This window comes from Megasphaera sp. UBA4382 (genome assembly GCF_002391155.1).
Classification (GTDB): domain Bacteria; phylum Bacillota; class Negativicutes; order Veillonellales; family Megasphaeraceae; genus Megasphaera; species Megasphaera hexanoica.
In genome coordinates, this window is sequence record NZ_DGRS01000024.1 from 1 (window position 1) to 57,671 (window position 57,671).

General features: G+C 47.7%; 51 protein-coding genes and 1 riboswitch (1 of these 52 running past the window's edge). Of the genes, 48 read left to right on the forward strand and 3 right to left on the reverse strand.

What is annotated here, in order from left to right; translation table 11 throughout:
* From B4H10_RS02540 to aspS, 10 genes are all read left to right on the forward strand, one after another.
* Positions 1-194, forward strand: a 194-nt coding sequence (locus tag B4H10_RS02540; protein WP_292017528.1) for a hypothetical protein, incomplete at its 5' end; no start/stop codon positions are given.
* Positions 195-401: 207 nt separating this feature from the next.
* On the forward strand, positions 402-2,390 hold the full coding sequence (recJ, locus tag B4H10_RS02545) for a single-stranded-DNA-specific exonuclease RecJ (protein WP_113855021.1): 1,989 nt from the start codon (positions 402-404) through the stop codon (positions 2,388-2,390).
* On the forward strand, positions 2,391-4,589 hold the full coding sequence (locus tag B4H10_RS02550; protein WP_059076879.1) for a RelA/SpoT family protein: 2,199 nt from the start codon (positions 2,391-2,393) through the stop codon (positions 4,587-4,589).
* The gene (dtd, locus tag B4H10_RS02555; protein WP_075582084.1) at positions 4,586-5,035 is read left to right on the forward strand and encodes a D-aminoacyl-tRNA deacylase; all 450 of its coding nucleotides are present in this window, start codon (positions 4,586-4,588) and stop codon (positions 5,033-5,035) included. The genes B4H10_RS02550 and dtd overlap by 4 nt, the downstream gene beginning before the upstream one ends.
* Positions 5,036-5,047: 12 nt before the next feature.
* On the forward strand, positions 5,048-5,683 hold the full coding sequence (locus B4H10_RS02560) for an MBL fold metallo-hydrolase (RefSeq protein ID WP_059076881.1): 636 nt from the start codon (positions 5,048-5,050) through the stop codon (positions 5,681-5,683).
* Positions 5,684-5,685: 2 nt separating this feature from the next.
* On the forward strand, positions 5,686-6,765 hold the full coding sequence (locus B4H10_RS02565; protein ID WP_292018119.1) for an AI-2E family transporter: 1,080 nt from the start codon (positions 5,686-5,688) through the stop codon (positions 6,763-6,765).
* Positions 6,752-7,273, forward strand: coding sequence for a Fur family transcriptional regulator (locus B4H10_RS02570; RefSeq protein WP_059076883.1), 522 nt, complete (start codon positions 6,752-6,754; stop codon positions 7,271-7,273). The genes B4H10_RS02565 and B4H10_RS02570 overlap by 14 nt, the downstream gene beginning before the upstream one ends.
* Positions 7,270-8,730: a coproporphyrinogen dehydrogenase HemZ gene (gene hemZ / locus B4H10_RS02575; RefSeq protein WP_292018120.1), complete on the forward strand. Its 1,461-nt coding sequence runs from the start codon at positions 7,270-7,272 to the stop codon at positions 8,728-8,730. The genes B4H10_RS02570 and hemZ overlap by 4 nt, the downstream gene beginning before the upstream one ends.
* Entirely contained in the window at positions 8,730-9,995 is a 1,266-nt protein-coding gene (gene hisS, locus B4H10_RS02580; RefSeq protein WP_150824636.1) for a histidine--tRNA ligase, read from the forward strand. Before hemZ ends, hisS begins: the two co-directional genes overlap by 1 nt.
* Before the next feature lie 7 nt (positions 9,996-10,002).
* The gene (gene aspS, locus B4H10_RS02585) at positions 10,003-11,796 is read left to right on the forward strand and encodes an aspartate--tRNA ligase (RefSeq protein ID WP_075582087.1); all 1,794 of its coding nucleotides are present in this window, start codon (positions 10,003-10,005) and stop codon (positions 11,794-11,796) included.
* A 131-nt stretch (positions 11,797-11,927) separates the two neighbouring features.
* Here the strand turns inward: aspS and B4H10_RS02590 are convergent, their stop codons facing one another.
* Positions 11,928-12,503: a nitroreductase family protein gene (locus B4H10_RS02590; RefSeq protein WP_075582088.1), complete on the reverse strand. Its 576-nt coding sequence runs from the start codon at positions 12,501-12,503 to the stop codon at positions 11,928-11,930.
* 268 nt (positions 12,504-12,771) lie between these two features.
* Here B4H10_RS02590 and B4H10_RS02595 point away from each other — a divergent pair, with 268 nt between their 5' ends.
* The 4 genes from B4H10_RS02595 (at position 12,772) to B4H10_RS02610 (ending at position 17,245) form a co-directional block, all read left to right on the forward strand.
* The gene (locus tag B4H10_RS02595) at positions 12,772-13,614 is read left to right on the forward strand and encodes a hypothetical protein (RefSeq protein ID WP_059076887.1); all 843 of its coding nucleotides are present in this window, start codon (positions 12,772-12,774) and stop codon (positions 13,612-13,614) included.
* A 5-nt stretch (positions 13,615-13,619) separates the two neighbouring features.
* Positions 13,620-13,697, forward strand: a riboswitch (ZMP/ZTP riboswitch).
* A gap of 56 nt (positions 13,698-13,753) precedes the next feature.
* The gene (locus B4H10_RS02600) at positions 13,754-15,433 is read left to right on the forward strand and encodes a formate--tetrahydrofolate ligase (RefSeq protein ID WP_059076888.1); all 1,680 of its coding nucleotides are present in this window, start codon (positions 13,754-13,756) and stop codon (positions 15,431-15,433) included.
* 138 nt (positions 15,434-15,571) lie between these two features.
* Positions 15,572-16,153: a cyclodeaminase/cyclohydrolase family protein gene (locus B4H10_RS02605; protein WP_070807765.1), complete on the forward strand. Its 582-nt coding sequence runs from the start codon at positions 15,572-15,574 to the stop codon at positions 16,151-16,153.
* Between the two features lie 87 nt (positions 16,154-16,240).
* Positions 16,241-17,245, forward strand: coding sequence for a macro domain-containing protein (locus B4H10_RS02610; protein WP_292018121.1), 1,005 nt, complete (start codon positions 16,241-16,243; stop codon positions 17,243-17,245).
* A gap of 56 nt (positions 17,246-17,301) precedes the next feature.
* Here the strand turns inward: B4H10_RS02610 and B4H10_RS02615 are convergent, their stop codons facing one another.
* Entirely contained in the window at positions 17,302-17,967 is a 666-nt protein-coding gene (locus B4H10_RS02615; protein WP_059076891.1) for a metal-dependent hydrolase, read from the reverse strand.
* Positions 17,968-18,109: 142 nt separating this feature from the next.
* Between B4H10_RS02615 and trmL the strand changes: the two genes are divergently transcribed.
* The 8 genes from trmL to B4H10_RS02655 all read left to right on the forward strand — a co-directional run bounded on the left by trmL (position 18,110) and on the right by B4H10_RS02655 (position 28,005).
* Positions 18,110-18,598, forward strand: coding sequence for a tRNA (uridine(34)/cytosine(34)/5-carboxymethylaminomethyluridine(34)-2'-O)-methyltransferase TrmL (trmL, locus tag B4H10_RS02620; protein ID WP_059076892.1), 489 nt, complete (start codon positions 18,110-18,112; stop codon positions 18,596-18,598).
* 21 nt (positions 18,599-18,619) lie between these two features.
* Positions 18,620-18,967, forward strand: a complete 348-nt coding sequence (locus tag B4H10_RS02625) for a YlbF family regulator (protein ID WP_059076893.1) — start codon at positions 18,620-18,622, stop codon at positions 18,965-18,967.
* 7 nt (positions 18,968-18,974) lie between these two features.
* Positions 18,975-19,889: a UDP-N-acetylmuramate dehydrogenase gene (gene murB / locus B4H10_RS02630; protein WP_059076978.1), complete on the forward strand. Its 915-nt coding sequence runs from the start codon at positions 18,975-18,977 to the stop codon at positions 19,887-19,889.
* Positions 19,890-20,000: 111 nt separating this feature from the next.
* On the forward strand, positions 20,001-21,815 hold the full coding sequence (gene typA / locus B4H10_RS02635; protein WP_059076894.1) for a translational GTPase TypA: 1,815 nt from the start codon (positions 20,001-20,003) through the stop codon (positions 21,813-21,815).
* Between the two features lie 247 nt (positions 21,816-22,062).
* Positions 22,063-25,587, forward strand: coding sequence for a pyruvate:ferredoxin (flavodoxin) oxidoreductase (nifJ, locus tag B4H10_RS02640; protein ID WP_059076979.1), 3,525 nt, complete (start codon positions 22,063-22,065; stop codon positions 25,585-25,587).
* A gap of 100 nt (positions 25,588-25,687) precedes the next feature.
* Positions 25,688-26,095: a hypothetical protein gene (locus B4H10_RS02645; RefSeq protein WP_292018122.1), complete on the forward strand. Its 408-nt coding sequence runs from the start codon at positions 25,688-25,690 to the stop codon at positions 26,093-26,095.
* Positions 26,092-26,826 (forward strand): DNA/RNA non-specific endonuclease, encoded by a 735-nt coding sequence (locus B4H10_RS02650; protein WP_113855014.1) that lies wholly within the window; start codon positions 26,092-26,094, stop codon positions 26,824-26,826. The genes B4H10_RS02645 and B4H10_RS02650 overlap by 4 nt, the downstream gene beginning before the upstream one ends.
* A gap of 222 nt (positions 26,827-27,048) precedes the next feature.
* The gene (locus B4H10_RS02655; protein WP_059076897.1) at positions 27,049-28,005 is read left to right on the forward strand and encodes an AEC family transporter; all 957 of its coding nucleotides are present in this window, start codon (positions 27,049-27,051) and stop codon (positions 28,003-28,005) included.
* Between the two features lie 85 nt (positions 28,006-28,090).
* Here the strand turns inward: B4H10_RS02655 and brnQ are convergent, their stop codons facing one another.
* Positions 28,091-29,440, reverse strand: a complete 1,350-nt coding sequence (gene brnQ / locus B4H10_RS02660; protein ID WP_059076898.1) for a branched-chain amino acid transport system II carrier protein — start codon at positions 29,438-29,440, stop codon at positions 28,091-28,093.
* A gap of 421 nt (positions 29,441-29,861) precedes the next feature.
* Here brnQ and B4H10_RS02665 point away from each other — a divergent pair, with 421 nt between their 5' ends.
* From B4H10_RS02665 to B4H10_RS02790, 26 genes are all read left to right on the forward strand, one after another.
* Positions 29,862-30,461 carry a hypothetical protein gene (locus B4H10_RS02665; protein ID WP_292018123.1) on the forward strand — a complete coding sequence of 200 codons (600 nt, stop codon included), beginning with the start codon at positions 29,862-29,864 and terminating at the stop codon, positions 30,459-30,461.
* Positions 30,462-30,661: 200 nt separating this feature from the next.
* Complete coding sequence (locus B4H10_RS02670) at positions 30,662-31,618, forward strand: lactate/malate family dehydrogenase (protein WP_059076901.1); 957 nt, start codon at positions 30,662-30,664, stop codon at positions 31,616-31,618.
* A gap of 163 nt (positions 31,619-31,781) precedes the next feature.
* The gene (locus B4H10_RS02675; RefSeq protein ID WP_059076902.1) at positions 31,782-32,906 is read left to right on the forward strand and encodes a DUF362 domain-containing protein; all 1,125 of its coding nucleotides are present in this window, start codon (positions 31,782-31,784) and stop codon (positions 32,904-32,906) included.
* 172 nt (positions 32,907-33,078) lie between these two features.
* Positions 33,079-33,732, forward strand: coding sequence for an HAD hydrolase-like protein (locus B4H10_RS02680; RefSeq protein WP_292018124.1), 654 nt, complete (start codon positions 33,079-33,081; stop codon positions 33,730-33,732).
* Between the two features lie 14 nt (positions 33,733-33,746).
* Positions 33,747-36,668, forward strand: a complete 2,922-nt coding sequence (locus B4H10_RS02685; protein ID WP_292018125.1) for an insulinase family protein — start codon at positions 33,747-33,749, stop codon at positions 36,666-36,668.
* A gap of 12 nt (positions 36,669-36,680) precedes the next feature.
* Positions 36,681-37,628: a tRNA glutamyl-Q(34) synthetase GluQRS gene (gene gluQRS / locus B4H10_RS02690; protein WP_292018126.1), complete on the forward strand. Its 948-nt coding sequence runs from the start codon at positions 36,681-36,683 to the stop codon at positions 37,626-37,628.
* A 198-nt stretch (positions 37,629-37,826) separates the two neighbouring features.
* Positions 37,827-38,264, forward strand: coding sequence for a division/cell wall cluster transcriptional repressor MraZ (gene mraZ, locus B4H10_RS02695; RefSeq protein WP_075582095.1), 438 nt, complete (start codon positions 37,827-37,829; stop codon positions 38,262-38,264).
* 8 nt (positions 38,265-38,272) lie between these two features.
* Positions 38,273-39,205 (forward strand): 16S rRNA (cytosine(1402)-N(4))-methyltransferase RsmH, encoded by a 933-nt coding sequence (rsmH, locus tag B4H10_RS02700; RefSeq protein WP_075582096.1) that lies wholly within the window; start codon positions 38,273-38,275, stop codon positions 39,203-39,205.
* A 52-nt stretch (positions 39,206-39,257) separates the two neighbouring features.
* Positions 39,258-39,632: a hypothetical protein gene (locus B4H10_RS02705; RefSeq protein WP_059076908.1), complete on the forward strand. Its 375-nt coding sequence runs from the start codon at positions 39,258-39,260 to the stop codon at positions 39,630-39,632.
* A gap of 87 nt (positions 39,633-39,719) precedes the next feature.
* Entirely contained in the window at positions 39,720-41,216 is a 1,497-nt protein-coding gene (locus B4H10_RS02710) for a UDP-N-acetylmuramoyl-L-alanyl-D-glutamate--2,6-diaminopimelate ligase (RefSeq protein WP_059076909.1), read from the forward strand.
* Between the two features lie 2 nt (positions 41,217-41,218).
* Positions 41,219-42,592: a UDP-N-acetylmuramoyl-tripeptide--D-alanyl-D-alanine ligase gene (locus tag B4H10_RS02715; RefSeq protein ID WP_059076910.1), complete on the forward strand. Its 1,374-nt coding sequence runs from the start codon at positions 41,219-41,221 to the stop codon at positions 42,590-42,592.
* 5 nt (positions 42,593-42,597) lie between these two features.
* Positions 42,598-43,563 (forward strand): phospho-N-acetylmuramoyl-pentapeptide-transferase, encoded by a 966-nt coding sequence (gene mraY, locus B4H10_RS02720; protein WP_059076911.1) that lies wholly within the window; start codon positions 42,598-42,600, stop codon positions 43,561-43,563.
* A 40-nt stretch (positions 43,564-43,603) separates the two neighbouring features.
* Positions 43,604-44,968 (forward strand): UDP-N-acetylmuramoyl-L-alanine--D-glutamate ligase, encoded by a 1,365-nt coding sequence (gene murD, locus B4H10_RS02725; RefSeq protein WP_075582098.1) that lies wholly within the window; start codon positions 43,604-43,606, stop codon positions 44,966-44,968.
* Between the two features lie 33 nt (positions 44,969-45,001).
* A complete protein-coding gene (murG, locus tag B4H10_RS02730) occupies positions 45,002-46,159 on the forward strand; it encodes an undecaprenyldiphospho-muramoylpentapeptide beta-N-acetylglucosaminyltransferase (protein WP_292018127.1) in 1,158 nt (385 codons plus the stop codon).
* On the forward strand, positions 46,152-47,534 hold the full coding sequence (murC, locus tag B4H10_RS02735; protein ID WP_059076914.1) for a UDP-N-acetylmuramate--L-alanine ligase: 1,383 nt from the start codon (positions 46,152-46,154) through the stop codon (positions 47,532-47,534). The genes murG and murC overlap by 8 nt, the downstream gene beginning before the upstream one ends.
* Before the next feature lie 2 nt (positions 47,535-47,536).
* The gene (locus tag B4H10_RS02740; protein ID WP_059076915.1) at positions 47,537-48,475 is read left to right on the forward strand and encodes a D-alanine--D-alanine ligase family protein; all 939 of its coding nucleotides are present in this window, start codon (positions 47,537-47,539) and stop codon (positions 48,473-48,475) included.
* Between the two features lie 38 nt (positions 48,476-48,513).
* Positions 48,514-49,461, forward strand: coding sequence for a cell division protein FtsQ/DivIB (locus B4H10_RS02745; RefSeq protein ID WP_234995456.1), 948 nt, complete (start codon positions 48,514-48,516; stop codon positions 49,459-49,461).
* Positions 49,462-49,572: 111 nt separating this feature from the next.
* A complete protein-coding gene (gene ftsZ / locus B4H10_RS02750; protein ID WP_059076916.1) occupies positions 49,573-50,598 on the forward strand; it encodes a cell division protein FtsZ in 1,026 nt (341 codons plus the stop codon).
* A gap of 79 nt (positions 50,599-50,677) precedes the next feature.
* Entirely contained in the window at positions 50,678-51,145 is a 468-nt protein-coding gene (gene nrdR / locus B4H10_RS02755; RefSeq protein WP_059076917.1) for a transcriptional regulator NrdR, read from the forward strand.
* 18 nt (positions 51,146-51,163) lie between these two features.
* Entirely contained in the window at positions 51,164-52,645 is a 1,482-nt protein-coding gene (gene rfaE1 / locus B4H10_RS02760) for a D-glycero-beta-D-manno-heptose-7-phosphate kinase (RefSeq protein ID WP_075582100.1), read from the forward strand.
* The gene (gene rfaD, locus B4H10_RS02765) at positions 52,642-53,607 is read left to right on the forward strand and encodes an ADP-glyceromanno-heptose 6-epimerase (RefSeq protein WP_059076919.1); all 966 of its coding nucleotides are present in this window, start codon (positions 52,642-52,644) and stop codon (positions 53,605-53,607) included. The genes rfaE1 and rfaD overlap by 4 nt, the downstream gene beginning before the upstream one ends.
* Positions 53,604-54,125, forward strand: coding sequence for a D-glycero-alpha-D-manno-heptose-1,7-bisphosphate 7-phosphatase (locus B4H10_RS02770; RefSeq protein WP_059076920.1), 522 nt, complete (start codon positions 53,604-53,606; stop codon positions 54,123-54,125). Before rfaD ends, B4H10_RS02770 begins: the two co-directional genes overlap by 4 nt.
* The gene (locus B4H10_RS02775; protein WP_059076921.1) at positions 54,112-55,140 is read left to right on the forward strand and encodes a glycosyltransferase family 9 protein; all 1,029 of its coding nucleotides are present in this window, start codon (positions 54,112-54,114) and stop codon (positions 55,138-55,140) included. Before B4H10_RS02770 ends, B4H10_RS02775 begins: the two co-directional genes overlap by 14 nt.
* On the forward strand, positions 55,137-56,195 hold the full coding sequence (locus B4H10_RS02780) for a glycosyltransferase family 9 protein (protein ID WP_059076922.1): 1,059 nt from the start codon (positions 55,137-55,139) through the stop codon (positions 56,193-56,195). Before B4H10_RS02775 ends, B4H10_RS02780 begins: the two co-directional genes overlap by 4 nt.
* A gap of 73 nt (positions 56,196-56,268) precedes the next feature.
* Positions 56,269-56,850: an outer membrane beta-barrel protein gene (locus B4H10_RS02785; RefSeq protein ID WP_075582101.1), complete on the forward strand. Its 582-nt coding sequence runs from the start codon at positions 56,269-56,271 to the stop codon at positions 56,848-56,850.
* Between the two features lie 494 nt (positions 56,851-57,344).
* A protein-coding gene (locus B4H10_RS02790) for a PaaI family thioesterase (RefSeq protein WP_059076924.1) crosses the window boundary here: on the forward strand, positions 57,345-57,671 show its 5' portion. 123 nt of this gene lie beyond the right edge of the window; only the first 327 of its 450 coding nucleotides appear in the window; its start codon is at positions 57,345-57,347; its stop codon lies beyond the right edge, outside the window.

Genomic DNA, 57,671 nt, shown 5'->3' on the forward strand with positions numbered 1-57,671 from the left:
AGAATCCGTTCAGCCTCGACTCCAAAGAACCGGATTATAGCAAATTCCAGGAATTCTTACAGGGTGAAGTTCGTTATGCTTCCCTTAAGAAAGGCTTCCCGGAACAGGCCGAAGCTCTCTATGCTAAGACAGAATCTGATGCAAAAGCACGCCGTCAGTCCTATGTCCGCTTCCAGAAAGGTTTCGAAGCCTAAGACACAGCTTATATGTGCATAACATATTAACTATGAGCAAGCCCCGCTACAGCGGGGCTTGTTTTATTATTATCATTTTCAAAATATGGCCAGATGAGAATATTTACATAATTTTATTAAATACAACCTTTATTTTGAGAATGGATTGTGATAGAATAGGTGTATGGTTTTGAAAGTGATTATTTTTTGAGAATGCGTTGTGATAGTATGGAAAAGCGATGGCATATACAAGAGACCGATGATGCCAGCATTTTGGACCTGGCTGACAGGGCCGGGATTTCTTCCGTTTTGGCGCAGATTTTATATAATCGCGGCATAAGGACGAACGAAGAGATACGGCGGTATCTTTATGATGATATGGATGATTTGGATGATCCATTTCTGATGAAAGGCATGAAAAAAGCGGTGGAACGTATCTGCCGGGCCATTGAAGAACAGGAAAAGATTGTCATTTATGGTGACTATGATGTCGATGGCATTACTTCGACAGCCTTAGTATATTCTGTCCTGCGTGACCTGGGAGGCTGCCCTTCTTTTTATATCCCCGAGCGACAGAGTGAGGGATATGGTCTGAATGCCGATGCCCTGCAGGTATTGCAGGACGATGGGACACATGTCCTGATTACGGTGGACTGCGGTATCTCATCGCACGATTTGATTGAACAATTTAACCAGTCTATGGATATTATTGTGACTGATCACCATATGCCGCCACAACTCATTCCCGATGCCTATGCTGTCATCAATCCTAAGCAGGAAGGATGTCCGTATCCTTTCAAGGACCTGGCTGGTGCCGGCGTTGCTTTTAAACTATGTCAGGCACTCTGGCAGAAACGAAACGGGAAAACACTTCCTGGTTATGTCGAGCTCTGTGCGCTTGGGACGATTGCTGATTTAGTGCCTTTACGTGGCGAAAACCGTATACTGGTCAAAGAAGGGCTGAAACGGATGAAAAAAGGTCTGAATACGGGAGTACAGGCCCTTTTGACCAGCTCCGGTCTGACGCCGGATACTATCACGGCAGGGCGCATCGCCTTTACGGCAGCTCCGCGTCTCAATGCGGCAGGACGCATCAGCCACGCGACAAGAGGCGTAGAAGTATTGCTGGAAAGTGATGCGGGAAAAGCCACTTCCCTGGCCGATGAGTTGTCCGAATTGAACAAGGAACGACAAGATATTGAACATACTATTGCTGAACAGGCCGTGAACCAGATAGAAGAAAAGGGACAAAGCCAGGATGGAGTGCTGGTCGCTTATGGCAATGATTGGCATTCCGGAGTCATTGGCATCGCTGCTTCGAGGCTGGTAGAGAAATTTTACCGGCCGGCTCTGGTCATCAGTATTCACGATGGCATTGGCAAGGGATCCTGCCGCAGCATTCCTGGTTTTAACATGTATGAGGCGCTTAAGTCTGCCGATGACCTGCTGATTCAGTATGGCGGGCATACGATGGCAGCGGGCTTTTCCATTGTGCCGGATAAGATAGAATCATTTCGCCAGCGTTTGTTGGCCTATGCAGCGGATCACATGACAGAAGAATCATACATACCGGAAGTAGTTATTGATAAAGAGCTGCAGGCAGATGATATCAGTCTGCAACTCATTCAGGAACTAAGTGCTTTGGAACCATATGGCATGGGAAACAGCCGGCCCGTGTTTGCATTACGCGATGCGGTTATTTCTGAGTGCCGGCCCATAGGCAGGAATAAACATCATTTGCGCCTTTCTATTGAAACGGAGAGACAAAGGCTGGGAGCTGTAGGATGGTCCATGGCTTCCTGTTGTGCGAATGTACTGGAGGGTGATACAGTCGATCTGGCGTTTACACTGGAACCTAACGAGTATAATGGAATAGTGTCTCCACAAATGGTGCTGCAGGATATTCATCGCCAGCCGCAGACAATCCAGCTTGACCGGAATGTCATGGTAGATATATATATGGCTCTTAAGCACTGTATCCCTGAAGGGGGACTTCCTGTATGGCAGGTGCAGCAACGGCTTATCGATGCGGTTCATTCCAGGTACGAGGCACATACGGCCTGTGCGGCTATGTCAGTATTACGGGAAATCGGCGTTCTCGATGTTAGAGAATTGCCGGACGGGCCCATATATTATTTCCCGGCTCTTACGGGAAAGATGCATCTGGAAGCATCTGCTACTTATGGGAAATATTTTCGGTCGGAAGGGGGAAGATAAATGGAATTTGCAAAACCGGAAAAAGAATTTCAACGGCTATTGGATACGATTCACAGTTATCAGCCAAATAATACCTGTGAAGATGTAAAAAAAGCTTATGCTATAGCGGATGAGGCTCATAAAGACCAGCACCGGGTCAGTGGAGAACCGTATATCATTCACCCGCTGGCAGTGGCGCAGATACTGGCAGAAATGAAAATCGATACGACGACCATCACGGCTTCACTCCTTCACGATGTAGTGGAAGATACGGCGTTGACGCTGGATGATATCAAATCCCAGTTCGGGCGGGAAGTAGCCTTTCTGGTTGATGGCGTAACGAAACTGAGCCGGCTGGATTATCGGACAAAAGAAGACCAACAGCTAAACAGCATGCGAAAAATGTTTCTGGCTATGGCCAAGGACGTCCGCGTCGTGGTCATAAAACTGGCAGACCGGCTTCACAATATGAGAACGTTGCGCTATATGAGAAGCGACAAACAGAAGCGTATTGCCCAGGAAACATTAGAAATATTTGCCCCTCTGGCTCACCGGCTGGGGATTTTCAACATTAAGTGGGAACTGGAAGATTTGTCTTTCCGTTATCTCGAACCGGATAAATACTATGACCTCGTGGATCAGATGAAGCAAAAACGCCACGTGCGGGAAGAAATCGTCAACGAGGCCATTGAGGTGCTGCGCAAGGCACTGGAAGAATCTCATATAAAATTTGAAATCAATGGCCGGCCAAAGCATTTCTACAGTATTTATAAGAAGATGAAAAAGGACAACCGGGATCTCAGCCAGGTCTATGATCTATACGCTATCCGGGTCATAGTCGATACTGTTCAGGACTGTTACGGTGTCCTTGGTATTGTACATAGTCTGTGGAAACCCCTGCCTTACCGTTTCAAAGATTATATTGCCATGCCAAAACCCAACAACTATCAGTCATTGCATACGACGGTTATCGGGACCCGCGGACAGCCTGTAGAAATACAGATACGCACGTGGGAAATGCACCGCGTAGCCGAATACGGTGTTGCTGCGCACTGGCGGTACAAGGAAGGCAATGCCAACGCCGGGAAAAATGAATTCGATGAAAAAATGGGCTGGCTGCGCAATCTCCTGGAATGGCAGGATACGAGTAATCCCAAAGAGTTTGTCAATGCCCTGAAACTCGATGCGTTTTCTGATGAAGTCTTTGTCTTCTCTCCGCGGGGGGATGTCATTGATCTGCCACAGGGATCCATTCCCATTGATTTTGCTTACCGGATTCATACGGAAGTAGGCCATCATTGCGTAGGAGCTAAGATTAACGGCAAAATCGTGCCACTTGATTATGAGCTCAAAAATGGTGATATCGTTGAAATCATCACTTCCAAAACGGGTAAGCCCAGTCTGGACTGGCTGAAAATTGTAGGCAGTTCGGAAAGCCGTTCGAAAATACGCAGCTGGTTTAAAAAGGAAAACAGGGAGGAAAATATCCTGAAAGGTTCCGATGCGTTGGAACGGGAATGCAAACGCCTGGGCCATGACTGGAAAGAGCTGAATAAGACCAGCCGGCTGGCCCGCGTCGCAAAACAGATGAATGCCGGGTCAGAAGATGACCTGCTGGCAGCTGTCGGGTATGGGGGATTTGCCGTCAATACGGTCCTTATCAAACTCCTGGAACTGCATAAGAAAGATGTGCAGAAAGAAGAAAAAGATCATCTGGCTGTCCTCGATAAGCTGAAAACGCATAAACCGTCCAAGAGTGGCGGATCGGGCATCCTGGTCAAGGGCGAATCGGGGCTTATGGTGCGCCTGGCTAAATGTTGCAGTCCTGTACCGGGGGACCCGATCATCGGATTTATTACGCGGGGACGCGGTGTATCCGTACACCGGGCAGACTGTCCGAATGTCACGCATAACCAGAATGATCTGGACCGCCTTATCGATGTAGAATGGGATTATGACGGACAGGAAAAATTTGATGTCAATGTAGAAGTCACTGCCTATGACCGTACGGGTGTCATAGCTGAAATTATGGCGGCCCTGGCGGAAATGAAGGTTTCTATTACGAGTATGAATGCCCGCGTGACCGATACAAAAACTGTTACACTGCATATGGGGCTGAGTATCAAAGACCTGGCCCAGCTGGAATTTATTTCAACAAAAATACGCCGTTTGAAGGATGTATATTCCGTACAGCGGTTTACGGGAGGAAGCAGTCAGTGAGAGCTGTCGTACAACGTACAAACTATGCCTATGTCACATCGGAAGGGACAGAAAGCGGCCGTACCGGTCCGGGACTTATGGTCCTTTTGGGAGTGAGCCGTGACGACACAGAAGAAGATGCCCGATACATGGCGGATAAGATTTGTCATCTCCGGATTTTTGAAGATGAAGGGGGAAAGATGAATCGCTCGCTGCTGGATATAAGCGGTGAAATGCTCGTCGTGTCCCAGTTTACATTATACGGTGATGTCCGTCATGGCCGCCGTCCGGGATTTACGGAAGCGGCAGCCCCGGAGCAGGCAAATGTTCTCTATGAAACATTTGTCGCCCTGGTGCGGCAGATGGGAATTCATACGGAAACAGGTGTGTTCCGCACGGAAATGGTCGTTACACTGGCAAACGATGGACCGGTCACGATTTTAGTAGATAGTAAAAAGACATTTTAGGAGGCTATGCGTATGGCAATGAAATATATATCCCTTGTGTTAGGACCCATAGAAACTAACTGCTATATCGTATACGATGATACGACCAGGGATGCCATGGTCGTGGACCCGGCTTGGGATTATCAACGGATCCATAAGACATTGGAAAAGTATGATCTTACGCTGAAGCTGATTTTTCTGACCCATGGTCATGCCGATCATATCGGAGCATTGCAGGAATTACGCCAGCGTGAAAATGTTCCGGTGTATGTTGGTGCCGGGGACGCCAATCTCATTTCCAATTCAAAAAATAATTTGTCTATGTTTATGGGACGGCCTATTGAATGTACATCGCCGGACTGCATCGTTCATGACGGGGATGAGATTCATCTGGGCGGCCTGACTTTCCATGTACTGGAAACACCGGGGCATACGCCGGGTGGACTGAGCCTGTATGGCGAAGGAGTCGTCTTTTCCGGGGATACCTTATTTTTGTATTCTGTGGGACGGACCGATTTGTATGGCGGATCTATGGCAGAATTGCTTACGAGTCTGAAGACAAAGCTCATGACACTTCCTGATGATACAGTCGTGCTGCCTGGTCACGGACCGGCTACCCAGATAGGACGGGAACGTCAGAATAATCCCTACCTCGATGGGGGCTGGTAATCATGTCTATGTATAAAGAGTCACAATTCTGGCTGCGGGTCGTACTGGCCATACTGGCTGCTATCCTGTTCTTTTCTGTGCACAACGTGTACTGGCCGGTGATTGTGTCCCTGATTATTACATTTATCCTGATTCCTGTCCGCGATATGGTCCAGAAAGGGCTGATGCGGCTGACGCGGCGCAATGTACCCATCGATATATCTATCCTCATATCCTTTGCTATCCTGATTTTTGTGTTGTCCGTGCTGACCAACATCATTCTCCGGCCTCTGGTAGAACAGGTAAATCTGCTGGCTGTCAACTTCAACACTTTATGGGATAAGAGCGTGACCATCATCACGCAGATTGAAAATGAACAGACTCAGTTTTATATTCCCGATCAGGTGAAAAGCGTCATCAATGATGCTTTTGCCAAAGTAGGCAATTACGGCGTGGATGGAATCAGCAATTTTGTCAAATCTCTCTTTGCCATTGCGGGTACGGTCGTGCAATTTTTTGTAGTGCCAATCATTACTTTTTACTTCATGAAAGACGGTGGCCGGATGGTACGTTCATTTATCTGCCTGTATCCGGTAGAATACCGCCTGCAGCTCGACGTGCTTTTTAATGAAATACAGCACGTGCTGAGTTCGTACATCCGTGGCCAGCTGACGATGAGCTGTATTATAGCGACGCTTACTTTTTGCGGTATGTGGATCATGGGAGTCCCTTATCCCATGGTTATCGGTCTTTTAGCGGCCGTAACAGAATGGATTCCCATCGTAGGACCTATCGTAGGTGCCATTCCGGCTATCCTTCTAGGGGCAACGGTCAGCCTGTCTCTGGCGGTCAAGGTGTTGATTTTTTATATCGTGATCCAGCAGATCGACAGTCATATTATCATGCCCCAGGTCATGGGAGCTGTCATCAGTCTGCATCCCGTGGTGATTATTATTGCACTGCTCATAGGCGGTACGCTGTTCGGTATTGCCGGCATGGTGCTGACTGTCCCTGTTACGGCAGTGCTTCAGATTTTGTGCAGACATTTATGGTTTTACAATACTTATAAGACAAAGGCGATGAATACCTATGGAAAGAACTAAAGAACAATTGATGGACCTCATGATGAAACGGATGAAAGAACAGATTAAGAACAAGAAATACAAAATGACGTCACAGAGGCAAGTCGTGCTGCGGGCTTTTGTGGAAAGTGATTCCCGCCACCTCAGTGCCGATGACGTTTTTGAAATCGTAAAAAAACAGGCTCCGGAAATCGGACTGGCTACAGTCTATCGCACGCTGGACCTGTTTACAGAAATGGACCTTTTGAAAAAACTTGATTTTGATGATGGCTGCAGCCGTTATGAATTAAACGACCATGATGAAGAAGGTCATTATCATCATCATTTAATCTGCCTGGGCTGCGGCAAAGTGTGGGAATGCAAAGATGATCTGCTGGAAACACTGGAAACAATATTGCAGAAACAATTTCATTTCCAGACGGTAGACCATCAGCTCAAAGTATATGGGTATTGCGAAGACTGCCAGAAAAAGCGTGCCGCTGAAGCTGCAAAAGAAGCTGAAGAAGCGGCAGAAACGACGGTACAATGATTCCGGATTTACAGGCATATCACTATGACGGGCCAGAAGAATTTCATGCCATTGTCGGTCAGATTATGGCCTATCTCGGCTATGCCGGGGGGCATGAACCATTGCCGGTTGGTAGTGAAATCGTATTGAAGGAAGTAGAAGGCCGGTATGTCCTGGAAGGATGGTTTTACCGTGAGGGAATGCGCTGGCATTCACAAGCAGCTTTCCTGGAAAAGGATGAGCCAGGGCGGGTCATAAAGAACCTGATCCTGCACTGGCATCAGCGTTGTTATGGTACAGCCCACAGCCGCTGGGGAACATTGACCGGCGTCCGGCCTACTAAGCTGGTACATCATCTGCGGGATCAGGAAGACGATGAAAAACGGATTACAGACATATTGGTATCGCAGTATCATGTACAGCCGGATACGGCGCAGTATCTCGTAACTATGACCCGGCTGCAGCGCCCGTATATAGAACGGCCGGTTCACGACGCTGCCCTTTACATAGGCATACCGTACTGCCCCAGCCATTGTCTGTATTGTTCCTTTCCATCCCGCCTGGCCGGGGCGGAAGCGCAGCCGGTTATGGAACGGTTTATCCGGGCAGTAGTACAGGATATCCATGATATTGCTGCCTTATGCCGGCAATATGATATACATATCCGTTCTGTATATATTGGCGGGGGGACACCGACCTGTCTGCCTCTTGACGGACAGGAGGCGGTCCTCCAGGCTGTAGCCGGGAATTTCGGGAATATTGAGGAATGGACCGTTGAAGCGGGACGGCCTGATACGACGGGCAAAGACGTACTGGCACTGTTGCGCCGGTATGGTGTCAACCGTATCAGTGTCAATCCACAGACGATGCAGCAGCATCTCCTGGATCTTCTGGGGCGGCGGCACCGGGTTGAAGATGTATTTGCCATGTTTTCCCGCTGCCGCAGTATGGGCTTTTCTGTCATCAATATGGATTTTATAGCAGGGCTTCCAGAGCAGACATTGGCGGATATGCAGGAAAATATGGAAATTGTTTGCCAACTGCACCCGGAAAATGTTACAATTCATACGTTGGCATTAAAAAAGAGGGCACCTTTATTTCATCATCCCCTGCGTCAGCATATTCCACCGGCTGCAGAAGTGTCCCGGATGATTCATTACTGTGAGGAAATACTACAGCAGCATGGATATATACCGTACTATATGTACCGCCAGAAATACATGGCAGGCAGTTTTGCCAATGTGGGCTATGCACAGAGCGGTACAATCAGTCAGTACAATATACAGATGATGGAAGAAAGACAGACTATCCTGTCTGCCGGGCCGGGAAGTACGACGAAATTCCTGTCCCATGACGGGCACAGTCTGAAAAAGATATATATGCCCAAAGATCCAGAGGCGTATGTGCAGGCACTGTCTGAAAGAATGAGGCAGCGCCGGCATTTATGTGCTATGATATATGGAGGAGACGATAGGTAATGGCAATTACTGCACCAAGAGGTACGCAGGATTTCCTGCCGGAACAGACGGCAGATTGGCAGATACTGGAAGCGAAAATCCGCCAGATTTGTTCGCTCTATGGCTTCGGCGAAATCCGCACACCTATGTTTGAAAGTACGGAATTGTTTTTGCGCGGCATCGGTGAGACGACGGATGTCGTGACAAAAGAAATGTATACGTTTAATGACCGCGGCGGCCGCAGCATGACACTGCGTCCGGAAAATACGGCCTCTGTTGTACGAGCTTTCCTGGAACATAAACTGTATGGCGAACAGAAAGTCCATAAATTCTATTATATGGGACCCATGTTCCGGCATGACCGCCCACAGGCCGGGCGGTACCGTCAGTTCACCCAGTTCGGGGTAGAAGAAATCGGATCCAAAGATCCGGCTGTCGATGCAGAAATCATTGCTATGGCTTTCCAGTTGTTCCGTGAACTGGGCCTTACCGATCTGGTCCTGCACCTGAATTCTGTCGGCTGTCCCAAATGCCGGCCTGTATACCGTCAGAAACTGCTCGATTTCTTTGCAGATAAACGGGATCAGCTCTGTGAAGACTGCAACGAACGACTGGAAAAAAACCCGCTTCGTGTCCTTGACTGCAAAGAAGATGGCGAAAAAATGATGCAGATGGGCGTTCCCCTCATTACGGATAATTTGTGCGATGACTGCAGGGACCATTTTCAAAAAGTCCAGGCCTATCTGACCAGCATCGGTATCCCCTTTGAACTGGATCCGCGCCTGGTCCGGGGACTTGACTATTACACGAATACGGCTTTTGAAATCATGTATGCTCCATTAGGTGCCCAGAGTACGGTCTGCGGTGGCGGACGATATGACGGCCTCATTGAAGAAGTAGGCGGGCCATCTACTCCGGGAATCGGCTTTGCTATTGGCATGGAACGGCTCCTTCTGACATTAAAAGAACAAGGACTGCTTCCGCCAGTAGAAAAAAAGCAGCCGGTCTTCATTGTTGCTCTGGGGGATGAAGCCAGGGCAAAGGCATTTTGCATCCAGCAGGCGTTGCGGGAAAATGGCATCTATGCGGAAATAGACCTGATGGGCCGCAGCATGAAAGGTCAGATGAAATCTGCCAATAAGATGGATGCGGAATATACCGTCATAATTGGCGAAGACGAACTGGCCAGCCATACGGCACAGATCCGGAATATGGCCACGAAAGAACAGATCAGCGTTCCCTTAGATGGGATTGTTGCATATATGGAAACACATAAGAAGGGATGAGTTAGTAATGGATACAATGGAAGGTTTACGACGTTCCCAGTATTGTGCTGAAGTTTCTGAAGCCGATACGGGAAAAGAAGTCATTTTGTGCGGCTGGGTTGAACGGCGCCGTGATCATGGCGGATTGATTTTTATTGATTTACGCGATCGCACGGGGATTGTCCAGGTCGTGGCATCACCGGATTACGAAAAGACCTCGTTTGAAAAAGCAGAACAGGTCCGTACGGAATATGTCCTGGCAGTCCGTGGTATCGTTCGCATGCGCGATGCCGATACGGTCAATCCTAAAATGAAGACCGGGACCGTGGAAATCCGCTGTGAAGAACTGCGTATCCTCAATTCGTCAAAGACACCACCGTTCTATATTGAAGATAATATCGATGTCGATGAAAAAATCCGTTTGAAATACCGCTATCTCGACCTGCGTCGTCCGGAAATGCAAAATAACCTTATCATGCGGCATAAGGTAAAGCATGCTATGCGTACATTCCTCAATGAACACGGCTTCATTGACATTGAAACACCGGAATTGTGCAAGAGCACGCCTGAAGGTGCTCGTGACTATCTGGTACCGAGCCGGGTCAATGAAGGAAAGTTCTATGCCCTGCCCCAGTCCCCGCAGATTTTCAAACAGCTTTTGATGATCTCCGGTATGGACCGGTATTATCAGATTGCCCGCTGCTTCCGCGATGAAGACCTGCGTGCAGACCGCCAGCCTGAATTCACCCAGCTGGATATGGAAATGAGCTTTATGAGCCAGGAAGAAATCCTTACGCTGGTAGAAAACATGGTTCATTATATTTTTAAGGAAACGCTGGGCCATGAAGTCAAACTGCCGATCCACCGTATGACCTGGGATTATGCCATGGAAAATTATGGTTCGGATAAACCGGATCTCCGCTTTGACATGAAGTTCACCGATGTAACGGAACTGGTAAAGGACACGGACTTTAAAGTATTCCGCACAGTCATTGACAATGGCGGACAGGTCAAAGCCATCAATGTTAAAGGTGATGCAGATATCCCACGTCGTGAACTGGATGGCCTCGTTGAATATGTAAGCCATTATGGAGCCAAAGGCCTGGCATGGATTGGCTTCCTGGAAGATGGAACACTGAAATCGCAGATTAAAAAATTCTTTGGTGAAGATAAGCTTCGCGAAATTGGTAAAGCCTGCGGTGCAGAAACAGGCGATTTAATTCTTATGATTGCCGATAAGCCCAAAATCGTTGCGGCAGCTCTGGGTGAATTACGTAAAGAAATGGCCCGCCGCATGAACCTTATCGACGAAAATGAATTTGCCTTTACCTGGGTCGTCGATTTCCCCATGTTCGAATACAGCGAAGAAGAACACCGCTATGTTGCTATGCATCATCCGTTCACGGCTATGCGTGATGAAGATCTGGATAAGCTGGAAACGGATCCGGCCCACGTATATGCCAAAGCATATGATCTGGTACTCAATGGGATTGAACTGGGGGGCGGTTCTCTACGTATTTATCAGCCCGATATCCAGCAGCGTGTATTCAAGGCTATCGGCCTGACACCGGAAGAAGTGGAACAGAAATTCGGTTTCCTCGTCCGTGCCTTTGAATACGGAGCTCCACCCCATGGCGGACTGGCATTCGGCCTTGACCGCATGATCATGCTTATGCTCAAACGGAAATCTATCCGTGATGTCATCGCTTTCCCGAAGACACAGAACGCGATTGATCCGATGAGCGAAGCTCCGTCACCGGTTACAAAAAAACAGCTTCATGAACTGCATATCCAGGTAGAAGAAGATCTGGTAAGCAAATAAAGAGAAACGGCTGTCATGCGAAATAAAAACTGTTTCGCATGACGGCCGTTTTGCTTTTTTTCGATCATTCAGACAGATAAGAAATGGTTATTTTAGTGTGGTACGATGCGTACGTACCGGCGTCCATCATGTCAGACGATGATATAACGCCCTTCTTTACGGCGGGGCATTGCCGGTGTCTGGGCGGCATGTCCAAGGGTGATCATCGCTACGAGCTCGCCTTTATCAGGAGCAAACATATCGTGTACTTCCTGCCCGACACCTCCGGCAAGAGGAGCCGTAAGCCAGCAGCTGCCCAGACCTTTGTCTGTTGCGGTGAGCAGCATATTTTCGATGGCAGCGGCAACACTCTGAATGGCCGGTATGGGCATTTCATACTCCGTCCGCAGGAGAAAGGCCAGGATACAGACAGGAGCGTCGCCAAGAAAACGGACAAAATCAGCCGTCTCTGTCACGACACGGGGATATTTGGCAAATCGGCGGTGCCAGTATGGCATGAGATTTTTAGTGGCTTCCGCCATTAATTTTTTTAATGCGTCCATTTTTTCAGGACTTCTGATGACGACAAAATACCATGGCTGTAAATTGCTGGCTGAAGGAGCGAGGACGGCGGCTTCCAGTATATCCTGCAGGTCGGCGTCTGATACCGGCTGATGGGTATATTTCCGTATACTGCGGCGCCCTACAATAGCAGATGATGTTTCCATAAGATGACCCCCTTATGCATTAAGATATTTCATTTTAATGGTAATAGAAAATCAGACTGGCGTCAATTGGCAATCCATCCCATTGTTTGTTAAATTTTTTAGTATATAACTCGGGATAACAAAAGAAAATGACGATGGGAACAGAAGTTTTTATTGACTTTGGCATTAGTGCTGTTCATGCAGTCGCAATGTGTTATAATAAGCAGTATATGAATTATTCCCGTATCCAGTCATCGCATAGAGAATGGATCATCATTGAGGTGTAAACATGACAGAGAAAATCCATTATGTGAAAGCCGATCCTAGTGGCAATACGACGATTCTCGTATTGGACGCGATTCCTAAACAGGAACACGCTTCGTTAGCAGCCAGACTGCTGCAGCCTGAGTATGTCGGCGCAGAGCAAGTAGGTTTTCTGACCTGGCCCGATAACGATGCCGATATACGTCTGGACATGATGGGAGACGAGTTTTGTGGCAACGCTTCGCGATCAGCTGCTGCCTATTTACTCTCCCGGTCCGGCCAGGATTATGGTGAGTACCGCGTTTCCTGTTCCGGATGCAATAAGATATTAAAAGCAGTGGTAGTTCGCGACGAAGGGGAACTATATGATGCCAGTATTGAAGTTCCCCTGCCTAAAAAAATGGATGTCATCAGCCTGGCAGACGGTAATTCGACGTACCGGTTTTACTGTGTTGAGCTGCCAGGAATTATGCATTTCGTTCATTTTACTCCTTCTATTAAATTAGTCGATAAGAATACTTTATGGCGGGCGGTGTATCAGTACGCCAGCACCCGTCATTATGAAGCATTCGGCATGGATCTGGTAGATCGCAAAACGCTGACGATGATACCGGCTGTATATGTCACTGGTACGGATACGCTATATTGGGAAAAAAGTTGTGGTTCCGGGTCAGCGGCCACGGCGGCGGCACTGGCCCGTCTGTGCGGCCATAATATTGCCTGTGAGATACGCCAGCCTGGTGGAAGTATTACCATTGAAGCATCATATGCTGACCAGTCTGTCAGACACATCCGCATAGGCGGCCCCGTGCGGATTGAAATGGAACAATGTGTTTGCGTTGACAAGGAGATACCAGGCACGGTATAATAATTGCGTAGTCATGTGACTGACGGAAGTGGACTAACCACATGGAGCATGATTTGAAGAAGCCGACCGTCTGGGCAAATAGTCCGGATGGCCGGCTATTTTTATCAGTGCACAAAGAGAACAGGAGCTGATCTTTATTATGGCAAAGGTATTAAGCGATATTGAAATTGCACAGCAGACTCACCTGGAACCCATTGTAAAAATTGCAGAAAAGGTTGGTCTTACAGAAGATGACCTGGAATTATATGGTAAGTATAAAGCGAAAATTTCCTTTGATGCCATTAAACGGCTGTCAAAAAATGAAGATGGAAAACTCGTGCTGGTAACGGCTATTACACCGACTCCTGCTGGAGAAGGGAAAACGCTTACGACGATAGGCCTGGCCCAGGCTCTGAACCAGCTGGGACATAAGACGATGACGGCATTGCGGGAACCTTCTCTGGGTCCTGTCTTTGGTATAAAAGGAGGAGCGGCTGGCGGCGGTTATTCCCAGGTTCTTCCTATGGAAGATATCAATCTTCATTTTACGGGTGATATGCATGCGATTACAGCTGCCAATAACCTGCTGGCTGCGGCAATCGACAATCACGTGCATCAGGGAAATGCTCTCCGCATCGATGTGCGCCGTATTGTATGGAAACGGGTCATGGATATGAATGACCGGGCACTGCGTGATATAGTCGTAGGACTCGGCGGCAAGGTCAACGGGTTCCCCAGAGAAGACCACTTCATGATTACCGTAGCATCGGAAATCATGGCAATTCTCTGCCTGGCTAGTGATCTGATGGATTTGAAGAAACGGATGGGGGATATTATCGTCGCTTATGACCTCGATGGCAATCCGGTCCGTGCCCGTCAGCTCGGGGTAGAAGGGGCGATGGCCATTCTCATGAAAGATGCTATCAAACCGAACATTGTACAGACGACAGAAAACACGCCGGCTCTTGTACACGGCGGACCTTTTGCCAATATTGCCCACGGCTGTAATTCTGTCGTAGCTACCAAGCTGGCTCTCAAAATGGGAGAAATAACGGTGACGGAAGCCGGATTCGGTGCTGACCTGGGTGCGGAAAAGTTCATGGATATCAAATGCCGCTTTGCCGGAATCAAACCAGATGCCGTCGTCATCGTCGCCACCATTCGGGCGCTTAAGATGCACGGCGGAGTAGATAAGAAAAATCTCCAGCCGGAAAATCTGGAAGCACTGGAAAAAGGCTTTGCTAATCTGAAGAAACATATCGAAAATATGCGCAAATATGATATCCCCGTCGTAGTAGGCATAAACCGCTTCCTGACAGACACGGATGCCGAAATAGCATTGCTTACCCGCCTTTGTCAGGATTATGGTGTCGATGTGGCTCTGAACAACTGCTGGGCCGAAGGCGGCAAAGGGGGACTGGACCTGGGACGGAAAGTCCTGCAGCTCCTGCAGCAGCCCAAAACACCGTATAAACCGTTGTACGATGTCAATGACACGATTCTTCATAAATTGGAAATCCTGACGAAAGAAATCTACGGCGGCGACGGCGTCATCCTGGAAGGCAAAGCGCCGAAACAAATTGCCGAACTGGAAAAACTTGGCCTTGATAAAATGCCGGTCTGCGTGGCCAAGACACAGTATTCCCTTTCGGATAATCCCGCATTACTGGGAGCGCCGGAACATTTCAAGATTACCGTCAAAGACGTCCGCGTCTGCACCGGTGCCGGGTTCATTGTCTGCCAGACGAGTAATATCATGGTCATGCCAGGCTTACCGAAAGTACCGGCTGCCAACCGTATGGATATCGATGAAAACGGCGTCATTACAGGTCTGTTCTAGTCGTTATGGCTAGCATATAAAAGGCGGCTTTACAGCCGTCTTTTACTGTATGCAGACTAGCATGATGAATTAACATACATAATAAGTGAGGATACGATAGTGGATAAGAAAAAATTATGTGCCCTGCCCATAGATGAAATGCTGGCGGCTACGGCTTCCAAGGATCCAGTACCGGGCGGCGGTGGCATTGCGGCCCTTACAGCCGCTTCGGCGGCAGCACTGGTTGAAATGGTAGCGAATCTTACCATAGGTAAAAAAGGGTATGAAAAGGTAGAGCCGATGATGCGGGACATACGCAGCCAGGCTGAAGAATTGCGGATCCGGTATCAGGATGGCATAGATGAAGACGCCCATGCTTTTGAAGGGGTCATCCGCGCTGTGCGCCTTCCCAAAGATACACCGGAACGTACTGCCATAGTCCAGCAGGCTTTTAAGAATGCGGCAGCTATTCCCTTTGCTCTGGGAAAAGACATTTTTGTTCTTCTCCAGCTGAGCGAACAAGTCGTGCGCTATGGCAATGCCTGGGTCATTACCGATGGCGCTATTGCCGCTATGAATGCCCGGGCCGCTATGCGGTCAGCCTTTTATAGCGTACGCGTCAATCTGAAATCTATTACCGATGAGGACTATGTCCATTTTATGATGGATGCGATAGAAGATATTGAAAAAAAAGCGGCCAGGATAGAAGAAGCAGTGGAAAGAGAATACCAGAAACGTTAGTTCATAAGAGAGGATCCCCTGCTGTCTTTTATGCCCGCATGGAACTCCCATGCAAAAAGGTTGCTGAGACTATAAGGAGGATGTCCTATGCCATTTCAGATAGTTCACAATGATATTGTCAGAATGAAAACGGATGCCATCGTCAATGCGGCCAACTCGGCACTGTTGGCGGGCAGCGGTGTATGTGGCGCTATTTTTCGTGCTGCCGGATATGAAAAACTCTCTGCTGAATGTCATAAAAAAGCGCCATGCCCTGTGGGGCAGTCGGTTTTAACGTCGGCCTACAACCTGCCGGCACGTTATATCATTCATACAGTGGGGCCTGTATGGCAGGGAGGTAAGGCCTGGGAAAAGGACTATCTAACTTCTTGTTATACTACGGCACTGGAAACGGCATGGGAAGCGGGTTGCCGGTCTATTTCCTTTCCCCTTATTTCGGCAGGTATTTTTGGTTATCCCTTAGAAGAGGCCTCGGAGACTGCCTGTCAATCTATACGGGCTTTTTTACAGAATCATGAAATGGAAGTTTATCTCGTCGTTCTCGAACGTCCGGCTATTCAGCTTAAACACCATCTGGCTGATGAATTAAAACAGTATCTGAACCAGTTTCTGGGGGAAGAAAAAGAGCAGGAGCCGGACGAAATATGTATTTGTCATCGGGAATCGGATGTCCGTATGTCCCAGGACTATGGAATGGACACCTTCGCCCGGCCGGGGAAAAAGGACAGACACTCACTGAATCAGATACTTCAAAATCTGGATGAAACATTTTCTCATATGGTATTACGCCTTATCGATGAGAAGAGGTACAGTGATATCGAGGTATATAAGCGGGCAAATATGGACCGGAGACTATTTTCTAAAATCAGGAGTCATGAGGAATATCTGCCCAAGAAAAAAACGGTCCTGGCTCTGGCAGTAGGACTGAGACTTTCCGTAACGGAAACGGAAGAACTGCTGCATAAAGCGGGATATTCGCTGTCAGGAAGCAAAAAAAGAGATGTCATTGTACGATATTTCCTGGACCATGGTGAATATGACATCTATACGATTGATAAAGCATTATTTTACTTTGGTGAACCAGAATTATAAATATGAACGCCCGCCTGTATATCCCAGGGTATGCAGGCGGGCGTTGATTTATCTGATTACAATGTAAATTCTGTTCCGGGAGGAATAATGTGAACGGGAATCGAATAGGTTTCTTCTGTCATTTTTTTATAGACTTCCGGATCGGCGTTTACGACAGGCCAGGTTCCATAATGGATGGGAATCACCATTTTAGGCTGTATCCATGAAGCGGCTAAGGCCGCGTCTTCCATTCCCATGGTAAAATTATCTCCAATGGGCAGGAAGGCTGCATCAATGGGACCGAAACGGCTATGAAGCTTCATGTCCGAATACAGACCGGTGTCGCCGGCATAATAGATGCGTTTGCCAGCAAATTCCAACAGGCAGCCACAGGCCAGGCCACCGGCTATTCCAGCGCCATGCAGGGCTGGTGTAAGACGTATCGAGCCGAAGGGAAAATCCGCTTTGCCACCGATGTGCATGGCATGGGCATTACAACCGGCCATACGGGCTTTACCGGCTACTTCGGCCGTACTGATGACCAGGGCGTCGTTTACTTTGGCTATTTCTTCGGCATCACCGTAGTGATCGCCATGGGCATGGGAGATAAAGATATACTGACAGGTGATAGACGAAGGTTTAACTGTTGTCCAGGGATTATCCGCGATAAAAGGATCAAAGAGGATTGTCGTATTTCCTGAAGAGAGTGAAAAGGCCGAATGACCGTAATACATGCATTTCATAGGCTCCATCCCTTTCTGTATATACATGGTATATGGCAAGAGTGCCATTATTTTCTATTATATAGAAAATAGCAGAAAAGGGAAAGTCTCTTGTGCTTCCCTGGGAAATCTTGTACAATATCCCATGGAGAGTGATGTAACAATGCATATAGTCATGGTAGAACCGGAAATCCCGGGAAATACGGGTAATATTGCCCGCCTTTGTGCTGCCAATCATATTACACTGCACCTGGTCAAGCCGTTGGGATTTTCGCTTGAGGATAAATATCTGAAGCGGGCCGGCCTCGATTACTGGCCACTGGTCGATGTACAGGTACATGAAAATTTTGCTGAAGTCCAGGAAAAATACAAGGGACACCATTTTTATTTTCTGACGACAAAATCGGAACAGTGTTATGCCGATATCCGGTTTACCCAGGATGATCTCTTGGTATTTGGCAAGGAAACAAAGGGGCTGCCGGAAAGTCTTCTGAAACAATATCCGCAGCAGTGTTTCCGCATTCCCATGGTCGATAAGGCACGGAGCCTGAATTTATCTAATTCTGTTGCCATTGTTTCTTATGAAGCGTTGCGGCAGCTGGGATTTCCAGACATGGCAAAGAGTGGCATTGGCATAAAAAATTTAAAATAATCTTGCACGGGGAGTGAAATCATGAGTGTATACGATAAAGCAAATGAATTAGCACAGGCTATCCAGGAAGATGAAGATTATAAGGCATTACTGGAAGCCGGAAAGAAGCTGGCTGAAGATGAAAAAACGAGAAAACATGTCCAGGATTTCCTGACATTGCAGGCCCAACTGGCTTACGCCCAGGCGGCTGGTGACAAGCCGGTACGAAAAAAAATAGAACAATTGCAGAAATTGCAGGAAATCGTGGCGAGCCGGCCTCTGGCGGTAGAATATCTGGAAAAATACATGAAATGGAATCAGATTGGCGGTCAGATTCTTGGCACTATTCAACAGGCAATGGCAGAAGGACTGAGTATTCTTGATAAATAAATATGCAATGGCGAGCATGGTTTCGCAATTAACTCAACTCATACCGCAGCAGCAGGTTCTTTTAGACGAGCCGATGGGCCTGCATACGACATTTGCTATCGGAGGCCCGGCGGATGTACTGGTCCTTCCCCATACGGTGAAAGAAATGTCGCAGACAATCCGTCTGGCCAGGCAGCTGGAGCTTCCTGTTACGGTCATTGGCGGAGGGTCTAATGTACTCGTTCTGGACGGTGGCATCCGCGGCGTCGTCATTCAATTAAATGAAATGAACAAGTATCTTTCCTGCCATGATACGAAGATTCTGGCCAGTTCCGGATTTATGCTGAAGGATGTCTGCCAGTTTGCCCAGCAGAATAGTCTGACGGGGATGGAATTTGCCTGCGGCATACCGGGGACGCTGGGCGGGGCCGTATTTATGAATGCCGGTGCTTATGGCGGTGAAATGAGCCATATTGTTTCCCGCGTACGTACGGTTAACCGCAATGGCAGTGTACATACCTACAAGACGGCTGATTTCGAATTTGGGTACAGAAAGAGCATTTTTCAGCGCTTGCAGGAATTTGTCGTAGAAGTAGAGCTGCAGCTTTCACGGGGAGATCAAACGAAAATCCAGGAACAGATGGATGATCTCATGGAACGGCGGCGCAGCAAACAGCCGCTCGAAATGCATAGTGCAGGCAGTACATTCAAGCGGCCGCCTGGTTATTATGCTGGCACGCTGATAGATCAGACTGGCCTCAAAGGATTATCTTGTGGTGATGCCCAGGTATCGACCAAACATGCCGGTTTTGTTGTTAATACCGGCCATGCTACAGCCAGAGATGTGCTGGCCGTAATACATGAAGTGCAAAAAAGAGTAGAAGCAGCCCATGGCGTACATTTAGAACCAGAAGTACGTATTTTAGGAGAAGAGCAGAACTAGATAAAAAAAAACAGCCGGATTGATATAGTCAATCCGGCTGTTTTGTGATATACTAACACAGTTACAGAAAATTAAACTATTTTATATTGCTACAAATAGGAGAGGACGCAGATGGAACGTAAGGATATACGTAATATTGCTATTATTGCTCATGTTGACCATGGTAAAACGACTTTGGTCGATGCTATGCTCAAACAGAGCCATGTTTTCCGTTCGAATGAAAAAGTGGCTGAACGGGTCATGGACTCTGGTGATATCGAACGTGAACGCGGTATCACGATTTTATCCAAAAATACTTCTGTCATGCACGATGGCGTAAAAATCAACATAGTCGATACTCCGGGGCATGCTGATTTTGGTGGCGAAGTAGAACGTGTCCTCAACATGGTTGACGGCGTATTGCTTCTGGTTGATGCATTTGAAGGCCCGATGCCGCAGACGAAATATGTACTGCGCAAAGCATTGGAACAAAAGCTGAAACCTATCGTCGTCATTAATAAAATTGATAAACCCGATGCCCGTGTTTCTGAAGTAGAAGACGAAGTACTGGAATTGTTCATGGAATTGGAAGCCGACGATGATCAGCTTGATTTCCCTGTTATCTATGCCAATGGCCGTGACGGCATTGCTAAAAATTCTATGGATGATGACAGTGACAACCTGGAACCGCTCTTTAAGTGTATTATTGAAAACTGCCCGTGCCCGAAGGGCGATGCCGATGGCCCGCTTCAGTTCATGGTTACTACCCTGGACTACGATGATTACGTAGGCAAGATTGCCGTCGGCCGTATTGTCCGGGGCCGCATGCACCCCAATCAGCAGGTTGTCATCACAGACGGTGAAAGCCAGCGCAAGGCTAAAATCGGCCGCGTATATACCTATGAAGGCCTGAAGCGGGTTGAAACAGACGAAGCGTCCATGGGTGATATTGCCTGCATTATCGGCATTCCTGATCTTAAAATCGGGGAAACTGTTGCTGATCCGGAAAATCCTGAAGCATTGCCGAAAATCAATATCGATGAACCGACATTGTCTATGATATTCTATGTCAATGACAGTCCGTTTGCCGGCCAGGATGGTGAATTTGTAACGAGCCGTCATTTGCGGGACCGCCTCTTCCGGGAAGTACAGACTAATGTGTCGCTTCGTGTGGAAGAAACGGATAGTGCCGATGCATTCAAGGTTTCCGGCCGTGGCGAACTGCACATTGCCGTTCTTATCGAAGAAATGCGCCGTGAAGGATATGAACTTCAAGTAGGCAAACCGAGCGTCATTACAAAAGAAATCAACGGCAAGAAGTGTGAACCTCTGGAAGCCCTGACCATTGATGTACCACAGGAATTTATGGGAACGGTAATGGAAAAACTGGGAACCCGCAAGGCTGAAATGGTCAATATGGTGGATTTGAAGGGATATACCCGCCTTGAATTCATCATTCCTGCCCGCGGACTGATTGGTTTCCGCAGTGAATTCCTGACGGCTACTAAAGGCAACGGTATCATGTATCATGTTTTCCATGGCTATGCTCCCTGGAAAGGTGATATTCCCGGTCGTACACGGGGAAGTCTGGTTGCTTTTGAATCGGGCACGACGACTGGCTATGGCATTTTTAACCTTCAGGATCGTGGCGTCATGTTCATCAATCCCGGTGAAGAAATCTATCTGGGGCAGGTCATCGGGGAAAGCAACCGCGATGTAGACATTGATGTCAATCCCTGCAAGAAGAAACACCTGACCAATACCCGTTCCTCTGCTTCTGATGAAGCATTGCGCCTTATTCCGCCTCGTCAGATGGGATTGGAAAAATCTCTGGAATGGATCAATGAAGATGAACTGGTAGAAGTAACACCGCATAATATCCGTATCCGCAAGGCTATTCTTGATAAGCACGATAGAAAGAAAGCTATGCGTAAATCACAACAGTAATTACAAAAAAGCATGGATGGCACAGTCCTTTTCGAATTTGGAAAGAGCCTGTGCCATTTTCTTTATAAAAGCACTGGAAATCCATTCAAATTTGTGGTACATTATGGGTAATGCATATGCAAATACGAATCAGCACGTATATGCGTATACACAGTTAGTAGTACGGATTGTGAAAATCCGTACGTAGAACCTTGCTTGTGATGTTATTTTACTATCTCAATAACCAAAGAAAGGGACGAAAGTGATTATGAAAAAAAACTATGTAGTAATGGATGGTAACACGGCTGCTGCATATGCTTCCTATGCATTTACAGAAGTTGCTGCTATCTTCCCGATCACACCTTCTTCTGTTATGGCAGAAAAGGTTGACGAATGGGCTGCAAAAGGAAAGAAGAATATCTTCGGTAATACCGTTGATGTTATCCAGATGCAGTCTGAAGCTGGTGCTGCTGGCACATGCCATGGCTCCCTGCAGGCTGGTGCGCTGACCACCACCTATACGGCTGCCCAGGGCCTGCTCCTCATGATTCCCCCCATGTTCAAAATTGGCGGTGAATTCCTGCCGGGCGTATTCCACATTGCAGCCCGTACCATCAGCGCTCATGCACTTTCCATTTTCGGCGATCATTCTGACGTTATGGCATGTCGTACGACTGGCTTCGGCATGATTATGTCTTCCTCCCCGCAGGAAGCTATGGATCTCGGCTGTGTAGCCCATCTGTCTGCTATTGGCGGCCGCTATGCTTTCATGCATGTATTCGACGGATTCCGTACATCCCACGAAATGCAGCGTATCGAAGCCCTTGATTATGATGATCTTGCAAAACTCGTTGATTATAAACAGCTGGCAGCTTTCCGTAAGAACAGCCTGAACCCGGAACATCCGTACACCCGTGGCACGACTGTCAATCCGGATATCTTCTTCCAGACAAAAGAAGGCGCTAACGAAAAAGTCGCAACTATTCCTGATGTCGTTCAGCACTACATGGACGAAATCAACAAATTGACCGGCCGTGATTACAAACTCTTCAACTACTATGGTGCTGAAGACGCAGAAGAATTGATTGTCATCATGTGTTCTGCTGCTGAAACCGTCCGCGATACTGTCGATTACCTCAATGCCCATGGCAAAAAAGTCGGCATGATCCAGGTTCATCTCTATCGTCCGTTCTCTGTTAAACATTTTGTCGATGCTATCCCTGCAACGGTTAAGAAAATCGCTGTTATGGACCGCACGAAAGAATCTGGCAGCGTTGGCGAACCGCTGTATCTCGATGTTCAGACGGCACTTATCCAGTCCGGCCGTACAGATATCACCGTCGTAGGCGGCCGCTATGGTCTGTCCTCCAAAGATACGACACCTGGCCAGATTGCTGCTGTATACAAAAACCTCGAACAGGATACGCCGAAGAACAACTTCACTATCGGTATTGTCGATGACGTTACGTTCACATCACTGCCGACGGAAAAATTCCACATCGATTATCCTGGCCAGATTTCTGCAAAAATCTGGGGTCGTGGCGGCGATGGTACCGTTGGTGCCAACAAGAACGCCATCACTATTATCGGTCTCGATGCTGATAAATACGCACAGGCATACTTTGCCTATGACTCCATGAAGACTGGTGGTCTGACACAGTCCCATCTCCGCTTCGGTGACAAACCGATCCATGCAACGTATCTCGTAGGCGCTGCTGACTTCGTCGGCTGTCATGCTCCTACATATGTCAAGAAATACGATACGACGACAGATTTGAAAGATGGCGGCGTATACCTCCTCAACTGCCCGTGGAGTGTCGAAGAACTGGACAAAGAACTTCCGGCTCAGATGAAGAAAGACCTCTATAACAAACATGCCCAGTTCTACATCATTGATGCTACGAAACTGGCTGGCGAAATCGGCCTCGGCGACCGTGTAAACTCCATTCTCCAGGCTGCTTTCTTTAAACTTACGAACGTTATTCCTATCGACGAAGCTGTCGCTGCCATGAAGAGAGGGAATTATAATTCCTACTTCAAGAAGGGCGGTCAGGAAATCGTAGATAAGAACAACAAAGCTGTCGATATGGGCATTTCCGGCCTTACAAAAGTTGAAATCCCTGCTTCCTGGGCTGATGCAGTAGATGCTCCGGAACCGCAGAAAGATATGCCTGACTTCGTCCGCGATCTCGTTATCCCCGTTGACCGTCAGCATGGCGATGAACTCCCTGTTTCTATCTTCAAGAAATACGGTGTATTCGATGGCACATGGCAGAACGGCACGACGGCTTATCTGAAACGTGGCGTTGCTATCAATGTTCCTCACTGGAATGCTGAAGTCTGCGCACAGTGCAACAGCTGCTCCATGGCCTGCCCGCATGCTGCTATCCGTCCGGTCCTCGTAACGGATGCCGAAAAAGCTGATGCTCCGGCTAACTTTGTCACGGTCCAGGCTAAAGGCAAAGGCCTGGAAAACTACAGCTACCGCATGCAGATTTCTCCGTATGACTGCCTCGGCTGCGGCGTTTGCACGACGGTCTGCCCGATGAAAGAAAAAGGCGCTCTTACGATGGTTCCGATGCAGGACGAAATCGATCAGCAGGATAACTTCAATGAATATGCAATGAAGGAAAAATATCTTAAGAAAGATGTTATCAGCGATGCAAACGTCAAAGCTGCCCAGTTTGCCAAACCGTACTTCGAATTCTCCCCGGCCTGCGCTGGCTGTGCTGAAACGACGTACATCAAGATGGTTACACAGCTCTTCGGTTCCCGCATGTACATTGCCAATGCTTCCGGCTGCTCCTCTGCTTATGGCGGATCTCTGCCGATGACTCCGTACTGCAAGGACGAACGCGGCTTCGGGCCCTGCTGGGAACAGTCCTTGTTCGAAGACAATGCTGAATTTGCATATGGCTACTTCCACGCTCAGGACGCCATTCAGAAGGAAATCATTATCCGCCTGAACAGCCTCAAAGAACAGGGCGTATGCGTAGCGGAAATCGATGCATACCTTGCCAACTACAAAGATGGCAAGAAATCCCGTGAAGTATCGGATGCTCTTCTCGATGCTCTGGAAAAAGCAGAACAGACGGAAGAAGTTAAATTCGTCCTTCAGAACCGCGAATTCGTTTCCAAGAAGTCCGTATGGGCTATCGGTGGTGACGGCTGGGCTTATGATATCGGCTTCGGCGGCGTAGACCAGGTAATTGCCCAGAACCGTGATGTCAATATCCTCGTCGTAGATACGGAAGTTTACTCCAACACAGGCGGTCAGTCTTCTAAATCTACACAGACTTCTGCTGTAGCTAAATTCGCTGCAGGCGGTAAAGTCATTAAGAAGAAGGACCTCGGTGCCATTGCCATGACTTATGGCTATGTATATGTTGCCCAGGTTGCTATGGGTTACAGCCAGGCTCAGACTCTCCGCGCTATCCGCGAAGCTGAATCGTATGATGGCCCGTCCATCGTCATCTGCTACTGCCCGTGCCTGGAACACGGCATCCGCGCCGGTATGGGTACGACACAGCTGGAAATGAAGAAAGCTGTCGAATGCGGTTACTGGCATCTCTATCGTTTCGATCCGCGTCTGGCTGCACAGGGCAAGAACCCGTTCCAGCTTGATTCTCCGGAACCGGATACGGATAAAGTTATGGATTACCTCAACGGCGAAAACCGTTACAGAAGACTTAAGATCAACTTCCCTGAACGTGCTGATGCACTGTATAAGAAAGAAGTACAGGATCTTAAAGATCGTTACAAATACTATGCTAAGATGGCAGGCAGAGAATAATATTCCTGCTAATAGAAAAAAGGATTCAGGCTGCGGCCTGGATCCTTTTTCTATTAGCGGACACTCTATGATATAATGGTACGTATCAGGAGGTGAGTTCATGATTATCATGACAGTAGTAGACGATCATGGCGGGCTTTGTTTCAATCAGCGCCGTCAGAGCCAGGACCGGAAATTGCGACAGAGGATGCTGGAAATTGCCGGTACAAAAGGCATCTGGATGGATGTTTATTCTGCGTCCATGTTCACAGAAGCGGCGGACCGGATCCACGTTGACGACGATTTTTTGAATCAGGCTGGCCAGGGCGATTTCTGCTTTGTTGAAGATAAGGCAGTCCTTCCCTATGCAGATCGTATCGAAAAAATCATTCTTTTCCGCTGGAACAGGGCCTATCCGTCTGACATGTATTTTGATATTACCCTGGAAAGTCCCTGGAGGTTGCAGGAAAGTCATGACTTTTCGGGATTTTCCCATGATACTATTACAGAAGAGGTATATGCAAAATGAGACATCTGACCAAGATACTGATGGTGCTGCTACTTGCCTTTTGCCTTATTCTTACGGCTTGCGGACAGTCACAGAAGACATCGTCGCATGAAAAGAAGGTACAGAATCAGACTGTACAAGTTAAGGGAAATAAGGAAGAATCGTTTGATCTTTCTAACATTCCGGCATTTTCAGGAAAGCCGTATGTTGTCATCCATAATAATGTTCCTGATTTTCCTGACAAAGACAAGACGAAGAAATCTTTTGAAAGGTACAGTGAGCTTGATTCACTGGGACGTTGCGGTCCGGCCTATGCCAATATAGGAAAAGATCTTATGCCTACAAAAAAAAGGGGTGCCATAGGCAGTGTCAAACCAAGCGGATGGCATCTGGCCAAGTATGATAATGTCGATGGGAAATATCTGTACAACCGCTGTCACCTTATTGGATATCAGTTGACAGCAGAAAATGCCAATCCTAAAAATCTGATCACAGGTACGCGGTATCTCAACGTCGAAGGTATGCTTCCTTTTGAAAATATGGTAGCCGATTACATTAAAGAAACGAATCATCACGTTTTGTACCGGGTAACTCCCATTTTTTCCGGCAATGATCTCGTTGCCCGCGGGGTACAGATGGAGGCATGGTCGGTAGAAGACAAGGGGGCTGGCATCAAGTTCAATGTCTTTGTCTATAATAACCAGCCAGGGATTACCATCGATTATAAAACTGGCAATAGTAAGAAACAATGAAACGCGGAGCTGTCACACCAGGATATCCCTGATGGGGCAGCTCTTTATTATGAAATCATATTTGTCTGTTTTGTTGTATGCGGCCAGACAGGGTATACGTAAGGCAACATAGATAATTGATATATTAGTATGCTAAGATACTGATTTTTTTCTGGACAAACATCATAAATATACTATAATAGCTAATGTGATTTCATCAATTTTCGGGAGGACGAGACTCGTATGGCCTTTACAGCATCGATAGAAAGTATTATTCCTATATTGCTCATTATTCTGACGGGATATGTGCTGGAGAAGAAACAGTATTTGTCCGATTCCTTTGGCAATGATATTTCAAAAATCATCATGAATATTGCATTGCCGGCTGCTGTTTTCGTATCTATGATGAAATACATGTCCCTCAGTATGGTGCGCCAATTGTCAGAAGGGTTTACACTGGTCGCTGTCGGAGTGATCGCCTGGTATGTCCTGGGCTGGATCTGGGCCCGCATGACGCATGTTCCGGCTGGCCGTCATGGCAGTTTTGTTGCGGCTGTAGCGAATACGAATACTTTATTTATCGGCTGGCCTCTCAATATGGCCTTATTCGGTGAAGAAGCCATGCCGTATTTTCTGGCATATTTTCTGTTTTGCAATACGTCCTGCTGGACAATTGGGGCATTTCTCGTGGCAGACGATCCATCCGATGCGGCGGGCACAGAAAGACGGCATTTTAATCTGAAAAAGCTTTGTCCGCCGCCTCTTACCAGTTGTCTGATTGCCTTTCTCTTTTTGCTGGCAGATATATCCGTTCCGGCCCCGGTGATGACGGCAGCTGGTTATATCGGCAGCCTGGTTACCCCCTTATCCCTGTTGTACATTGGACTGGCCCTGGCTAAGGCCGGGGTGGGCAATATTTCTTTTGACAGAGATACCATTGCCGGGTTTACAGGCCGTCTGATTCTGGCACCGGCCGTCATGGCGGTCGTGCTTATCGCTGGCCAGGACCTGTTAGGCCCTATGCCGGCATTGGAATTTGATACCTACATCGTCCAGTCTTCCCTGCCTATCATGGCGGTACTGCCGATTCTTGCCAATGAAGCCCATGGTGACGTACGGTACGCGACAGGCATTGTGACGGCCAGTACGGTATTGTTTGCAGCAGTCATACCGGTCATCGTGTATGCACTGGGCGTGTAAGACAAAATAAGAGAGGAGCCTCTCGTGAAAACTGTGATTTTCATGAGAGGCTCCTCTCTTGTTTTCAACTTTTTATCAGAACATTTCAAGCTTCATCGGGTAACGTTTCCGGCTTCTTTAGAATTGCAGCTGCAATCAGGCCGACGACGAATCCGGTGAGGGCAAAGATGATCCAGCCGAGACCGATAGCCTGGAAGGGAACATAGGTGTTCATCAACTCAGATAACGATCCAAGGGGAACACCGGCTGTTTCTAATCCGCTGATAAGGGCGGAGAAACAAGTGAACCCTATGGTAGAAATGTAGACGATGCGGTTTCCATTAAACACATTGTGCATGAACGTGAGGAATATCGTTGCCACCGTAAGCGGGTAGAGGAACATCAGGACCGGAATGGCTGTCTTGATAATCGTCAGCAGACCAAATGTGCCAATCAGGAAAGAGACAATGGTAAAGCCCCGCAGATAGGCTGTATAACTGATGCGGTCATAAATTTCATTGAAGAAGGTAGCACACGATGTGAGAAGGCCGATACTGGTGGATAAGCAGGCTAAGAGGACGATGACCGCCAAGAGGATTGCACCGGCATTACCAAAAAGTATCAGGGCACTGTTGGCAAGGACGGGAGCACCGGTTTCCAGGATTCCCAGTGCCTGCACACTCGTTGCGCCGAGGTCAGCAATGAATACATAGACGAATCCCAGGCAGGCTGCTGCCAGAAGACCGGCTTTAAAAACATCCCGTGTCACCTTCTGCGGTGTATCAGCGCCGTTTTCTTTGACGAATTTAATGACTAAAATAGCGAATACGAAGGAGCCCATGGCATCCATAGTGCCGTATCCGTCGATGAAACCCTGAACGGCAGCCATGCTGGCTGTAGCGTAATGAGCAGTTGGAGCCTGAGGGACACCCATCGGGGTGAGATAGGATTTTAAAATCAACATGACGATTGTTACCAGCAGACATGGTGTAAGGATTTTGCCGATGCGATCGACCAGTTTGGACGGGTTGGCAGACAGCCAATAGGAAATAATGAAGAATAGTACCAGGAAGGCTGTCATTTCCATATCAGAACCGCCACTATTCAGGAAAGGCCGTACAGCGATTTCATAGGATACGCTGCCTGTACGGGGAATACAGAACCAGGGACCGATGGTCAGATATACTACGACGGAAAATACGAGACCGTATTTAAGCCCTACGCGGCTTGCCAGCTGGCGCAGGTCTTCACAGCCCGAATATCCCATGGCAAGTACACCGGCCAGCGGAAGTCCTACCCCGCTGATGATGAAGCCCAGAACGGACCACCAGACGTTATAACCGGCATTTTGTCCCATCGATGACGGGAAAATCAGGTTGCCGGCACCAAAGAATAATGCAAACAACATGAGACCAATAGCAATGACTCTGGAACTTTGATTACTACCCTTACTCATACATCATACCTCCCATCGGATGCGGAGAATAAAGATGCGCTTCCTGTAACTGAAATCCCGTCCAGCTGTACTGATTAAAAATGGTTGCACACAAATATAGGCCCAAACTATACCTGCGCTTTATGAGCTCACATTTTTTAGCAGATGTAAAATAATAACTGGTACATTTCTTATTCTCCGCTACTGTAAATTTTAATAGAACCATAAAATTTACCTTTTATGACCTAAGTATATCATAAAAAAGAAAAAAATCAACGACATAAAATTAAAAATATTAATAACGAAAATATAAAAAATTAAAATTTGATGAGTAAACCGGCGATTTGTCAATGCTTTGACTGCCTATGATATAATATATATAAGTTCTATTTATAAATTCCATGACGAAACCATATATTCTCATGAAAAGGAGTTTCTGTATATGAAAATAAAAAATGTTGCTATTTCTATTGCCATCAGTGTATTTTGTCTGACCGCCGCACCTGTTTTTACCCATTCAGATGTAGTCTGGGCTGCTAAAGGTGGGATTTCTGTCAAGTCAGCACCCCGTACGGCACCGGCGATGACGAAGCCGGCAAGTAATACGGGAAATACGACAAGGCAGGCTCCTAAATCAGAAACTGGCACTACCAATACCCGACAGCAGGCTAAAACAGCTGGTAACGGAGCAGGCACGGCCGCATCACAGACTTCACGATGGGGGAATACGCTCCGTAACATAGGATTCCTGGCAGGAGGTATGTTCCTGGGGAGTATGCTGGCCGGCCTTTTAGGATGGGGCAGTATGGGAATCTTATCAACTATTCTGGGGCTGTTCATGAATCTTCTCCTGTTCATGTCATTGATTGCAGCCGTGCGCTGGTTATGGCATAAGATTCGCGGGAAAGATCATTCGGCAGATGCCTCGTACCGCCGGGGATATGAAGCAGCGATGCGTGATAAAAATAACAGGCATTCCTATACAATCGATGTGACACCGATAGACGAAACAGAAAACAAAAAGCATGACAAAAAATCATAAGCATTGGTATAAGATGCATTTAGAGAGATAAATATTCGAGATTATACGATTAACTTGCGCTTTGTGTGCATTAAAATTCATTCTTATTTTGAATTACAAATGATTACTCATTTACAAATCAAAAGGACAGGCCTATCATATACGTATAGAGATTTGTGAACTCTGTAACATAATTTTCTGCGAGAAAAGAGGAATTTATCATGAGTATCAAAAAAAGAATTGTTGGTGTAGTTGGATTAGGCCACGTTGGCGCTCATGTTGCGTATAATCTGGGAATGATGGGGGTTGCTGATGAAGTCAAGCTGTGTGATAAAAACGCTGATAAAGTAGCCAGTGAATGCAATGACCTGATGGATGCTGCGTATTTTATGCCTCACCGCGTCGTATATAAAGTTGTAGATTATGCCGGTTTGGCAGACTGCGATGTCATTGTTAATGCCGTTGGTAAAATTGAATTACTGGCAACGTTGAACCGTGACAGCGAAATGGAAAATTCTGTCAGGGAAGTAGCCAGCTTTGTCGATAAAATCATGGCTGGTGGATTTGACGGCATTTTTGTCAATATTACCAATCCCTGCGATGTCATTACCGACCTGGTACAGAAACTGAGCGGTCTGCCACGCAACCGCGTATTTGGTACAGGGACCGGCCTTGATTCGTCCCGGCTCATCAGTGCTATTTCCCAGCAGACGAATTTGGAACACCATTCGTTCACGGCATTCATGATGGGAGAACATGGCAATGCTCAGATGGTTCCCTGGTCTCTCATTTCTTTCCATGGCAAACCGCTTTCCGAACTGAAAGGCGATCCTCGCTTTGACTTTGATCATGAAGAAATGACGAAACGCGTCATCAACGGTGCCTGGACTACCTTTAAAGGGAAAAAATGCACGGAATACGGTGTAGCTGCTACAGGGGCTACCGTTGTCCGTTCCATTTTGCATGATGAAAAGAAGATTATGCCTGTCAGTGCTTATCTCGACGGCGAATATGGTGAAACAGGTATTTATTGCGGTATTCCTGCTGTCGTCGGTGCCAATGGGGTAGAACAGGTCATGGAATACACGCTGACTGATGATGAAAAAGCAGAATTCAAACGCTGCTGTGATGCTATCCGTGGCAACATTGCCAAAGCGGAACAGTTCTGGAAGAAATAAACCATTCAATAAATAAAATGGTAATATAATCAGCCGGCTGTCCTGTCTCTTTTATGATGACAGGCAGCCGGCTTTGTTTTACTTGACTTTGAGCGGGCTCCATGTGATATGATAATGATGTTGTAATATAGTTATGGTGTGTATTGTATGACAGGAGGGCAATATGGAAAAAGCAAAAGTATATTTTACAGATTTCCGCTGTAAAGTAGGTACGAATAATCTGATGAAACTGCAGAAACTCTGCCGCCGTGCCGGCATTGGCAACATTGATATGGATGGAAAATTCGTTGCTATCAAGATGCATTTTGGTGAACTGGGGTGTCTGGCATCTATCCGTCCCCAGTATGTCAAGGCTGTAGCAGATCTGGTAAAAGAAATGGGAGGGAAGCCATTTCTTACGGACTGTAATACGCTCTACCCGGGCAGCCGTAAACACGCCCTGGAACATATGGACTGCGCCAATCTCAACGGCTATAATACGGTGACTACGGGCTGTCAGATCATTATCGCGGATGGGCTGCGCGGTACCGATGAAGTAGAAGTCCCTGTAAAAAATGGGCAATACGTACAGAATGCCAAAATCGGTCGGGCCGTCATGGATGCCGATGTCTTTATCAGCCTGGCTCATTTCAAAGGTCACGAATCAACCGGGTTTGGCGGTGCTATAAAAAATATCGGCATGGGCTGTGGCAGCCGGGCAGGAAAAATGGAACAACATTCGTCAGGCAAACCGGAAGTCATCGAGGAAAATTGCCGCAACTGCCATCGCTGTGCCAAAGAATGCGGATCCGACGCCATTACATATGAAAATGACGTAGCTCATATCAATGAAGAACTTTGTAAAGGCTGTGGCCGTTGCATCGGTGCTTGTGCTTTTGACGCTATCCAGACGGTACAATGGGATGCCAATGATAAATTAGACCGCAAAATGGCTGAATATGCCCAGGCCGTCTGCCAGGACCGGCCCTGCTTCCATATCAATCTCGTCATGGATATTTCACCGAACTGTGACTGTCATGCTGAAAACGATGCTCCTATCCTTCCGGACATCGGCATGTTTGCTTCCTTTGATCCGGTAGCACTGGATCAGGCTTGCGTCGATGCCTGCCAGAAACAACAGCCTCTGCCCAACAGCCAGTTGGCGGATAATCTGGCAAAACCAGACTGGCATCATCATCACGACCACTTCCTTGACAGCAATCCCCGCGTCAATTGGGATGAAACGCTGGTACATGCAGAAGAAATCGGTCTCGGCACGCGCCAGTATGAATTAGTTGTCGTAAAATAAAACTATCGTGAAATAATATCGCAAACTTAAAGAGAGGGTTGTCCCTGCATGAGCAGTGCGCTCATTTGGCGGCAACTCTCTTTTTCATACTCCTTATACTGGATAACCATTCTCAAATATGATATTATATATAAGATATGTAAAAGTAATACCATATAGCAGGAGGAGAAACATGTTCAAACATGTACTATTTGATTTAGACGGGACTCTGACTGATTCGAAAGAAGGAATCATCAAGTCTGTAGAATATGCACTGCTGAAGCTTGGGGAATCAACGGAAGGACGGCTGGACCAGCACATTGTCGTCGGCCCGCCGATGATGACGACGTTTACCCAGGTTTATGGCTTTTCCGAAGAAAAAGCGCGGCGTCTGTATGATACATTCCAGGAACGGTACGGTACCAAAGGGCGTTTTGAAAACCATCCGTTCCCGGGAATCCTGGCTCTTCTGGATCAATTAAAGGAAGCGGGCATCAAATCGTATGTTGCTACGTCCAAACCGACTGTACATGCCCGGGCCATATGTGAGAAATTCGGGATCAGCCAGCGGGTGGAACTCGTCGCCGGCAGTACCCTTGGAGGCAACGAAACAAAAGCTGATGTCATCCAGCAGGTTCTCGATACAATCGGACCACAGGCAGAAGGCAAGGCTGTCATGGTAGGCGACAGGAAATATGATGTCATCGGTGCCAGAGAAATGAAGCTGCCTGTCATCCTCGTCGGGTTCGGATATGGAAGCAAGGCAGAACAGGAAGCCTATCCGCCTGATTATTTTGCCCCTGATGTGGAAGCATTAGGCGATATTATTCTTCATACACAGTCGTAAGAGGAGGCTTTTTTATGACATTGAAAGTAAAAGACACGCTGCATGGATTTCACATAGACCGGTCCGTTTATGTTAAAGAACTGGATAGCCAGGCCTATGAAATGACCCACGTCCAATCCGGAGCCCGCGTCCTGTATATTCAGAATGAAGACGACAATAAGGTGTTCTCCATTTCTTTTCGCACGACGCCTTCTGACAGTACAGGTGTACCCCATATTTGTGAACATTCCACATTGTGCGGTTCCCGGAAATTTCCATTGAAAGAACCGTTTGTAGAACTGGTCAAAGGGTCTCTCAATACATTTCTCAATGCGATGACATTTCCTGATAAGACCATGTATCCTGTAGCAAGCCGGAATGCAAAGGATTTCCATAACCTGATGGATGTATATCTGGACGCCGTGTTTTTCCCTAATATGCTGAAAGATGGACAGGTACTGATGCAGGAAGGCTGGCACTATGAAATGGACAGCCCGGAAGCACCTCTGACGTACAGCGGCGTCGTTTACAATGAAATGAAAGGCGTCTTTTCTTCTCCCGATTCACTTATGGAACGCCATGTCATGGAAAACCTGTTTCCCGATACAACGTATGGCGTAGAATCAGGTGGGGATCCTGACGATATTCCCAATTTGACGCAAGAGGCTTTTACGGCTTTCCATAAGGCCTATTATCATCCTTCCAACAGTTATATCTTTCTGTATGGGGATTTGGATGTTGACGGCACACTGGATTTTATCGATTCTGAATATCTCAGTAAATTCCATGCAGCACATATCGATTCAGCCATCAAAAGACAAGCCTGCCCGGGCAGTTGCGTCCGTACCTATCCGTATGGCATCGCTTCAGGAGAAAAAACGCAGCAGAAGACACTGCACAGTCTGACCTATGTCATTGACGATGCTTTGGATACGACACTGGCATTGGCTTTTAAGGTGCTGACGTACGTCCTGTTGCAATCGCCGGCGGCGCCCCTGAAAAAAGCTCTCGTCGATGCCGGTGTCGGCCGCGATGTGTCCGGTGATTTCCAGGATGGTATCCTGCAGCCGTTGTGGGGAATTTCCATCAATGGTTCAGACCCGGATAAACAGGCCAAGATTTTACCGGTTGTCCGGCAGTTCCTGACAAAGATGGTTCAGGAAGGCGTGGATAAGACCTTATTGACCGGTGCCCTGAACCGCATTGAATTTACTTTGCGGGAAGCCGATTTTGCCGGTCGTCCCAAGGGATTGATTTATGGTATCCGTTGCATGGATACCTGGCTGTACGATAAAGATCCGCTGGCTTCTCTGCAATATGAAGATGCGTTGCAGACTCTCCGCCGGGGGATTGACAGCGGATATTATGAATCTCTTATCAAGAAATATATACTGGATAACCCGTATTATGCTCTTGTTACACTGGTCCCGGAACCCGGTCTGACAGAAAAACATGATCAGGCTGTGGCTGACAGACTGGCAGCGTATAAAAAGACTTTATCTGCTGAAGACATACAGCAGATTGTTGAAGCATCCAAGGCCTTGAAAAAGAGACAGGCTACACCCGATTCCCCCGAAGCTTTGTTGACAATCCCTACTCTTTCCCGGGATGATCTGGAACATAAAGCGGAAGAAATAGAAATGCAAACGTCTTCTGAAAGTGGGATTACGGTGTGCCATGTACCGGATCATACAAACGGTATCACCTATGTCAATGCGTATTTTGACCTCCATGGTTTTACCCCCGAAGAGATTTCCTATGTATATCTCCTCAGTGATCTTTTGGGAGACATGGATACGAAAGATCATACATATGGAGAACTGGCTTCCCTCATTGATTTGTATACTGGAGGTATCGATTGCGCCGTATCTGCTTTTTCTGATTGTGAAGATAATGGGCAGTACATGCCTGTCTTTAAGGTAACGGCTAAGGCACTCCGTCAGAATATGCCGGAACTGATCCGTCTGATGCGGGAAATTACGACAGAAACACTTTTTACCAATACAGAACGTCTCATTGAACTGGTCGAGGAAACCAAAGCGGGCTGGGATATGGATGCATTCCGCCGGGGGCATACGCTGGTCATGCACCGCGTTCTGTCTTATGTATCACCGGTAGAAGGATTCTGCGATGCCGGCGAATTTTCGTACTATGAATTTATCAGCCGGATTGCTGCCGGAATCAGGACGAAAACGGATGATACAATCATGAAGCTGCAGCATGTCATGAAGAAGGTGTTCACCCGGGCAGCTATGACGCTGGAAATAACGAGTGATACAGAAGATTACCAGCAGGTCATAGGACTTTTGCCGGACTGGGCGCAACAATTGCCCCAGGGAGAAAAACGCACAGACCTTTGCCGTCTGGGCGGTCAACGTAAAAACGAAGGCATCATGACCAGTGGCAAGGTACAGTACGTAGCAAAAGGTGGGAATTTCCGCAGCCATGGCTTTGTGTACACCGGTTCTATGATGGTTCTGGATACGATTTTGCAATATGGATATCTCTGGACGAAGATTCGTGTCCAGGGAGGAGCGTACGGGGCGTTTACCCGTTTTTACGGCAATGGCGACATGGTGTTCTGCTCGTATCGCGACCCCAATCTGGAAAGCAGCGTCAGAGCGTACGATGATCTGGCAGATTATCTGGAACAATTCGACGTTACAGACCGGGAAATGACAAAGTATGTCATTGGTACATTGAGCCGCATTGATATTCCACTGACACCTTCCCTAAGGGGAGATAAGGCGATGAACCGCTATTTCTCCCATATGACACAGGCCCTGGTTCAGCAGCGCCGGGATCAGCTCTTACAGACGACGGCTGCAGATATCCGGGCTCTGGCACCATTAGTGCGGGCGGTCATGAATGATAATTGCCTTTGCGTGATGGGGGGAGAAGGTAAAATAAAGGATGCAGCTGCTTTGTTTGACAACCTCATTTCCTTGCCGGATTAGGATGTGAATAGTATGCGGGGACGTTTTGCACCCAGCCCGACGGGCTATATCCATTTGGGAAATGTATGGACTGCCTTTCTTGCCTGGCTGCAGGTACGGCAACAGAATGGAACTCTGGTACTGCGCATAGAAGATATCGATGAACAGCGGTCTAAGCCTGTATATGTAAAGGCACTGCTGGAAGATCTGGCCTGGCTGGGGTTGGACTGGGATGAAGGGCCTGGAAAAGGCGGCTCTTACGGATCATATATCCAGCAGGAACGGTATCCGCTATATGAAAAAGCCATGCAGGAGCTGCAGGAAAAACATCTGTTGTACCCCTGTTATTGCAGCCGTGCCAGATTGCAGGCCATAGGAGCGCCCCATGAAGGGGAGCATCTTGTATATGATGGGCATTGTTATGGCATGACGGAAGAACAGCGCCGTCATATGGACCGGAAGCCATCCTGGCGCGTCCACGTCCCGGACGTTTCTGTCTCGTTTACGGATGGCTGCTATGGGGCTTTTTCGGATTATCTGCCCCGTGTTTGTGGTGATTTCGTCGTCCGGCGTGCCGATGGCCTGTATGCATATCAATTGGCCGTTGCCGTCGATGACGGGGCTATGGGCATTACCCATGTGCTGCGCGGCCGGGATTTGTTATCTTCGACAGCCCAGCAGATATGGCTCATGAAGGTGCTGGAGTATAGGGCACCTTCGTATACCCATGTTCCGATGCTGGTTGATATGTCTGGTAACCGTCTTTCTAAGAGACAGAAAGGCATAACAGTCCGCAGCCTTCGTGAACGCGGTGTCATGGCTGATGCCATTTTATCTGCACTGGCCCTGGCCGGCAGACTGGTTACGGAAAGGCGTCTGTATCATAAAGAGGAATTAGTCCGCCGGTGCGATTTTCAAAAGATGACGACGCAGGACATTGTTCTGGAAGATACCTGGCTGGATGAACTGTTACACGGATAATCAAAATATAATAAGTTTGGCTATGTTGTATCATACATACTGTAGGAAGAAACAAAATACATCTTGTTTTTTTCTGCAGTATTTTTTTATCTTTTTTTTCAGATCTTTATCAGATTAAGCAATATTATTGTCATCGGGTGTGAAAATGTGGTAAAATGTGGTGAAAAGTGATAGATAATACGGAAGGGGGGCGACGCTATGTTCATGGGAGAATATTCGCATTCTATTGATACAAAAGGCCGCGTTATTATGCCGGCGAAATTTCGTGAAGAATTGGGAACGCATTGTATAGTAACCCGTGGACTGGAAGGCTGCCTTTCTGTATATACACAGGATGCCTGGAGAAATCTGGCTGATAAGATGAAAAAATTAAGGACCAGTAAAGAAAAGGTCCGGGCATTTAAACGATTTCTCTTTGGCAGTGCGGCCGAAGTTGAATTTGACCGTACAGGCCGTATCCTGATTCCCGGAACGCTGCGGGAATATGCCGGCCTTAAAAAAGAAGTTACAGTCATCGGCACAGGTGACAGCATAGAAATCTGGGACAAACAATCTTATGAAGAATATGCCGCCCGTACCGTGCCGGCGATGGAAGAGATTGCTGAAGATCTGGAAGATCTGGATCTGGACATATAGGAGTACTCATGGAATTTCATCATGTCAGTGTATTACGAAATGAAACAATTAATCATCTCATCGGTGATCCCCATGGTATATATGTAGACTGCACACTGGGAGGGGGAGGTCATTCCCGCGTATTGGCCGAACGGCTGGCCGGTGATGCAACGCTGATTGGACTCGATCAGGATGAGGATGCCATTGCGGCGGCTACAGCCCATATGAAAGGGACAGCCTGCCATTTTATACCGGTGCAGGAAAATTTCCGCAACCTGGGCCAGGTCCTGGACAAGCTGCACATAGATGCCGTGGACGGGGTCATGTTTGACCTGGGCGTGTCGAGTTACCAGCTGGATACGCCGGAACGGGGTTTTTCCTATATGCAGGACGGGCCACTTGATATGCGGATGGACCGGTCTGCCCGGAAAAGCGCTTACGATGTGGTCAATACATATAGTGAAGCTGAGTTATACCGTGTTGTCAAAGACTATGGGGAAGAACGCTGGGCCAGCCGTATTGCTGAATTTATCGTCAGGGAACGGCAGCAGAAGCCCATTAGTCATACGGCTGAACTCGTATCCGTCATCAAGAAAGCTATTCCTGCGGGAGCCCGCAAGGATGGACCGCATCCGGCCAAGCGGACGTTTCAGGCAATCCGGATTGAAGTCAATGATGAACTGGGTATTCTCCATGATGCCGTCGAAACGGCAGCGCAGCGGTTAAAACCGGGCGGACATATCTGTGTTATAACCTTCCATTCTCTGGAAGACCGCATTGTCAAGCAGACGTTGAAACGATTGGCAACGGATTGTATCTGTCCTCCCGATATGCCTGTCTGTACGTGTCACCATCATGCCATTTTAAAGATACAGCGCCATGCCATCACGCCGGGAGAAGATGAGCTGGAACAGAATCCCCGGGCCAGAAGTGCTAAATTACGCGTCGGAATTCGTAAGTGATGGATAGGCAGAGGAATTTTCGTTTTTAATATTTGATTGGATGTGTTATAATATGCTGGCCAGAAAAGCTGGATACATTCACTATGAAGCGTCACGTTCTGTGGGGCACCGGACCGGTGCGGATGAAAGAAAATTCGCCAGGCTGCTTGCGCAGACTATATCTGTTTTACTGCTGGTATGCTTTTTCCTGCTGGCATACATTGCGCTTTCTGCCGTTAAAACTAATTTCAGCTATGCACTGATGCAGAAAAAGCTTCATGCCCAGCAGCTGCAGAGAGAAAATGAAGTGCTCCGCGTTGATATTGCCAAATTGGAGACGCCGGAACGAATTTATACGTCGGCGCAGAAACTCGGTATGACGGTCCCGGTGACCGTGCTGTATGGCCAGTCTCATGATAAGACGGGAACAGGTGACAGCAGCCGGTAAAGCGGGTATGAGCAGCCTTAATTTAAGGCTGCTATTGTTGTTTCCTGTTCTGTTAACATATGAATTACCTGTATAGGAGGAAATGAAATGAAATCAGTTAATGAACTCTGCAAACAAATTAAAGGTATATATAATGTGGATGGCAATGCCAATACTATGATTACGGGCATTTCGTCCGATTCCCGGTCAATCGAAAAGGGAGATTTGTTCGTCTGCTTCAGCGGCGTTCATACAGACGGGGCCGTATATGCATCCCAGGCTGTAGAGAAAGGGGCCGTTGCAGTGCTTACGACCAAACATCTGGACCTTCCCGGCAATGCCGTGCAAATCATGGTGCCGGATGTGCATCATGCCGTTGAAGATATAGTTCCTTATTTTTATGATTATCCGGGAAAGAAAATGCGCATGATCGGCGTTACGGGGACAAATGGCAAAACGACGACGAGCCATATTATTTATCATATCCTGAAAGCTGCCGGCCATCGTGTGGGCCTTCTGGGAACCATCCATGCGCTGATTGACGATGAAGAACTTCCTATTCACAATACGACGCCGGATGTTATTGATCTGCAGCGCTTCCTGGCGCTTATGTATGACCGTGGCGTTACTCATGTCGTCATGGAAGTGTCGAGCCATGCCCTGGCTTTAAACCGCGTGGCCGGGATTGAATATGATACGGCGGTATTTACGAATCTGACACAAGATCACCTGGATTTCCACAAGACGATGGAAAACTATCTGGCAGCCAAATGCAAATTATTCCAGAACATCAGTCTCGATGAACATGTTAAGGATAATAAGACAGCTATAGTCAACATTGATGACCCTTATGCAGAAGGAATCCTGAAAACCTGTCACTGCAACGTACTGACCTACGGCGTAGAAAAAGCAGCTGATTTAAAAGCAGCTAACTTATCGGTGGAACTGAAACGTTCATCCTTTGATGTTACGGGACCCTTTGTCAATGTCCATCTGAATATGAACATTACAGGCTTGTTCAACGTGTATAATACACTGGCGGCAATCGGAGCTGCCCATGCAGAAGGCGTAGATGAACAGACGATTGATAAAGCTATCCAGTCTTTCCATTCCGTACCAGGCCGTTTTGAACTCGTAGAAGCCGGACAGGATTTTGCCATTGTCGTCGATTATTCTCATACGCCGGACAGTCTGGAAAAAGCATTGACGACAGCCCGTGCCATGAATCCGGTCCGTATACTCTGCGTGTTCGGCTGCGGGGGCGACCGCGATCGTACAAAACGCCCGATTATGGGACGTATTGCTGCAGAACATGCTGATATCCCCATCGTCACTTCCGATAATCCGCGGTCAGAAGACCCGGAAGCCATTGTTCAGGAAGTGGAAGCCGGTGTAAAAGATGGGTTGAAACCCGGCCAGCATCATGAAGTGATCGTCAATCGCCGTGATGCTATTTTCCGTGCCGTAGAATTGGCACAAAGCGGCGATATTGTACTGATTGCTGGTAAGGGGCATGAAGATTATCAGATATTGAAGACCGGTACCATCCATTTTGATGACCGTGAGGTCGCAAGGGATGCCGTGCTGGCTGCAAAGGGGAGATAAAAATGGCTGCGTTCACGTTACAGGAGGTAGAAAAGGCTACTGGCGGCAGACTGCTGTATCCCGTTGTGGACGATTCCGTATTTTCTCAGGTAGAGACAGATACACGGGCTATTACAGAAGGGGCGCTTTTTGTAGCTCTCAAAGGAGAAACATTTGATGGTCACGATTACGTGCTTCAGGCTAAAGAACGTGGGGCTGCCGGTGCCGTAGTAGCTGAAGACCGCCCTGAATATAAACAAGAGGGATTTGCTGTTGTCATAGTTACGGATACACGCAAAGCATATCAGGACCTGGCGCGTTTTCACCGCCGCCGTTTTTCGATTCCTGTCATCGCCGTTACGGGTTCTGTAGGAAAGACTTCTACACGCAGCATGATTGCAGCCGTGCTGTCGCAGAAATATCGTGTGCTCCAGACAGAAAAAAATTTTAATAATGAAATCGGCCTTCCGAAAACGCTGCTGCAGCTTACGCCGGAACATGAGGCCTGCGTTGTGGAAATGGGCATGCGTGGTCTGGGGCAGATTGCGGAACTGGCGGCTATTGCAGAACCGGATATAGGTGTGGTCACCAATGTCGGCAAGAGTCACATTGAGCTGTTGGGGTCGCAGGATAATATTGCCCGGGCTAAAAGTGAACTCGTCCGGGCATTGTCAGAAGATGGCGTTGCCATACTGAATCAGGATGACTCGTATGTAGCGGCAATGGCCGATTTGTGCCGCGGCAAGGTAGTCGGATACGGTATTGAAAGCAATGCTGCTATCCGGGCCAGCCGCGTCGTCTGCAGTGAGAAGGGGCTGCGGTTTGCCTGTCGGTGCTTTGATCAGGTCATGGATATCCACATGCCGCTCATAGGCAGCCACAATGTCTATAATGCACTGGCTGCTATTGCTGTCGGACGGGTTCTGGGACTAACAGAACATCAGTTACAAAAAGGATTGTCCGAGTACCGCGGTATGCCAATGCGGCAGGAATTGATTCATCTTGGCGAATATACCTTTATCAATGATGCGTATAATGCAAATCCGGCTTCTATGAGTGAAGCGCTGAAATCGCTGGCGTTGCTGACAAAAGGACGGAAAATCGCTGTTCTTGGCGGAATGCTGGAATTAGGGGACTGGACGGTCCGGGAACATGAAAAAATAGGAGCTGAAGCAGCGGAATTAGGGCTGGATGCGCTCATTACCATGGGCAGTCCGGCATCCTATATTGCAGATGCTGCCAGAAAAAATGGGCTCGGCGCTGTATATACGGCACAGGATCATGCCGGAGCGGCGGATTGCCTCAGGCAAATTATCCAGCCGGGAGATACGGTTCTGCTTAAGGGTTCCCGGGGATTTGCCATGGAAAAGATACTGCCATATTTCGAAAGGAAGTAATGTGAATGTTAAATACACTGCTCTTTGGTTTTGCTGTCAGTCTGATCATAGCTCTGGCTCTGGGGCCGCTGGTCATCCGGGAACTGAAGAAATTTCATGCCCGCCAGTCTGAACGGGAAGAAGGGCCAGAGAGTCATAAATACAAGGCTGGCACGCCTACTATGGGCGGTATCCTGATTCTGACAGCGCTTGTCGTGTCCTGCCTTATTTTTAATCCCATGGATCTGCGCAAGGGACTGGCGCTGTTTCTGACACTAGGACATGGAATCATCGGTTTTCTTGATGATTCCATCAAGGCAGTCAAACACCGCAACCTGGGCCTTACGGCTAAACAAAAACTGGCCGGGCAATTCGTTATGGCAGCAGTATTTTGCTTTATTTTGAAGGAATATCTGAACTTTCCGACGACAGTATGGATTCCGTTTACGACATGGAATGTTGATTTGGGCATGTTGTATTACGTATTTGTCTTTGTCATGATTGTCGGTACGAGTAATGCCGTCAATCTGACGGACGGACTCGATGGGCTGGCAGCTGGTTCTTGTGCCATCACGTCGGTTGCCTACGTCGTTATTTCTGTCGCACTGGGATATGTCAACTTTGCTGTATTCAGTGCGGCGCTTACGGGCGCTTGTTTGGGATTCCTCTTTTATAACCAGCATCCGGCTAAAATGTTTATGGGCGATACGGGGTCGCTGGCTTTAGGCGGAGCCCTGGCGGCCATGGCGATTTTGACTAAGACGGAATTATTGCTTATCATTGCTGGCGGCCTGTATGTGATTGAAGCTTTATCGGTCATCATTCAGGTCGTATCATTTAAGACCCGCGGAGTACGGGTGTTCAAAATGAGTCCGATTCATCATCATTTTGAGCTTTCGGGCTGGAGTGAAGTCAAAGTAGTTACTGTTTTTTGGAGTTTTTCGGCTATTATGGCCATCCTTTCTATTTTTGTAGTCCTGGCATGCAAATAGGCTGCCATACATACTATATGAAAAAAAGCGGGTGTAGAGCATGAGCATAATGGATTTTTCAGGGAAACATATTTTGGTTATCGGTGCTGGTATCAGCGGCCGGGCTGCTTCAGAAGCACTGGCCAGTCATGGTGCTTCCGTTGTTCTCAATGATTTAAAGACAATCGATACACATCATGAGCCGTGGCCGGAATTGAAAGCTGATGGGATCCGTCTCGTGTTTGGCCATCAGGAAGCGGCTCTGCTGGATGGGATGGACCTCGTCGTTCCGTCACCGGTCATTTCCCCGGAAATCCCGATTATGAAGGAAGCGGCTGCCCGTCATATTCCCATCTGGAGTGAAGTAGAAGTCGCTTACCGGCTGACAGATGCTGAAATACTGGCTGTTACCGGTACGAATGGCAAAACGACGACGACGACACTTTTGGGAGATATTATGAAAGCGGCAGGCCGTGAAACGGTCATAGGTGGCAACATCGGTTACGGTCTTTCCGAACAGGCGGAAGACCTGCCAAAAGAAGATGTGGTCGTAGCAGAACTCTCCAGTTTTCAACTGGAATTTACACAGACGATGAAAGCGAAGGCTGCGGTCATACTGAATATCACACCCGATCACCTGGACCGGCATCACACTATGGAAGCGTACGCGGCAGCGAAAGAACGGATTTTCCATAATCAGGATAAATCCGATTATGCACTCCTGAATTATGATGATGCGCGCATTAAAGCCATGGAACCGGATATGACCGGGACCGTGTTGTGGTTCTCTACGGAACAGGAAGTTCCGGCAGGTGCCTTTGCAAAAGATGGACGGCTGATTTTACGTACGGATGGAAGTGATACGGAAATCTGCCGAGAAGACGAACTGAAATTATTTGGCAGGCATAATATCCAGAATTGCTTGGCCGCGGCGCTCATGGCGTATGTGGCAGGCGCACCGCTTTCCGTTATTCAGCGTGTACTCCGGACGTTTGGCGGGGTAGAACATCGCATTGAACCTGTACGCACTATCAATGGCGTACCGTATTATAATGATTCCAAGGGTACTAATACGGATGCTTCGATAAAGGCATTGGAAGCTTTTTCCGGCCATCTGATACTCATTGCCGGCGGCCATGATAAGATGACGCCGCTTGATGAGTTCATGAATCTGGCTGCTCAAAAAGTAGATACGATGATTCTTATCGGTGATGCGGCGGACCGTTTTGAAAAAGCCGCAAAAAAGGCGGGCGTAAAAGATATCCGCAAAGCCGGCTACAGCATGGAACGGGCTGTCATGATGGCACGCAAGATTGCAGCACCGCCCCAGACCGTACTTTTGTCACCGGCCTGCTCCAGCTATGACATGTATGATAATTACGAACAGCGCGGACGTATGTTCAAGGGCATAGTAAACGCAATTTAAATAATGAATTCAGAGACAGGGAGGAAATAGAACATGCGCCGAGTGATTATTTCTGGTGGTGGCACTGGGGGGCATATTTATCCGGCCATTACCATTGCCCGGGCCATTGCCGATATTGAACCGACGGAATTTTTGTACGTAGGATCTAAAATCGGATTGGAAAACACCTTGATTCCCAATGAAGGCATTCCCTTTGTTACGATTGATGTACGGGGGCTGGAACGGAAGATTTCATTCCGTAATCTGGTGACATTGGGAAAGACCGCAGGCAGTCTGATCAAGGCAGAACATATTATTCATAAGTTTAAACCGGATGTTGTGATTGGCACGGGGGGCTTCGTTTGCGGCCCCGTTCTCCTGGCAGCCAGTATGAGCGGGATTCCGACATTGGTACAGGAACAAAATGTCATTCCCGGTGTCACAAATACGATATTAAGCCGGTTTGTCAAATGTGTCGCTTTGGGATATGAAGAAGCGGCAGAGCGCTTTAAGCGGAAAGACATCCTGGTGTATACGGGGAATCCCGTACGCAAGGATATACTGACTGGTACGAAAGATCATGGACGGGCTTTACTGGGACTGGATCCGGACAAATTCACCCTACTGGTAGCAGGGGGAAGCCGGGGTGCCCGTTCTATCAATAATGCAATGATTGAAGTGCACCGGTATTTCCGGGACAGCAAGGATATCCAAATCCTTCATGTCACCGGCGACCACGAATACGACCGCGTCGTAGGACAATTGGAAGGTATTGATGGCAAAGGGCGGTATGGAGAAGGAAGCCACATCATCCCCTATCTCCATCACATGCCAGAAGCACTGGCTGCAGCTGATCTGGCTGTGTATCGGGCCGGTGCTGTGGGATTAGCGGAATTAACTGTGCGCGGACTTCCGGCTATACTGATTCCGTATCCCTATGCTGCCGAAGACCATCAGCGCTACAACGCACAGGCTCTGGTCATGTGCGGTGCTGCAAAAATGATCCTTGATAAGATGTTGACCGGTCGTGAACTGTTGGAAGAAATCGTTCATTTGAAAAATGATCCGGAAGCACTGAAGCGCATGGCTCAGGCGAGCAAATCCAAGGGCCGTCCCCAGGCTGCACATGATATTGCAGAACTGGCGCTTTCTATTGCCAAAGGCCCGAAATACCGTTCCCGCATACAGAAGGATGTGACTGATCATGATTAACTTAAATACTGTACAGCGCGTTCACTTCATTGGTATTGCCGGTGCGGGAATGCGTGCGATAGCAAACATTTTCATTGAAAAAGGTTTTACCGTCTCCGGATCCGACCTGCGTGTTTCCCCGACGACAGACCGGTTTGAAAAAATGGGTGCCCGGATCTGCATTGGCCAGCGGCCGGAAAATTTGCAGGATGCCCAGGTAGTCGTGATTTCATCTGCCATCAGAGAAAATAATCCGGAATTACAGGAAGCCCGCCGCCGCGACATACCGGTAATCCATCGTTCCGATGCCCTGGTGCATATTATGTCCTGGGGAAAGAGCATTGCCGTCGCAGGTGCCCATGGCAAGACGACAACCTCTTCCATGCTCGGACAGGTTTTTTATGAAAGCGGTACGGATCCGACACTGGTTATCGGCGGTGAAGTGGATTATCTGCATTGTAATTCTATTCTCGGAAAGGGAGACTATGTCATTGCTGAAGCTGATGAAAGTGATGGATCGTTCCTGAAAGAACATCCCTATATTGCTGTCATCACTAATATAGATGCGGATCACATGGATCATTATGGATCACTGGAAAATATCATCAAGGCATTTGGACAGTTTATCGGACAAATACATCCGGAAGGATTTGCTGTTCTCTGTTTTGAAAATGACAAGATACGATCCTTGGCAAATACCCTGAACAGACGGTATCTTTCGTATGGAATAGAAACACCGGCTGATTACAACGCCCGTAATATCCGGTATATTAATGGCCGGCTCCATTATGAAGTATGGCATGACGGCAAAGAACTAGGAACCATCAATCTCAATGTCCCTGGCCGTCACAATGTGCTGAATTCGCTGGCGACTACAGCCGTTGCTCTTCGCTGCGGTATTCCTTTTGATAAGATCGCCCATGCTCTTTCTCATTTCCATGGAGCTAAACGGCGGTTCCAGACGAAAGGCGTTGTCGATGATGTTTGGGTAGTCGATGATTACGCCCATCATCCTACGGAAATCAATGCTACACTTACGGCTGCCCGCGATATGGGGACTCATCGCGTGGTGTGCCTGTTTCAGCCGCACCGGTATACACGGACCCAGCTTTTACTCAACAAGTTTGGAGGAGCTTTTACCGGTGCTGATAAATTGATCGTCACCGATGTCTATAGTGCTGGCGAAGATCCGATCCCTGGAGTCACGGGCAGGCTGATTGCCGATAAGGTCCGGGAAACGACAGGGCAGGATGTGACTTATATTGCCGATAAGAACGAGCTTGTCCCGTATCTGCTTAAGAATGCACGGCCAAAAGATCTGGTCATTACTATGGGGGCCGGTGATATTTATACCATAGGGGAACGATATATTGAAGAAGCCAGGAGGGGGAAGTAATCATGGACACACTGCAGGATAAGAATATTGCCGTTATTGTAGGCGGACCTTCAACGGAAGCGGAAGTATCGCGCCGTACAGGAGCTGCCATTGCCGGAGCACTGCAGGAAAAGGGGTATCATGCGGAACTTCTGGAACTGGTGCCGGATAAGCTTGCCAGTCAGCTGCAGGATAAGAATATAGATATTGTTTTTAATGCGCTTCATGGACATTACGGAGAAGATGGTGTATTGCAGGGATTATGTGAAATGATGGGAATTCCCTATACCGGTCCGGGCGTCATGGCCAGTGCCGTCGGTATGAATAAGGTCATGAGCAAGTGCGCGTTTCAGGGAGCGGGAATTGCAACAGCACCCTTTGCCTATTATTTCAATACGCAGGACGAAGATGCTATCGCTGCTGATATTATCAAACGGTTTTCTCTGCCTGTAGTCATAAAATCGGCAGGGCAGGGGTCCAGTATTGGTACGGTAATCGTTCATTCAGAAGACGAAATACGAAGCGCATTGAACGAAGCGTTTAAGTACAGCAATTCTATTGTGGCTGAAGCATTCATCGACGGGGATGAGTTTACTGTTGCTGTCATGGATGATATGGCCTTTCCCGTCATTCAAATTGTTTCCAGTACAGGAAAATATGACTATTATTCCAAGTATGCTCCCGGCGTAGCAAAACATCTCTGTCCGGCACCTATTTCGCCGGAACTGACAAAAAAGATGCAGAATCTGGCTTTGGACGTATTTCATCTTTGCCATTGCAGCGGTATTTCCCGCGTCGATATCATGACGGACAAAGAGGGAAATCCCTTTGTACTGGAAATCAACACGGTTCCGGGCATGACGGCGACCAGTCTGGTCCCCGATGCGGCCCGTGCAGCAGGCATAGAATTTCCCGATTTATGTGAACGCATTCTAAAGGAAGCATCTGTCGGAAAATTTTAGATTAGGTAGAGTTTTGTGATTATATACAGGTTTATACTATGACAATGGATAAAAAAGGGACATATTCCCCGGCTTCTGATACAACTTCATATCAAAGTGAAAATGATCCATATGGCATTAAAAAGCGTACCCATGATGTCTTCGTGCCGCCTCAGGTAGAAGACACTTCCTATGTGCCTCATCAGGATGTGACGGAGGCACAGGGGAAAACGCAGAAGCGGATTGCCCGACGCCGGGCCAGAAGCCAGCGGAAAAAACTTGCCAGGCAGAGACAACTGCGCCGCCGGAACCGCAGACTGGCTGCCGTAACAGGTATTATTTTTGTCTTTTTTGTCTGGCTTATCCTGCGATTTCTTCCCATTCCTTTTGGAACCGTCATCATTGATGGGAATGAGCGGATGTCCTTTGATGATGTATATCAATCCTGCGGCATACAAAACGGGATCATTAATGTGATACAACTATCGCCGGACCGGATGCGGGAACGAATGGAAAAGGATTTACGGGTAGCAAGCGCGGACATCAGCCGCGAATTCCCGGCGACTATCCATATCCGCATGCAGGAGCGGCAGACTGTTGCTGTCATCACCACGATGTATGGTTTTGCTTATGTGGATGATACGGGAAAGGTCATTGAGACAGCCCCGCAAATTAAAGGCGTATCGGCCCCTTTGATTACTGGTAAAAAAGTAGACACTCTGCTCCTTGGCGATACTATTCATGATCAGTCCATTCGCGATTCTCTTTCGTATTTGAAAAGCCTTGAACCAGAACTTCGTAAGGATATTACAGAAATCAATGTAGGGAATCCAGACAATATTATTGCCTATACAAGCGAATCTCTTCCTGTTCATCTGGGAAGTGCTGATGATCCGGCAGGACGGGCGGAGATGACGAAAGAGCTGCTGCAGGAAGTAAAGCGCAATCATCTTTCTGTCCAGTATATCGATACGGATCCTCGTGCCCCGCTTGTTAAAAGCAGTTGATAGGAAAGATTTTTCAAATAGCTGTAGATTAATTCCTGAATATAGTGTAAAATAATAAAGAAATCCTATCAGTACAAGAGTGTATACTTTTTTGAAGGAGGAACTAGTAAGATGGCAGATAATGCAAACATAAAAGTAATAGGTGTCGGTGGCGGCGGCAACAATGCTGTCAACCGTATGATAGAAGCAGGCTTACAGGGTGTACAGTTTATTTCTGTCAATACAGAAGATCAGGTGCTGGAAATTTCCAAAGCGGATGTTAAAATCCAGATTGGTGAAAAGCTGACCCGCGGTCTTGGCGCCGGCGCTAATCCACAAATCGGTGAACAGGCTGCCTTGGAAAGCAAGGAAGAAATCATCAAGGCCCTGCAGGGTGCTGATATGGTGTTCGTTACAGCCGGCATGGGCGGCGGTACGGGTACTGGTGCGGCACCTATCGTGGCAGAATGTGCCAAAGATCTCGGTGCACTTACGGTAGCTGTCGTTACAAAACCTTTTACGTTTGAAGGGAAGCGCCGCCGCGAACAGGCTGAAAAAGGGACGGCATATCTGAAGGAAAAGGTTGATACGATTATTACTATTCCGAATGATAAGCTGCTGCAGATGATTGACAAAAAGACACCGTTGAAAGACGCATTCCTGAAAGCCGATGATGTATTGCGCCAAGGTGTACAGGGGATTTCTGATCTGATTACGACGACGGGCCTCATCAACCTCGATTTCGCCGACGTGAAGACCGTCATGTCCGACCAGGGCGAAGCCATCATGGGAATTGGCCTGGGAACTGGTGAAAACCGTGCCCTCGATGCGGTTGATGCAGCGATTCACAGCCCGTTGCTTGAAACAGGAATCGACGGTGCGCAGAGCATTCTCCTCAACGTTACAGGCGGCCCCGATGTCAGCTTGTATGAAATCAACGAAGCGGCAGAAAAAATTGCAGAAGCAGTTGACCCGGATGCCAATATTATCTTTGGCCAGGTTATTGATCCGGATATGGAAGAAGATTCTATCCGCATTACTGTTGTTGCGACAGGCTTTGGCAAAGAACCGTCCACGATTCCGTCTTTTGGCCAGGATGGTGGTAAAGCCGATAAAGCTGATCTCGGCGGTGTAGAAATTCCGTCGTGGATGAAATAATAGAGCAAATCAAAAAGCGGATCCTGGTGGACCCGCTTTTTTTCAATCAGTCGTTATATACTCCTGGGAGGAACGAATTATGAGATGTCCATTCTGCAAAGGTGATGATACGAAAGTAACCGATTCGCGGGCAACGGATGACGGGAACGCTATCCGCCGCCGACGGGAATGTCTGAAATGCGGCCGTCGTTTTACGACGTACGAAATGGTAGAAGAAGTGCCGCTTATCGTGATAAAGAAAAATGGCAGCCGGGAATTATTTGACCGCAGTAAAATATTGAATGGCCTTCTCCGTGCCTGCAACAAACGGATGGTTACGCGGCAGCAGCTGGAAGAAATCGTCAATCGGGTGGAACGGGAAATACGCAATTCCCTTGTCCAGGAAGTTTCCAGTGTACATATCGGTGAACTCGTGCTCAATGAACTGAAACATGTCGATGAAGTCGCGTATATCCGGTTTGCCTCAGTGTACCGCCAGTTTGCTGATCTGGATAGCTTTATGGCAGAACTGAAACGGCTGATGGGGTCCGACAAGAAGAAAGCATAACCCAGAAAAGGAGATATTATGACAGATCACTATATCGATAATTTTTTAAATGACGTACTACCTCATTTGCGGATTGCTGTCATTGGAGACATTATGGTAGACCGCTATGTATTTGGCAAGGTGGAACGCATATCACCAGAAGCTCCGGTACCGGTAAACCGTGTAGATCATATCAAATCAGTTCTCGGCGGGGCTGCCAATGTGGCATCGAATCTGGCTAATCTTGATTGCAATGTGTACCTGGCCGGACTGATTGGTGATGATGACAACGCACGCCTGCTGAGAAGCCTGCTCGATGAATCGGGCATCGATGGGTCCGGCCTGGTTGCCCGCAGTCATCATGCGACGACGACGAAGATGCGTATACTGGGAGCACGCCAGCAGATGGTACGCCTTGATTTTGAAGAGATTACACCTCTGGACGATCTGGAAACAGCAGAACTTGCGACCTGGCTTGACGTCTGCATCCACTCCGGTCTGGATGGAGTCATTTTATCGGACTATCATAAAGGCGTTCTGACTGATAAAGTTGCCAGACAAATCATTCGTACCGTAAAGGCTGCCGGCATTCCCATTCTCGTCGATCCTAAGGGCAAAGACTGGTCAAAATATGATGGGGCGGACTTTGTTACACCTAATATGAAGGAATTATCTGAATGCGCCGGATATGAAGTGGCCAACGAGGGCAGTGAAGTAGTTAAGGCCGCCATGGAACTGCATAAAAAATATGATTTTGCCAATCTGATGGTCACCCGTTCAGAAAAGGGGATAACCGTCGTCAGCCACGATGGCCGCGTCTGGAATAATCCGGCTACAGCACAGGAAGTATTTGATGTATCCGGTGCCGGAGATACGGTTGCGGCAGCGTTTCTGGCAGCTATTGCCGGTCATCTTTCTATTCGTACGAGCCTTCAGCTGGCAAACGCCGCTGCCGGTATCGTCGTCAGGAAGGTCGGTACATATCCGGTCCACCGCAGTGAACTAATCCAGCTCTGGACACAGTGGCAGCCCCCGCGCTGGTCCCCCTATACAGCACTGGACTGGGATCAGACAGCCCGGAAAATCCGCAGCTGGCAGGAACGGGGAGAAACGGTTGTTTTTACAAATGGCTGCTTTGATATCCTGCATCGAGGCCATGTATTGTATCTGCAGCAGGCGGCAATGCTGGGACAACACCTGATCGTAGGTTTAAATTCTGATGATTCTGTGCGCCGCCTGAAGGGACCGGCACGGCCTTTGGTGCGGCAGGAAGACCGGGCTGTCTTGCTGAATGCTCTCGGCTGTGTCGATGATGTCGTCATTTTTAATGAGGATACGCCTCATGATCTGCTTTCTGTCCTGAGACCAGACATTCTTGTCAAAGGCGGCGATTATAGGGCTGAAGATGTAGTCGGCAGGGAATTTGTTAAACGGGTTGAAATCATTTCTTTTGAAGAAGGGTACTCGACGACAGGTTTAGTCAATAAGATTGTTGATTTAGTAAAGAAGGGGATTCTATGAAAATTGTAACAGGTGGTGCCGGATTTATCGGCAGCAATATTGTAAAACAACTGAATAATCGCGGAATCGATGATATTCTTATCGTCGATGACCTGACGGACGGCCGTAAATGCCGTAATCTGCAGGGGTTGTCTTTTTATGATTATATGGATTATGAAGACTTTGCCCAGGAAATGGCTGATGATACCTTTGATTGCGGATACATCGATGTAGTATTCCATGAAGGAGCCTGCTCCGATACGATGAATTACGATGGACGCTACATGATGAAAAATAATTATGAAGGCAGCAAAAATCTGCTCCGGTACTGCATGCAGCGCAAGATACCTTTTTTGTATGCTTCTTCTGCCTCTACCTATGGCAGTGGCAAACATGGCTTCCGTGAAACCCCGGAATGTGAACAGGCATTGAATCCATATGCATACTCCAAGCTTCAGTTTGACCGTTTTGTGCGGCGCATGCTGCCCTTGTCAAAAGGACAGATAGTAGGTTTCCGTTATTTTAATGTATTCGGCCCCCAGGAAAATCACAAGGACCGTATGGCATCCCTTATCTATCAGAAGTATCATGAATTGCAGAAAACCGGAAAAATTACACTTTTTGAAGGCACTGGCGGTTTTGGCAATGGAGAACAGGTACGTGATTTTATTTATGTCAATGATGTAGTCAATGTAATCTTTTATTTCTGGGAACACCCGGAACTTTCCGGCATCTATAACTGCGGCACTGGTACGGGGCATACGTTCAATGATTTTGTCCACGGTATCATCGAATATTGCGGCAAAGGAACGATTGAATATGTTCCCTTTCCGGAAATCCTCAAGGGAAAATATCAAAGTTATACTCAGGCCGATACGACGAAACTGATGGCTGCCGGATATGACCGGGGATTCACACTGCTCCATGAAGCAGTGAAAGAATATTGCAGCATATTGGAAAAAAGTGACGGTTATTACGAATGAGACGGGCTGTTTTTCTGGACCGCGACGGCGTCCTGAATGTAGATACTCATTATCTGCACCGTATCAGTGACGTCATCTGGGTGCCGGGGGCAAAGGAAGCAGTATCATTACTGACTCGTCTGGACTATCAAATTTTTATCGTTACCAATCAAAGCGGGATTGCCCGCGGGTATTATACAGAATCAGATGTCCAGATACTGCACCAATGGATGTGCCAGCAAATATCTGAGGCTGGCGGCAGGATAACGGCTGTTTATTATTGTCCGTTTTTAGAAGGTGCACCTCTGGAGAAATATAATAAAAAAAGCGACTGGCGGAAACCGGCTCCGGGAATGGTGTTGCAGGCCGCCAGAGAGTATCACGTCGATTTGTCTCATTCATTTATGATCGGAGACGGCCTGCGCGATATAGAGTGCGCCCATGCTGCCGGGATAGACGGCTATCTCTTTCAGGGAGGGCGTCTTGATGACTTTGTCAGAGAAATTATAGAAATGAGGACACGTCATGAAGGACTATAAAAATATTCTGATTATCAAAATGAGTTCTCTTGGTGATGTACTTCATGCCCTGCCGACATTGTATGCCCTGCGTAAAAATTGTCCACAGGCCCGCATCGTCTGGGCCGTGCATCAGAATTTTTCCGCTGTTCTCCCAGGCAAACCCTATATTGACGATGTTATTTATATTGACAAGAAAAAGTTGAAAAGTTTCTCTTATCTGCGTGGGTTGCGAAAGAAGCTTCATGACTATCATTTTGACCTCTGCCTGGACTTGCAGGGACTGGCCAAAAGTGCCATTGTGGCCTGGTGTAGTGGTGCAAAAGAAAAGTATGGCTATTGGGAAATGAGGGAAGGAAGCTTTCTGGTTAGTAAAGGTCTGGCGGGTACTCATCAGTATGACCATGTCATTGAACGGTACCTGGATACAGTCCGGGTTCTGGGAGGCCGTGTTGATGAGATTGCATTTCCTCTCCCGTCCATTGAAAAAGAGAAAGGTATTATGAAGGAACGATTTAGGGCTTTAGGTCTTACCGGTCCTTATATAGCTGTTGTGCCCGGTGCCCGCTGGTCTGTCAAAGAATGGCCGTTGCCATACTGGACAGAATTCCTGAGGCGTGTAACGGCTTCGGGGATGGGAGCTGTTATTCTGGGCAGTGCTGATGACACAGTAAAAGGACAGGTCATTTCCCGGGATGCGGAGACCGGCATTTATGATTTTACGGGCAAGACCAGCCTGCGGGAATTGATGGCGGCTATTTCGTCATCCCGTTTATATATCAGTGCCGATACGGGACCGCTCCATATAGCCAATGCCTTAAAAAAAGAATTGATTGCTTTGTTCGGTCCTACTTGTCCGGACAGGACCGGCCCGTATGGAGGTCCTGATAGTTCGTACATACACATGATTATTTCTCCTACATCCCAGGCGACCCCGGATCACCCCTTAGTCAATGATCCGGAATGCATGTCCCAGATTACCGTTGATACAGTGTGGCATACGTACATACAGGCGATAAAGAAGGTGAATGGATGATCAATCTTCGTCATAAAAAAATTATAGTAACATTTCTCATGCATCTCGGCGATCTGATTTTAATCACTCCTTTTCTGCAGGTGTTGCGCCGCCATGCCACAGGTTCTGATATCACCCTGGTCGTTGATGAAAAACTGGCCGATGTGGTCCGCTATAATCCTAATATCGATCACCTGGTAACGGTAGATAAAAAAGGAAAGGATAACTCTGTCGGTGCACTCTGGCACATTGGGAGGAATTTGCACCGCAATCATTATGATATCCTCATTAATCTTCATCCTAACGAACGGACCAGCTTTCTGGCGTTTGCCATACATGCCAGGGAATTTGATGGTATGAGTCATTTCCTGTTCCGCCCGTTCATGCACCGGTATACGCGGCTTGACAGGACGCACCTGCATGCGGCAGACATGTATATCAACGTATTGGAACAGATGGGGATAGAAGACCGGCGCAACGATGGCCTGCAATTTCTTACTTGCCCGGCATGGGAACAGACTGCCCATGAATTTTATGCCGCCCAGGGAGTGGAAACCGGTGATAAGCTCATCGGTTTTAATATTGGCAGTGCCGTTCCGCAGAAACGCTGGCCGCCCCGGCGCTTTGCATCAGTAGCTGATTATTTTAGTGAGAACGGATATCGATGTGTTTTCTTTGGAGGCCCTATGGACATCGATATGGTCCGGGAAGCGGCGGAGCTGATGAAATATCCTCCGGTCATTGCGACGGGAAAATTTTCGCTGGGAGAATTAGCGGCAGCCATCCGCTGGTGCTCGCTCTTTATTACTAATGACAGCGGGCCCATGCATGTCGCCGTCAGTCAGAAGGTCCCTGTCGTCGCCCTGTATGGACCGAGCAACCCGATGTTTTATGGTCCCTATACGGATAAGGCCATTGTCCTTGAATCGACAGACCACTATGAAGTTGGAAAAAGTATGAAAAAAATCATTAAGGAAGGAAAATATCAGGGGATTTCCGTTATTTCAGCAGCCCAGGTCATTGAGGCGGCAGAAGAACTGTTGCAACGGTATCCGCAACAGGCTGCTGCATTGTAATTGAAAAGGTTGTGCAAATAGCGTATAATGTAAACCATGAAGTAAATCTACGGACTAATCGGAGGTGTGATATATGAAGAAAGTGATGTTGATAGGTGCTCTTATTGCAGCTGTTTCCATAGGTTCTGTTGCCTGTGCCGCACCCAATAAAAATCCGCAGGCGGGAGATTTGAAAGCCAACGTCAATTACGGCTTTGATCAGAAAGAAGGAGGCCGCAGTGCCCATAGCCGCTTCAGTGGCGGAGACGTCACATACACGATCAATGATAAGGTGGATGTGCAGTACGTCAATAATTATACAAAGGGTGATGACGGGGACAAACTGAATGAACATTATTTACAGGGTGTGTACCGGTTTACTCCTTATGTCTCTGCCTATGGCGGCATGAGTTATGTCAAAGCCGATACTTATAGAGATCAGCATTTTTATGGCTATCAGGTCGGCTTGAAAGGGCAGATACCGATTGGCGAACGCTGGCAGGGATTTGCGTCAGTAGGCGTTGGTGATGATGTCAATTCCTATTCGGTCGGATTAGGATATGATATTACAAAAGACTGGGATGCTCATATCATGTACCGGCGCGCAGATATTGATGTCGACAATTATGATGATACGGTAAAAGGCTGGCAGATTGGGATGGGGTATAAATTCTAGATATCCTGTATGTGCCAGGCCATTGCCCGGTTCGTGGGGAGACTGTCGTTGAGACAGTCTCTTTTTTCGTTGACAGTATCCTCTTCGACACGTATAATAACACGTGACATGTGCTGTGGTTGAAAGTCGATGTCAGTCGCAGACAAAGCGATCCACGTAAGGAATCCAAAGTGATTCTGATCATAGTGCGGCCTAGAAGTAAGTCCTGCCGTAACATGCGAGAGGGCTAGTAGTGGGGGATGATGTACATCTATGAGCGAACGTCCCAGCAGGCGAGTGTGGGGGTAAAGACCAGGTCAGACATGTCAGGGGCTGTCGCGCTGCGGCAGCTCTTTTGCATATACAGAGGCATAGTGTCTGCTACAGGTAAATGGAAAAAGCTGTTACAATTTCATTACATTTGTTTTGTAACGGAAAATCCGTTTGACGTTTAGAATGTCATATTGTACAATATAAAGGTATTTATTTCCAACAGTTTTTAGGAGGAGAGTCCCATGGATAAGGCGCGCATTGCAAAAATGGAAAGAGAATTACAATGCAATCCTTATGATAGATTCATGCAATTTCATGTTCTAAAAGCTGATGAAGATGATACGGAACTGGTGTTTCACAATGTAGGAACGAAATGGGGAAATCCCAATGGAACACTGTATGGTGGCGTTTTGTATTCTATGGCTGATTCAGCGATGGAAACGGCGTGTGCCGTTGCAGGAAAAGCTGTCCTGACGTTGGACCTTGCAATGAATTATCTGCGTCCGGCACTGGCGGATACGGTTATTTGTGCTAAGACCCACATTTTGCATAACGGCCGGACGACTATG

What these genes read in the sequence shown, in the direction of transcription:
- recJ (WP_113855021.1), top strand. Translation starts at nt 402, where the DNA reads ATGGAAAAGCGATGGCATATACAAGAGACCGATGATGCCAGCATTTTG.
- B4H10_RS02550 (WP_059076879.1), top strand. Translation starts at nt 2,391, where the DNA reads ATGGAATTTGCAAAACCGGAAAAAGAATTTCAACGGCTATTGGATACG.
- B4H10_RS02560 (WP_059076881.1), top strand. Translation starts at nt 5,048, where the DNA reads ATGGCAATGAAATATATATCCCTTGTGTTAGGACCCATAGAAACTAAC.
- B4H10_RS02565 (WP_292018119.1), top strand. Translation starts at nt 5,686, where the DNA reads ATGTCTATGTATAAAGAGTCACAATTCTGGCTGCGGGTCGTACTGGCC.
- B4H10_RS02570 (WP_059076883.1), top strand. Translation starts at nt 6,752, where the DNA reads ATGGAAAGAACTAAAGAACAATTGATGGACCTCATGATGAAACGGATG.
- hemZ (WP_292018120.1), top strand. Translation starts at nt 7,270, where the DNA reads ATGATTCCGGATTTACAGGCATATCACTATGACGGGCCAGAAGAATTT.
- hisS (WP_150824636.1), top strand. Translation starts at nt 8,730, where the DNA reads ATGGCAATTACTGCACCAAGAGGTACGCAGGATTTCCTGCCGGAACAG.
- aspS (WP_075582087.1), top strand. Translation starts at nt 10,003, where the DNA reads ATGGATACAATGGAAGGTTTACGACGTTCCCAGTATTGTGCTGAAGTT.
- B4H10_RS02590 (WP_075582088.1), bottom strand. Translation starts at nt 12,503, where the DNA reads ATGGAAACATCATCTGCTATTGTAGGGCGCCGCAGTATACGGAAATAT.
- B4H10_RS02595 (WP_059076887.1), top strand. Translation starts at nt 12,772, where the DNA reads ATGACAGAGAAAATCCATTATGTGAAAGCCGATCCTAGTGGCAATACG.
- B4H10_RS02600 (WP_059076888.1), top strand. Translation starts at nt 13,754, where the DNA reads ATGGCAAAGGTATTAAGCGATATTGAAATTGCACAGCAGACTCACCTG.
- B4H10_RS02605 (WP_070807765.1), top strand. Translation starts at nt 15,572, where the DNA reads ATGCTGGCGGCTACGGCTTCCAAGGATCCAGTACCGGGCGGCGGTGGC.
- B4H10_RS02610 (WP_292018121.1), top strand. Translation starts at nt 16,241, where the DNA reads ATGCCATTTCAGATAGTTCACAATGATATTGTCAGAATGAAAACGGAT.
- B4H10_RS02615 (WP_059076891.1), bottom strand. Translation starts at nt 17,967, where the DNA reads ATGAAATGCATGTATTACGGTCATTCGGCCTTTTCACTCTCTTCAGGA.
- trmL (WP_059076892.1), top strand. Translation starts at nt 18,110, where the DNA reads ATGCATATAGTCATGGTAGAACCGGAAATCCCGGGAAATACGGGTAAT.
- B4H10_RS02625 (WP_059076893.1), top strand. Translation starts at nt 18,620, where the DNA reads ATGAGTGTATACGATAAAGCAAATGAATTAGCACAGGCTATCCAGGAA.
- murB (WP_059076978.1), top strand. Translation starts at nt 18,975, where the DNA reads ATGGCGAGCATGGTTTCGCAATTAACTCAACTCATACCGCAGCAGCAG.
- typA (WP_059076894.1), top strand. Translation starts at nt 20,001, where the DNA reads ATGGAACGTAAGGATATACGTAATATTGCTATTATTGCTCATGTTGAC.
- nifJ (WP_059076979.1), top strand. Translation starts at nt 22,063, where the DNA reads ATGAAAAAAAACTATGTAGTAATGGATGGTAACACGGCTGCTGCATAT.
- B4H10_RS02645 (WP_292018122.1), top strand. Translation starts at nt 25,688, where the DNA reads ATGATTATCATGACAGTAGTAGACGATCATGGCGGGCTTTGTTTCAAT.
- B4H10_RS02650 (WP_113855014.1), top strand. Translation starts at nt 26,092, where the DNA reads ATGAGACATCTGACCAAGATACTGATGGTGCTGCTACTTGCCTTTTGC.
- B4H10_RS02655 (WP_059076897.1), top strand. Translation starts at nt 27,049, where the DNA reads ATGGCCTTTACAGCATCGATAGAAAGTATTATTCCTATATTGCTCATT.
- brnQ (WP_059076898.1), bottom strand. Translation starts at nt 29,440, where the DNA reads ATGAGTAAGGGTAGTAATCAAAGTTCCAGAGTCATTGCTATTGGTCTC.
- B4H10_RS02665 (WP_292018123.1), top strand. Translation starts at nt 29,862, where the DNA reads ATGAAAATAAAAAATGTTGCTATTTCTATTGCCATCAGTGTATTTTGT.
- B4H10_RS02670 (WP_059076901.1), top strand. Translation starts at nt 30,662, where the DNA reads ATGAGTATCAAAAAAAGAATTGTTGGTGTAGTTGGATTAGGCCACGTT.
- B4H10_RS02675 (WP_059076902.1), top strand. Translation starts at nt 31,782, where the DNA reads ATGGAAAAAGCAAAAGTATATTTTACAGATTTCCGCTGTAAAGTAGGT.
- B4H10_RS02680 (WP_292018124.1), top strand. Translation starts at nt 33,079, where the DNA reads ATGTTCAAACATGTACTATTTGATTTAGACGGGACTCTGACTGATTCG.
- B4H10_RS02685 (WP_292018125.1), top strand. Translation starts at nt 33,747, where the DNA reads ATGACATTGAAAGTAAAAGACACGCTGCATGGATTTCACATAGACCGG.
- gluQRS (WP_292018126.1), top strand. Translation starts at nt 36,681, where the DNA reads ATGCGGGGACGTTTTGCACCCAGCCCGACGGGCTATATCCATTTGGGA.
- mraZ (WP_075582095.1), top strand. Translation starts at nt 37,827, where the DNA reads ATGTTCATGGGAGAATATTCGCATTCTATTGATACAAAAGGCCGCGTT.
- rsmH (WP_075582096.1), top strand. Translation starts at nt 38,273, where the DNA reads ATGGAATTTCATCATGTCAGTGTATTACGAAATGAAACAATTAATCAT.
- B4H10_RS02705 (WP_059076908.1), top strand. Translation starts at nt 39,258, where the DNA reads ATGCTGGCCAGAAAAGCTGGATACATTCACTATGAAGCGTCACGTTCT.
- B4H10_RS02710 (WP_059076909.1), top strand. Translation starts at nt 39,720, where the DNA reads ATGAAATCAGTTAATGAACTCTGCAAACAAATTAAAGGTATATATAAT.
- B4H10_RS02715 (WP_059076910.1), top strand. Translation starts at nt 41,219, where the DNA reads ATGGCTGCGTTCACGTTACAGGAGGTAGAAAAGGCTACTGGCGGCAGA.
- mraY (WP_059076911.1), top strand. Translation starts at nt 42,598, where the DNA reads ATGTTAAATACACTGCTCTTTGGTTTTGCTGTCAGTCTGATCATAGCT.
- murD (WP_075582098.1), top strand. Translation starts at nt 43,604, where the DNA reads ATGAGCATAATGGATTTTTCAGGGAAACATATTTTGGTTATCGGTGCT.
- murG (WP_292018127.1), top strand. Translation starts at nt 45,002, where the DNA reads ATGCGCCGAGTGATTATTTCTGGTGGTGGCACTGGGGGGCATATTTAT.
- murC (WP_059076914.1), top strand. Translation starts at nt 46,152, where the DNA reads ATGATTAACTTAAATACTGTACAGCGCGTTCACTTCATTGGTATTGCC.
- B4H10_RS02740 (WP_059076915.1), top strand. Translation starts at nt 47,537, where the DNA reads ATGGACACACTGCAGGATAAGAATATTGCCGTTATTGTAGGCGGACCT.
- B4H10_RS02745 (WP_234995456.1), top strand. Translation starts at nt 48,514, where the DNA reads ATGACAATGGATAAAAAAGGGACATATTCCCCGGCTTCTGATACAACT.
- ftsZ (WP_059076916.1), top strand. Translation starts at nt 49,573, where the DNA reads ATGGCAGATAATGCAAACATAAAAGTAATAGGTGTCGGTGGCGGCGGC.
- nrdR (WP_059076917.1), top strand. Translation starts at nt 50,678, where the DNA reads ATGAGATGTCCATTCTGCAAAGGTGATGATACGAAAGTAACCGATTCG.
- rfaE1 (WP_075582100.1), top strand. Translation starts at nt 51,164, where the DNA reads ATGACAGATCACTATATCGATAATTTTTTAAATGACGTACTACCTCAT.
- rfaD (WP_059076919.1), top strand. Translation starts at nt 52,642, where the DNA reads ATGAAAATTGTAACAGGTGGTGCCGGATTTATCGGCAGCAATATTGTA.
- B4H10_RS02770 (WP_059076920.1), top strand. Translation starts at nt 53,604, where the DNA reads ATGAGACGGGCTGTTTTTCTGGACCGCGACGGCGTCCTGAATGTAGAT.
- B4H10_RS02775 (WP_059076921.1), top strand. Translation starts at nt 54,112, where the DNA reads ATGAAGGACTATAAAAATATTCTGATTATCAAAATGAGTTCTCTTGGT.
- B4H10_RS02780 (WP_059076922.1), top strand. Translation starts at nt 55,137, where the DNA reads ATGATCAATCTTCGTCATAAAAAAATTATAGTAACATTTCTCATGCAT.
- B4H10_RS02785 (WP_075582101.1), top strand. Translation starts at nt 56,269, where the DNA reads ATGAAGAAAGTGATGTTGATAGGTGCTCTTATTGCAGCTGTTTCCATA.